This is a genomic window from Vibrio algivorus, assembly GCF_030161215.1.
Lineage (GTDB): Bacteria > Pseudomonadota > Gammaproteobacteria > Enterobacterales > Vibrionaceae > Vibrio > Vibrio algivorus.
In genome coordinates, this window is the sequence record NZ_BSPV01000002.1 from 57,672 (window position 1) to 110,262 (window position 52,591).

General features: G+C 42.0%; 52 protein-coding genes (1 of these 52 running past the window's edge). 31 read left to right on the top strand and 21 right to left on the bottom strand.

Annotation, left to right across the window (positions count from 1 at the left end):
• The 17 genes from yidC to glmU all read left to right on the top strand — a co-directional run.
• Positions 1 to 1,360, top strand: the 3' portion of a protein-coding gene (gene yidC / locus QQJ93_RS01405; RefSeq protein WP_089125102.1) for a membrane protein insertase YidC. It extends 287 nt beyond the left edge of the window; 1,360 of the gene's 1,647 nt are visible here — the last part of the coding sequence; the start codon falls outside the window, past its left edge; it ends in the stop codon at positions 1,358 to 1,360.
• Between the two features lie 285 nt (positions 1,361 to 1,645).
• Entirely contained in the window at positions 1,646 to 3,007 is a 1,362-nt protein-coding gene (gene mnmE / locus QQJ93_RS01410) for a tRNA uridine-5-carboxymethylaminomethyl(34) synthesis GTPase MnmE (protein WP_089125103.1), read from the top strand.
• Positions 3,008 to 3,020: 13 nt separating this feature from the next.
• Positions 3,021 to 3,461, top strand: a complete 441-nt coding sequence (gene mioC / locus QQJ93_RS01415) for an FMN-binding protein MioC (RefSeq protein WP_089125104.1) — start codon at positions 3,021 to 3,023, stop codon at positions 3,459 to 3,461.
• Between the two features lie 536 nt (positions 3,462 to 3,997).
• Positions 3,998 to 5,893: a tRNA uridine-5-carboxymethylaminomethyl(34) synthesis enzyme MnmG gene (gene mnmG, locus QQJ93_RS01420; RefSeq protein ID WP_089125105.1), complete on the top strand. Its 1,896-nt coding sequence runs from the start codon at positions 3,998 to 4,000 to the stop codon at positions 5,891 to 5,893.
• Complete coding sequence (gene rsmG / locus QQJ93_RS01425) at positions 5,890 to 6,540, top strand: 16S rRNA (guanine(527)-N(7))-methyltransferase RsmG (protein WP_089125106.1); 651 nt, start codon at positions 5,890 to 5,892, stop codon at positions 6,538 to 6,540. The genes mnmG and rsmG overlap by 4 nt, the downstream gene beginning before the upstream one ends.
• 10 nt (positions 6,541 to 6,550) lie before the next feature.
• The gene (locus QQJ93_RS01430) at positions 6,551 to 7,333 is read left to right on the top strand and encodes a ParA family protein (protein WP_027695067.1); all 783 of its coding nucleotides are present in this window, start codon (positions 6,551 to 6,553) and stop codon (positions 7,331 to 7,333) included.
• A 35-nt stretch (positions 7,334 to 7,368) separates the two neighbouring features.
• Positions 7,369 to 8,253 carry a ParB/RepB/Spo0J family partition protein gene (locus QQJ93_RS01435; protein ID WP_089125107.1) on the top strand — a complete coding sequence of 295 codons (885 nt, stop codon included), beginning with the start codon at positions 7,369 to 7,371 and terminating at the stop codon, positions 8,251 to 8,253.
• 150 nt (positions 8,254 to 8,403) lie between these two features.
• On the top strand, positions 8,404 to 8,751 hold the full coding sequence (locus tag QQJ93_RS01440) for an ATP synthase subunit I (protein ID WP_089125108.1): 348 nt from the start codon (positions 8,404 to 8,406) through the stop codon (positions 8,749 to 8,751).
• 12 nt (positions 8,752 to 8,763) lie between these two features.
• Positions 8,764 to 9,540 carry a F0F1 ATP synthase subunit A gene (gene atpB / locus QQJ93_RS01445; RefSeq protein WP_089125109.1) on the top strand — a complete coding sequence of 259 codons (777 nt, stop codon included), beginning with the start codon at positions 8,764 to 8,766 and terminating at the stop codon, positions 9,538 to 9,540.
• Positions 9,541 to 9,584: 44 nt separating this feature from the next.
• Positions 9,585 to 9,827 (top strand): F0F1 ATP synthase subunit C, encoded by a 243-nt coding sequence (gene atpE, locus QQJ93_RS01450; RefSeq protein WP_017024253.1) that lies wholly within the window; start codon positions 9,585 to 9,587, stop codon positions 9,825 to 9,827.
• Between the two features lie 50 nt (positions 9,828 to 9,877).
• Positions 9,878 to 10,348 carry a F0F1 ATP synthase subunit B gene (gene atpF, locus QQJ93_RS01455; protein WP_089125110.1) on the top strand — a complete coding sequence of 157 codons (471 nt, stop codon included), beginning with the start codon at positions 9,878 to 9,880 and terminating at the stop codon, positions 10,346 to 10,348.
• 15 nt (positions 10,349 to 10,363) lie between these two features.
• Complete coding sequence (atpH, locus tag QQJ93_RS01460; RefSeq protein WP_089125111.1) at positions 10,364 to 10,894, top strand: F0F1 ATP synthase subunit delta; 531 nt, start codon at positions 10,364 to 10,366, stop codon at positions 10,892 to 10,894.
• Between the two features lie 13 nt (positions 10,895 to 10,907).
• Positions 10,908 to 12,449 (top strand): F0F1 ATP synthase subunit alpha, encoded by a 1,542-nt coding sequence (gene atpA / locus QQJ93_RS01465; protein WP_089125112.1) that lies wholly within the window; start codon positions 10,908 to 10,910, stop codon positions 12,447 to 12,449.
• Between the two features lie 82 nt (positions 12,450 to 12,531).
• Positions 12,532 to 13,398: a F0F1 ATP synthase subunit gamma gene (gene atpG / locus QQJ93_RS01470; protein ID WP_089125113.1), complete on the top strand. Its 867-nt coding sequence runs from the start codon at positions 12,532 to 12,534 to the stop codon at positions 13,396 to 13,398.
• Between the two features lie 69 nt (positions 13,399 to 13,467).
• Positions 13,468 to 14,871, top strand: a complete 1,404-nt coding sequence (gene atpD, locus QQJ93_RS01475) for a F0F1 ATP synthase subunit beta (protein WP_089125114.1) — start codon at positions 13,468 to 13,470, stop codon at positions 14,869 to 14,871.
• 69 nt (positions 14,872 to 14,940) lie between these two features.
• Positions 14,941 to 15,363, top strand: coding sequence for a F0F1 ATP synthase subunit epsilon (locus QQJ93_RS01480; protein ID WP_089125115.1), 423 nt, complete (start codon positions 14,941 to 14,943; stop codon positions 15,361 to 15,363).
• A 143-nt stretch (positions 15,364 to 15,506) separates the two neighbouring features.
• Positions 15,507 to 16,868, top strand: a complete 1,362-nt coding sequence (gene glmU, locus QQJ93_RS01485) for a bifunctional UDP-N-acetylglucosamine diphosphorylase/glucosamine-1-phosphate N-acetyltransferase GlmU (RefSeq protein WP_089125116.1) — start codon at positions 15,507 to 15,509, stop codon at positions 16,866 to 16,868.
• Positions 16,869 to 16,970: 102 nt separating this feature from the next.
• Here glmU and punC read toward each other — a convergent pair whose 3' ends face one another.
• Complete coding sequence (gene punC, locus QQJ93_RS01490; RefSeq protein WP_089125117.1) at positions 16,971 to 18,158, bottom strand: purine nucleoside transporter PunC; 1,188 nt, start codon at positions 18,156 to 18,158, stop codon at positions 16,971 to 16,973.
• A 146-nt stretch (positions 18,159 to 18,304) separates the two neighbouring features.
• On the opposite strand from punC, the gene punR reads away from it, so the two are divergent.
• Positions 18,305 to 19,204: a DNA-binding transcriptional activator PunR gene (gene punR, locus QQJ93_RS01495; protein WP_089125118.1), complete on the top strand. Its 900-nt coding sequence runs from the start codon at positions 18,305 to 18,307 to the stop codon at positions 19,202 to 19,204.
• 103 nt (positions 19,205 to 19,307) lie between these two features.
• Here punR and murP read toward each other — a convergent pair whose 3' ends face one another.
• Positions 19,308 to 20,756 (bottom strand): PTS N-acetylmuramic acid transporter subunit IIBC, encoded by a 1,449-nt coding sequence (gene murP / locus QQJ93_RS01500; protein WP_089125119.1) that lies wholly within the window; start codon positions 20,754 to 20,756, stop codon positions 19,308 to 19,310.
• A 54-nt stretch (positions 20,757 to 20,810) separates the two neighbouring features.
• A complete protein-coding gene (gene murQ / locus QQJ93_RS01505) occupies positions 20,811 to 21,710 on the bottom strand; it encodes an N-acetylmuramic acid 6-phosphate etherase (RefSeq protein ID WP_089125120.1) in 900 nt (299 codons plus the stop codon).
• 238 nt (positions 21,711 to 21,948) lie between these two features.
• Here murQ and QQJ93_RS01510 point away from each other — a divergent pair, with 238 nt between their 5' ends.
• Positions 21,949 to 22,803: a MurR/RpiR family transcriptional regulator gene (locus QQJ93_RS01510; RefSeq protein WP_089125121.1), complete on the top strand. Its 855-nt coding sequence runs from the start codon at positions 21,949 to 21,951 to the stop codon at positions 22,801 to 22,803.
• A gap of 80 nt (positions 22,804 to 22,883) precedes the next feature.
• On the opposite strand, the gene ilvA is transcribed toward QQJ93_RS01510, so the two are convergent.
• The 5 genes from ilvA to ilvG all read right to left on the bottom strand — a co-directional run bounded on the left by ilvA (position 22,884) and on the right by ilvG (position 29,218).
• Entirely contained in the window at positions 22,884 to 24,431 is a 1,548-nt protein-coding gene (ilvA, locus tag QQJ93_RS01515) for a threonine ammonia-lyase, biosynthetic (protein WP_089125122.1), read from the bottom strand.
• 5 nt (positions 24,432 to 24,436) lie between these two features.
• Complete coding sequence (gene ilvD / locus QQJ93_RS01520; protein WP_089125123.1) at positions 24,437 to 26,278, bottom strand: dihydroxy-acid dehydratase; 1,842 nt, start codon at positions 26,276 to 26,278, stop codon at positions 24,437 to 24,439.
• Between the two features lie 69 nt (positions 26,279 to 26,347).
• Positions 26,348 to 27,286: a branched-chain-amino-acid transaminase gene (gene ilvE / locus QQJ93_RS01525; protein ID WP_089125124.1), complete on the bottom strand. Its 939-nt coding sequence runs from the start codon at positions 27,284 to 27,286 to the stop codon at positions 26,348 to 26,350.
• A 28-nt stretch (positions 27,287 to 27,314) separates the two neighbouring features.
• A complete protein-coding gene (gene ilvM / locus QQJ93_RS01530; RefSeq protein ID WP_089125125.1) occupies positions 27,315 to 27,572 on the bottom strand; it encodes an acetolactate synthase 2 small subunit in 258 nt (85 codons plus the stop codon).
• Positions 27,572 to 29,218: an acetolactate synthase 2 catalytic subunit gene (ilvG, locus tag QQJ93_RS01535; protein WP_089125126.1), complete on the bottom strand. Its 1,647-nt coding sequence runs from the start codon at positions 29,216 to 29,218 to the stop codon at positions 27,572 to 27,574. Before ilvG ends, ilvM begins: the two co-directional genes overlap by 1 nt.
• Before the next feature lie 439 nt (positions 29,219 to 29,657).
• Here ilvG and QQJ93_RS01540 point away from each other — a divergent pair, with 439 nt between their 5' ends.
• Entirely contained in the window at positions 29,658 to 31,181 is a 1,524-nt protein-coding gene (locus QQJ93_RS01540) for a YifB family Mg chelatase-like AAA ATPase (RefSeq protein WP_089125127.1), read from the top strand.
• A 43-nt stretch (positions 31,182 to 31,224) separates the two neighbouring features.
• Positions 31,225 to 32,142, top strand: a complete 918-nt coding sequence (yihG, locus tag QQJ93_RS01545; RefSeq protein ID WP_089125154.1) for a 1-acylglycerol-3-phosphate O-acyltransferase, YihG family — start codon at positions 31,225 to 31,227, stop codon at positions 32,140 to 32,142.
• A 92-nt stretch (positions 32,143 to 32,234) separates the two neighbouring features.
• On the opposite strand, the gene QQJ93_RS01550 is transcribed toward yihG, so the two are convergent.
• The 5 genes from QQJ93_RS01550 to QQJ93_RS01570 form a co-directional block, all read right to left on the bottom strand.
• On the bottom strand, positions 32,235 to 32,834 hold the full coding sequence (locus QQJ93_RS01550) for a thiol:disulfide interchange protein DsbA/DsbL (protein WP_089125128.1): 600 nt from the start codon (positions 32,832 to 32,834) through the stop codon (positions 32,235 to 32,237).
• A gap of 32 nt (positions 32,835 to 32,866) precedes the next feature.
• Positions 32,867 to 33,868 carry a serine/threonine protein kinase gene (locus QQJ93_RS01555; RefSeq protein ID WP_089125129.1) on the bottom strand — a complete coding sequence of 334 codons (1,002 nt, stop codon included), beginning with the start codon at positions 33,866 to 33,868 and terminating at the stop codon, positions 32,867 to 32,869.
• Between the two features lie 75 nt (positions 33,869 to 33,943).
• A complete protein-coding gene (gene ccoG / locus QQJ93_RS01560) occupies positions 33,944 to 35,326 on the bottom strand; it encodes a cytochrome c oxidase accessory protein CcoG (RefSeq protein WP_089125130.1) in 1,383 nt (460 codons plus the stop codon).
• A 182-nt stretch (positions 35,327 to 35,508) separates the two neighbouring features.
• Complete coding sequence (locus tag QQJ93_RS01565; protein ID WP_027695038.1) at positions 35,509 to 35,775, bottom strand: YihD family protein; 267 nt, start codon at positions 35,773 to 35,775, stop codon at positions 35,509 to 35,511.
• 148 nt (positions 35,776 to 35,923) lie between these two features.
• A complete protein-coding gene (locus tag QQJ93_RS01570) occupies positions 35,924 to 36,049 on the bottom strand; it encodes a hypothetical protein (protein WP_272159028.1) in 126 nt (41 codons plus the stop codon).
• Between the two features lie 207 nt (positions 36,050 to 36,256).
• On the opposite strand from QQJ93_RS01570, the gene QQJ93_RS01575 reads away from it, so the two are divergent.
• Positions 36,257 to 37,042, top strand: coding sequence for a sporulation protein (locus QQJ93_RS01575; RefSeq protein ID WP_089125131.1), 786 nt, complete (start codon positions 36,257 to 36,259; stop codon positions 37,040 to 37,042).
• Between the two features lie 87 nt (positions 37,043 to 37,129).
• Positions 37,130 to 37,780 carry a PAQR family membrane homeostasis protein TrhA gene (gene trhA / locus QQJ93_RS01580; RefSeq protein ID WP_089125132.1) on the top strand — a complete coding sequence of 217 codons (651 nt, stop codon included), beginning with the start codon at positions 37,130 to 37,132 and terminating at the stop codon, positions 37,778 to 37,780.
• A gap of 88 nt (positions 37,781 to 37,868) precedes the next feature.
• Here trhA and QQJ93_RS01585 read toward each other — a convergent pair whose 3' ends face one another.
• From QQJ93_RS01585 to def, 5 genes are all read right to left on the bottom strand, one after another.
• Positions 37,869 to 39,314, bottom strand: a complete 1,446-nt coding sequence (locus QQJ93_RS01585) for a TrkH family potassium uptake protein (RefSeq protein ID WP_089125133.1) — start codon at positions 39,312 to 39,314, stop codon at positions 37,869 to 37,871.
• Between the two features lie 15 nt (positions 39,315 to 39,329).
• Positions 39,330 to 40,706, bottom strand: coding sequence for a Trk system potassium transporter TrkA (gene trkA / locus QQJ93_RS01590; protein ID WP_089125134.1), 1,377 nt, complete (start codon positions 40,704 to 40,706; stop codon positions 39,330 to 39,332).
• Between the two features lie 61 nt (positions 40,707 to 40,767).
• Positions 40,768 to 42,048, bottom strand: coding sequence for a 16S rRNA (cytosine(967)-C(5))-methyltransferase RsmB (rsmB, locus tag QQJ93_RS01595; protein ID WP_089125135.1), 1,281 nt, complete (start codon positions 42,046 to 42,048; stop codon positions 40,768 to 40,770).
• A 118-nt stretch (positions 42,049 to 42,166) separates the two neighbouring features.
• The gene (gene fmt, locus QQJ93_RS01600; RefSeq protein WP_089125136.1) at positions 42,167 to 43,141 is read right to left on the bottom strand and encodes a methionyl-tRNA formyltransferase; all 975 of its coding nucleotides are present in this window, start codon (positions 43,139 to 43,141) and stop codon (positions 42,167 to 42,169) included.
• A gap of 29 nt (positions 43,142 to 43,170) precedes the next feature.
• The gene (gene def / locus QQJ93_RS01605; protein ID WP_089125137.1) at positions 43,171 to 43,683 is read right to left on the bottom strand and encodes a peptide deformylase; all 513 of its coding nucleotides are present in this window, start codon (positions 43,681 to 43,683) and stop codon (positions 43,171 to 43,173) included.
• 131 nt (positions 43,684 to 43,814) lie between these two features.
• Here def and QQJ93_RS01610 point away from each other — a divergent pair, with 131 nt between their 5' ends.
• From QQJ93_RS01610 to QQJ93_RS01625, 4 genes are read left to right on the top strand one after another with little or no spacing between them, the layout of a single operon-like run.
• On the top strand, positions 43,815 to 44,966 hold the full coding sequence (locus tag QQJ93_RS01610; protein ID WP_089125138.1) for a LysM peptidoglycan-binding domain-containing protein: 1,152 nt from the start codon (positions 43,815 to 43,817) through the stop codon (positions 44,964 to 44,966).
• 50 nt (positions 44,967 to 45,016) lie between these two features.
• Positions 45,017 to 46,168, top strand: coding sequence for a DNA-processing protein DprA (gene dprA, locus QQJ93_RS01615; RefSeq protein ID WP_089125139.1), 1,152 nt, complete (start codon positions 45,017 to 45,019; stop codon positions 46,166 to 46,168).
• Between the two features lie 24 nt (positions 46,169 to 46,192).
• Positions 46,193 to 46,663 (top strand): DUF494 family protein, encoded by a 471-nt coding sequence (locus QQJ93_RS01620; protein ID WP_089125140.1) that lies wholly within the window; start codon positions 46,193 to 46,195, stop codon positions 46,661 to 46,663.
• A gap of 14 nt (positions 46,664 to 46,677) precedes the next feature.
• Positions 46,678 to 47,268, top strand: a complete 591-nt coding sequence (locus QQJ93_RS01625) for a DNA topoisomerase family protein (protein ID WP_089125141.1) — start codon at positions 46,678 to 46,680, stop codon at positions 47,266 to 47,268.
• Between the two features lie 79 nt (positions 47,269 to 47,347).
• Here QQJ93_RS01625 and QQJ93_RS01630 read toward each other — a convergent pair whose 3' ends face one another.
• Both QQJ93_RS01630 and purE read right to left on the bottom strand, forming a co-directional pair.
• The gene (locus QQJ93_RS01630) at positions 47,348 to 48,484 is read right to left on the bottom strand and encodes a 5-(carboxyamino)imidazole ribonucleotide synthase (protein ID WP_089125142.1); all 1,137 of its coding nucleotides are present in this window, start codon (positions 48,482 to 48,484) and stop codon (positions 47,348 to 47,350) included.
• Between the two features lie 5 nt (positions 48,485 to 48,489).
• Positions 48,490 to 48,975 (bottom strand): 5-(carboxyamino)imidazole ribonucleotide mutase, encoded by a 486-nt coding sequence (purE, locus tag QQJ93_RS01635; protein WP_089125143.1) that lies wholly within the window; start codon positions 48,973 to 48,975, stop codon positions 48,490 to 48,492.
• Between the two features lie 202 nt (positions 48,976 to 49,177).
• Here purE and tsaC point away from each other — a divergent pair, with 202 nt between their 5' ends.
• From tsaC to QQJ93_RS01655, 4 genes are read left to right on the top strand one after another with little or no spacing between them, the layout of a single operon-like run.
• Positions 49,178 to 49,735, top strand: a complete 558-nt coding sequence (gene tsaC, locus QQJ93_RS01640) for an L-threonylcarbamoyladenylate synthase type 1 TsaC (RefSeq protein ID WP_089125144.1) — start codon at positions 49,178 to 49,180, stop codon at positions 49,733 to 49,735.
• Between the two features lie 23 nt (positions 49,736 to 49,758).
• Positions 49,759 to 50,673, top strand: a complete 915-nt coding sequence (gene hemF, locus QQJ93_RS01645; RefSeq protein WP_089125145.1) for an oxygen-dependent coproporphyrinogen oxidase — start codon at positions 49,759 to 49,761, stop codon at positions 50,671 to 50,673.
• Between the two features lie 39 nt (positions 50,674 to 50,712).
• Positions 50,713 to 51,540 carry a shikimate dehydrogenase gene (gene aroE, locus QQJ93_RS01650; protein WP_089125146.1) on the top strand — a complete coding sequence of 276 codons (828 nt, stop codon included), beginning with the start codon at positions 50,713 to 50,715 and terminating at the stop codon, positions 51,538 to 51,540.
• 3 nt (positions 51,541 to 51,543) lie between these two features.
• On the top strand, positions 51,544 to 51,804 hold the full coding sequence (locus tag QQJ93_RS01655) for a DUF1488 family protein (protein WP_089125147.1): 261 nt from the start codon (positions 51,544 to 51,546) through the stop codon (positions 51,802 to 51,804).
• Between the two features lie 11 nt (positions 51,805 to 51,815).
• Here the strand turns inward: QQJ93_RS01655 and QQJ93_RS01660 are convergent, their stop codons facing one another.
• Positions 51,816 to 52,355 carry a gamma carbonic anhydrase family protein gene (locus tag QQJ93_RS01660; RefSeq protein WP_089125148.1) on the bottom strand — a complete coding sequence of 180 codons (540 nt, stop codon included), beginning with the start codon at positions 52,353 to 52,355 and terminating at the stop codon, positions 51,816 to 51,818.
• Positions 52,356 to 52,591 lie beyond the last annotated feature (236 nt).

Here is a 52,591-nt window from a genome sequence, read left to right on the forward strand (position 1 = left end):
TAAATACAACGCAACGCTAGACTCTAAAGATTCTTTTGTTCTGCTAGAAAATACCAATGAGCATCAATATATCGCTCAAAGTGGTCTAGTCGGTCCTCAAGGGATTGATGTCAGCACAGCAAACCGTCCTCAATATCGCGCTAGTGCAAAATCTTATCAATTAGCCGACGGTCAGGATGAATTACGTATTCCTCTTACTTACAGCGCAAATGGTATTGATTACATCAAAACCTTTATCATCAAACGTGGTAGTTATGCGATTGATGTCGTTTATGACATCAATAACCACTCTGGCCAAGATGCTACATTAGGTATGTACGCTCACTTACGTCAAACTATGATTGAGGGTGGCGGCCATATTGGTATGCCTGTTTATACTGGTGGTGCTTTCTCAACTTCAGACACTCACTACAAAAAATATAAGTTTGATGAGATGAGAGATAAAAATCTTAACGTCAAACTAGAAGATGGGCAGGGTTGGGTAGCAATGCTACAGCACTACTTTACTTCTGCTTGGATCCCTCGCGACCAACCAGGTACAACCATCTACTCACGTGTCATAGGCAACACAGCGGATATTGGTGTTCGTACGCCAAATCTAGTTATTGCAAATGATTCTACCGGTCAAATAACATCAACCCTTTGGGCTGGGCCTAAACTTCAAGATGCAATGGAAGCAACAGCACCACATCTTGATTTAGTTGTTGATTATGGTTGGTTGTGGTTCATCGCTAAACCACTTCATTCGCTCCTATCATTCCTACAAGCTCACATCAGTAGTAACTGGGGTATTGCGATTATTTTACTGACTTTCATCGTTCGTGGTGCTATGTACCCACTAACCAAAGCTCAGTACACCTCAATGGCTAAAATGCGTATGCTGCAACCTAAGATTGCTGCAATGCGTGAGCGTCTAGGTGATGACCGTCAGCGTATTAGCCAAGAAATGATGGCGATGTACAAAGAAGAAAAAGTAAACCCACTTGGTGGTTGTTTCCCTATTCTTCTACAGATGCCAATTTTCATTGCACTTTATTGGGCATTGATGGAGTCTGTTGAATTACGTCATGCACCATTCTTTGGTTGGATCCACGATTTATCTGCGCAAGATCCTTACTACATCTTGCCAGTATTGATGGGTATCTCGATGTTAATCATCCAAAAAATGAGCCCAACAACGGTCACAGATCCAATGCAACAGAAAATGATGATGTTTATGCCAATCATCTTCATCTTCTTCTTCTTATGGTTCCCATCAGGTCTCGTTCTTTACTACCTAATGTCGAACATCGTAACCTTGGTACAGCAAACGGTAATCTACCGAGCGTTAGAGAAGAAAGGTCTGCACTCTAAGAAATAATCTTAGCCAGACGAAATATTAAATAAGGCGACCACATTGGTCGCCTTTTGCTTTTTTTGCTTTATAAATTCATAAGGCGAATTACAATTGAAAAAACTTCATACCAATTCCAATAAATAAGTGGTCTAAATTAGCGTAGAGAAAAAGCTTGATAACAAGACATAAAATTTCTGTTTGTAGTGGCTCTACATACAAATTTTATAACGCAGTTCGCAAGTTTTTTAACAAGCTAAGATGAGTAGTTATTTGTTTGACTTGGTATAACCTTTTGAAATGGTTGGAATTATGAATACAGAGACAATTGTCGCTCAAGCTACCGCACTCGGTCGTGGTGGTGTTGGTATTATCCGAGTCTCAGGCCCTAAAGCCACTCAAGTCGCTTTGGAAGTACTTGGTCGAGAGGTTAAACCTCGTTACGCCGAATATTTACCTTTTAAAGATGAAAGTGGGATTCAACTTGATCAGGGGATCGCCCTTTACTTCCCAAATCCTAACTCTTTTACTGGTGAAGATGTTTTAGAACTACAAGGTCATGGTGGTCCTGTAGTGATGGATATGTTAATCAAACGTATTCTTAAAATCGATGGGATTCGTGCCGCTCGCCCTGGTGAATTTTCTGAACGTGCTTTTTTAAATGACAAAATCGATCTGACTCAAGCCGAAGCGATAGCCGATTTAATTGATGCTAGCTCAGAAGAAGCAGCCAAATCGGCTCTTAATTCTCTACAAGGTGAATTCTCCCAACGCATCAATAATCTCGTCGAATCATTAATCCACCTACGTATCTATGTAGAAGCGGCCATTGATTTTCCCGAAGAAGAAATCGACTTTTTAGCTGATGGTAAAGTCAGTACCGACTTACAAAATATTATTGATAATTTGGCCTCGGTACGTAAAGAAGCCAACCAAGGCGCGCTGATTCGTGAAGGTATGAAGGTAGTGATCGCTGGACGCCCTAATGCGGGTAAATCTAGCCTACTCAACGCCTTATCAGGTAAAGACTCAGCAATTGTAACCGATATAGCAGGAACGACCCGAGACGTGCTACGTGAGCATATTCACATTGATGGAATGCCATTACATATTATTGATACCGCAGGCTTACGTGAAGCGTCTGATGAAGTAGAAAGAATCGGTATTGAACGTGCTTGGGAAGAAATAGAGCAAGCCGATCGTGTGTTATTTATGGTTGATGGCACCACGACTAACGCCACCGATCCTAAAGAGATTTGGCCTGATTTTGTTGAGCGTTTACCAGAAAATATTGGTATGACAGTGATTCGTAATAAAGCCGATCAAACCGGCGAAGCTCTCGGTATTTGTCATGTCAATAATCCAACCTTAATACGCCTGTCAGCTAAAACTGGCCAAGGAGTAGAATCTTTACGTGAACACTTAAAAGACTGTATGGGCTTTGCGGGCGGCAGTGAAGGTAGCTTTATGGCTCGACGTAGACACTTAGAAGCGCTTGATAAAGCATCTGAACACCTGTCTATCGGCCAGCAACAACTTGAAGGCTATATGGCCGGAGAAATCTTAGCAGAAGAGCTGCGCATCACACAGCAGCACCTCAACGAAATCACCGGAGAGTTTAGTTCGGATGATTTATTGGGTCGTATCTTCTCTTCATTCTGTATCGGTAAGTAATTAAAGGAATAATATGATCCACATTATTACGGGTAGCACCTTAGGCGGAGCTGAATATGTTGGTGATCACTTAAATGATCTACTGCAAGCTCAAGGACTAGAAACTCAGATCCACAATCAACCGGATCTTAATGAAATCGAAGCCAATGGTATTTGGTTGATCATCACCTCAACCCACGGTGCTGGCGATTATCCAGATAATATTCAACCTTTTATCGACGCAATTAAATCAACACCACCGCGCATGTCAGAGGTCAAGTTTGCAGTTATTGCCATTGGCGATTCAAGCTATGATACCTTTTGTGGCGCCGGTAAAGATGCTCGAGCGATGCTATTAGATATTGGGACTCAAGAGCTTTGCCCACATTTAGAAATAGATGTCATCGAAGCACCAGTACCAGAAGAACCAGCAGAAGCTTGGTTAATTGATAATATGGCAGCATTTACTAGTTAACCTTGATAAAAACAAATCCATTTAAAAGCAGATCTCGGTCTGCTTTTTTTCTCTCTATTCAATTTAAAGTCTTTTTTTAGGTGTAAAAAACATTAATTAAAGTCATAAATCGAGAATGAATAAAACTGTTTGCTGCTTTTATGAACAAATCGTCTGTGGATAAACTGCATTTTATCCTGTGATCCTGACATAGTTATTCATTGGATAACTATTCTTTAAATATTCACTGTGGATAACTAGCTATTTAGATCCCAGCTAATACAGCACTAGATCAACGTTAGATCACAAGAAAGGATCTACTTAAACACTATGATCTTTAAGATCATTTTTTGATTATCCACAAGATCGTGCTCCCCTAATAGTAGATCTAATAAAAGATCTATATAAAGATCTTATATATATTAAAGCTCTTTGATCATTTCTTAAAACCAACAAATTGATTCTCAGTGAAGATTAAAAAAGGTAGAATATCGCTCCTTTTATTTCCTAAGATCATTTTGTTGTGATCGTTTTATTTTAACTCTTGAGGTCTGATCATGTTTTATCACGAAAACTTTGACGTCATCGTCGTAGGTGGTGGCCATGCTGGAACGGAAGCTGCTCTTGCGTCTGCTCGTACAGGCCAAAAGACATTGCTGCTTACTCACAATATCGACACTTTAGGTCAAATGTCATGCAACCCAGCAATTGGTGGTATTGGCAAAGGACACTTGGTTAAAGAAGTCGATGCATTAGGTGGGTTAATGGCGAAAGCTATTGATAAAGCTGGCATTCAATTTAGAACATTAAACGCATCAAAAGGTCCTGCCGTTCGTGCTACTCGCGCTCAAGCGGATCGCGTTTTATATAAAAATGCAGTACGTAGTACTTTAGAAAACCAACCCAATTTAAGCCTTTTTCAACAAGCGGTTGATGATGTGATCGTCGAAAACGATCAAGTCACCGGTGTTGTTACTCAAATGGGATTAAAATTTAAAGCCAAAGCGGTGGTATTAACCGTTGGAACTTTCCTTGGTGGTAAAATTCATATCGGGATGGAAAATTTCTCTGGGGGCCGTGCAGGCGATCCACCTTCCATCGCATTAGCGGATCGTCTACGTGCTCTGCCATTTCGTGTTGATCGTTTAAAAACGGGTACTCCACCACGTATTGATGCTCGAACCGTTAACCTTGAGAGTTTAGAAAAACAACATGGTGATAATCCAACACCAGTATTTTCTTTTATGGGTCAGCAAAGTGATCATCCAGAGCAGATCCCATGTTTTATTACTCATACCAATGAGCAAACTCATGATGTGATCCGAGCTAATCTGGATCGTAGTCCGATGTATTCAGGAGTGATTGAAGGGATTGGTCCACGTTACTGTCCGTCTATCGAAGACAAAGTAATGCGCTTTGCCGATAAAAATAGTCACCAAATTTTTATTGAACCAGAAGGCCTAACCACAACAGAATTATACCCAAATGGTATTTCAACCAGTCTGCCATTTGATGTGCAAGTGAAGATCGTTCAATCGATGAAAGGGTTTGAAAATGCCCAGATCGTTCGTCCAGGTTATGCGATTGAATATGATTTCTTTGATCCTCGCGATTTAAAACAAAGTTATGAAACTAAGTTTATTTCTGGTTTATTCTTTGCTGGTCAAATAAACGGTACCACAGGTTATGAAGAAGCGGCTGCTCAAGGGTTAATGGCTGGTCTTAACGCTTCATTATTTACTCAAGGTAAAGAATCTTGGAGCCCACGTCGTGACGAGGCTTATATGGGAGTTCTTATTGATGATCTATCCACTATGGGCACCAAAGAACCGTACCGCATGTTTACTTCTCGTGCAGAATATCGCTTGTTGCTTCGTGAAGATAATGCGGATTTACGTCTAACCGAGAAAGGTCGTGAATTAGGTTTAGTGGATGATGCTCGTTGGGCTCGCTTCAATCAAAAAGTCGAAAACATGGAGTTAGAGCGTCAACGTCTAAAAGATATTTGGGTGAACCCTAAATCCACCAATATCGATGCTTTAAATCAATTACTTAAAACACCAATTGCGCGAGAAGCCAATGGTGAAGATCTACTTCGTCGCCCTGAAATGACTTATGAAAAATTAACGTCTTTAGAAGTATTCTCTTCGACGATGGAAGATCCTCAAGCAACCGAACAAGTTGAGATCCAAGTAAAATACGAAGGATACATTCAACGCCAAAAAGAAGAGATCGAAAAATCACTGCGCCATGAAAATACCAAATTACCGGCAGATTTAGATTATGCCCAGGTAAAAGGTTTGTCGAATGAAGTAGTAGCAAAATTAAATAATGCTAAACCTGAAACCATTGGTATTGCTTCACGTATTTCAGGGATTACTCCAGCAGCCATTTCTATTTTGTTGGTGCATTTGAAAAAACAAGGTCAATTAAAGAAAGGGGATGCTGCATGAATCCCAATTTGCTTAATCAAGCATTGATAGAGAAGCTGGATAGTTTATTATCTCAAACCGATCTTAAAGTTTCGGAATTACAACGTGATCAATTAATTGGTTATGTACAAATGCTTGATAAATGGAATAAAGCCTATAATTTAACGTCCGTACGTAATCCAATAGATATGCTAGTTAAGCACATTATGGATAGTATTGTGGTGAGTCCATATTTATCTGGAGAGCGCTTTATTGATGTAGGGACTGGCCCTGGTTTACCAGGAATTCCTTTGGCGATTATGAATCCTGATTATCAATTTACATTATTGGATAGCCTAGGTAAGCGAATTCGTTTTATTAAGCAGGTTTTACATGAGCTGTCGATTCATAATGTTGAACCGGTACAAAGCCGAGTAGAAGAGTTTCAACCTGAAGTAGGCTTTGATGGCGTAATTAGCCGTGCGTTTGCTTCTATGATGGATATGGTAGAGTGGTGTCATCACCTTCCGAAAGCCGACGGTGGTGTTTTTCTTGCACTTAAAGGTCAATTGCCTGAAGATGAGATTGCACAATTACCGGAATCATTAATGGTCTCTCAGGTGCATGTATTGCAAGTTCCAGAATTAGAAGGTGATCGTCACCTCATCATTTTGGAAAAAAAGGGATAACGGGGTACTCGTGGGTAAAATCATTTCCATTGCCAATCAAAAAGGTGGAGTAGGGAAAACGACAACGTGCGTTAACCTTGCTGCGTCTATGGCTGCAACCAAAAGAAACGTCTTAGTTATTGATTTAGATCCACAAGGTAATGCCACAATGGCTAGTGGTATTGATAAGTATGATGTTGATTTTACCGCTTATGATTTGTTGGTTGAGCAAACGCCTTTTGATGAAGTTGTGTGTCGCAATACGCCTGCTGGTTATGATCTAATTGCTGCCAATGGCGATGTGACAGCCGCTGAAATTAAATTAATGGAAGTGTTTGCTCGAGAACTTCGTCTTAAAAATACTCTTGCTGATGTGTGGCAACAATATGATTATATTTTTATTGATTGCCCACCTTCGTTAAACTTATTGACTGTCAATGCTATGGCTGCTTCACATTCAGTGTTAGTACCAATGCAATGTGAATATTTTGCTCTAGAAGGCTTAACTGCATTGATGGATACCATTAGCAAGTTGGCTGCCGTGGTCAATCATGATTTAAAAATTGAAGGGATCTTACGTACTATGTTTGATCCTAGAAACCGTTTGTCTAACGATGTTTCTGAACAGCTAAAAAAACACTTTGGCGATAAAATGTATCGCACCGTTATCCCACGTAATGTTCGTCTAGCTGAAGCGCCTAGCCATGGCAAACCTGCTATGTATTATGATAAATATTCCGCTGGTTCTAAAGCCTACTTGGCGTTAGCTGGTGAAATTTTGCGTCGTGAAGAAGCGCAAGCGATAATGGCTTAACCCTATTGAATTAAGAAATAAAGGAAAACCCTCAGATGTCTAAACGTGGTTTAGGTAAAGGTCTTGATGCCCTGCTTTCTACTAGCTCACAAGCTCGAGAAAAACAACAAAAAGTGGCATATAGCCAAGCACTATCTTCTGAAGGCCAATTGGCAGATATTTCTATTTCACAATTATCTCCAGGTAAATACCAACCAAGAAAAGATATCCAACCAGAAGCGCTGCAAGAATTATCCTCATCTATTCGTTCGCAAGGCATCATTCAGCCATTAGTCGTTCGTAAACTTAATGAATCACAGTATGAAATTATTGCTGGTGAGCGTCGTTGGCGTGCCGCTAAATTAGCCGGTCTAACGCAAGTGCCTTGTGTGGTTAAGAATGTTCAGGATCGTGCAGCCATCGCGATGGCGTTAATTGAAAACATTCAACGTGAAAATCTGAATGCCATCGAAGAAGCACAAGCGTTAGAACGACTGCAAAAAGAGTTTGAATTGACCCATCAACAAGTGGCTGATGCTATTGGAAAATCTCGTACTGCAGTAACCAATTTGCTGCGTCTCAATACGCTTGATGAGTCCGTAAAGCATTGCGTTATATCAAAGGAATTAGAGATGGGGCACGCTAGAGCCCTTTTATCTCTGGAATTATGTGATCAAAGTAATGTTGCAAAAATTGTAGTTGCCAAGAAATTAACCGTTAGACAAACTGAAGCTCTAGTCAAAAAACATTTAGAGCCAGTGGAAGATAAGCCTGCTGAGGAAGATATTCCAGCGCTAGGTCTGGCGGAAAAGCTTTCTGAGCAGTTTGGTACTAAGGTCGTTATTCGACGTAATGCTAAAGGCAAAGGTAAAGTAACGATTGATTTTGACGATATTGAGCAGCTTGAAATGCTCCTTAACACAAAGTTAGTTATAAATTAACCCTGTTACTATAATATCGCCAAACAATTAACAGAATGTAAAAATAATCATTTTACGCCTTGCTCTTTTCTGTATTAGAAACAAAGTAAGGTGTAGTATGTCCTGCGCATACAGCTGAACCAAAAATAAATGTAATTGGGTGTAAATAGAATGTTTTTTTTAGTTTTAACTCAGTTTATTGTAGTTGGTGCGTTTAGCTTGATCAGTTTGTATGTTCAGGGAGATATGGCGAGTCAATCTGCCATTTTTGGGGGGCTGGTGTACTGCATCCCGTATATCGTAACAAGTTTGTATTTAAATAAACCTGGTGCGGATACGGCAGCAAAAGTAATGGCGAAAGCCTATATTGGTTTAGCTTATAAGTTTGTAATCACCGTTGCTCTCTTTGTGTATTTTTTCAAGTACATGGAAGTGCATTTAATTACTTTCTTTTCAGGCTATATCTTAGCTTTTGTTGTGCAATGCATTATGTCATTTGGTTTTATCAAACGTAATTAGACAGGATATCTAATGGCTGGTTCAGGTGAATTAACTCCTCAGGAGTACATCTCACACCATCTTACGAACTTACAAGCTGGTAGCGGTTTCTGGACGTTTAATATTGATTCATTAATATTTTCGGTCCTTTTAGGCTCGTTAATGATGTGGATCTTTTACCGTGTTGGCAAAAAAGCCACTAGCGGTGTACCAGGAAAGCTTCAGTGCTTCGTTGAAATGGTCGTTGAGTTTGTTGATGCCTCAGTAAAAGATATTTTCCATGGAAAGAACGCATTAGTGGCTCCATTAGCGTTAACCGTCTTCGGATGGGTATTTCTAATGAACCTAATGGATCTTATTCCGGTCGACTTTATTCCACATACAGCGACGCTTTTGGGAATTCCTTATCTACGTGTTGTACCTACCACTGACGTTAACATTACTATGTCAATGTCACTTGGTGTATTTATCTTGATTCTTTACTACAGCATTAAGATAAAAGGTATCGGTGGATTTGCCAAAGAGCTTGGCTTACAACCTTTCAATCATTGGGCATTTATTCCAATTAACCTGATTTTGGAAGGCGTAACGTTATTGGCTAAACCAGTCTCTTTAGGCTTGCGTTTATTCGGTAATATGTATGCGGGTGAGTTGATTTTCATTTTGATCGCAGGGCTTCTGCCTTGGTGGTCACAATGGGTTCTATCCGTGCCTTGGGCGATTTTCCACATATTGATCATCACCCTACAGGCATTTATCTTTATGATTTTGACGATAGTTTATCTATCTCAAGCATCAGAAGAACACTAATAAAAAATTTTTACATAACATTCAGATAAAACTTGGAGTTATAAATGGAAAACTTAAACATGGATCTGCTGTACATCGCTGCGGCTATCATGATGGGTCTAGCGGCAATCGGTGCAGCTATTGGTATCGGTATGCTAGGTGGTAAATTCCTAGAAGGTGCAGCTCGTCAACCAGATCTAATCCCTCTACTACGTACTCAGTTCTTCATCGTAATGGGCCTTGTGGATGCGATTCCTATGATCGCTGTTGGTCTAGGTCTGTATGTGATGTTTGCGGTCGCCGGATAACTTTTCATCCCGGTATTTGTTTTTAAATTGCAAACAAAGGAGAGTGTGCGGTGAACATTAACGCAACTCTGTTAGGTCAAGCGATAGCATTCGTGCTGTTTGTGTGGTTCTGCATGAAATATGTATGGCCGCCACTAATGGCAGCAATCGAAAACCGTCAGAAAAATATTGCTGACGGTTTAGCAGCCGCTGACCGCGCAGCTAAAGACTTGAGCCTAGCGCAAGCTAATGCTTCGGACAAATTGAAAGAAGCAAAAAAAGCTGCTGCTGAGATCATCGATCAAGCGAATAAGCGTAAAAGTCAGATTTTAGAAGAAAGCCAACTTGAAGCTCAAGCTGAGCGTCAAAAGATCTTAGATCAAGGCCGTGCTGAAATTGAAACTGAACGCAATCGTGCTCGCGATGAACTTCGTAAGCAAGTAGCTGTATTAGCTATCGCCGGTGCTGAGAAAATTCTGGAGCGTTCTATTGATCAGAACGTAAACCAAGATATTCTCGACGATATTACTGCAAAATTGTAACTAGAGGGGCAGCATATGTCTGATTTGACTACAATCGCACGCCCCTATGCTAAAGCAGCTTTTGAATTTTCGGTTGAGAAAGATGCAGTAGACCAGTGGTCTGAAATGCTTTCTTTCGCTGCTGAAGTCGCAAGAAATAAAGATGTTATTAGTTTATTGAACAAAGCGCTTGCCGCGGATCAATTAGCTGAAGTCTTTGTTTCAATTTGCGCAGAGTTTGATGAAAACGGTAAAAACTTTTTAAAAGTTCTTGCTGAGAATGGTCGCTTAAAGGCCCTTCCTGAGATTTGTGAAGAGTTCTCAATTCTTAAAAAAGAATTAGATAATCAAGTAGATGTGAGTGTTGTTTCAGCAAGCACATTAACTGAGACTCAATTAGCAGACATCAGCAAAAAACTCGAGCAGCGTCTTGATCGTAAAGTAAAGCTGAATTGCAGTGTAGATGAGACTCTACTTAGTGGAGTTATTATTCGAGCCGGAGACTTAATAATCGACAACTCAACTCGCGGTCGTTTGAACCGTTTGAGTGACGCATTAATGTCTTAATGGGGATTGGAGCATGCAACTTAATTCCACAGAAATTAGCGAGCTGATTAAACAGCGTATCGAGAAATTCGATGTTGTGAGTGAAGCACGCAATGAAGGTACTATCGTCTCTGTGAGCGATGGTATTATCCGCATCCACGGTTTAGCCGATGTGATGCAGGGTGAAATGATTGAACTACCGGGCGGTCTTTACGCGCTTGCACTTAACCTTGAGCGTGACTCGGTTGGTGCGGTTGTAATGGGCCCGTATGCTAACCTTCAGGAAGGCATGAAAGTAACGGGTACTGGTCGTATCCTTGAAGTACCTGTAGGTCCTGAATTGCTTGGTCGTGTGGTAAACACACTAGGTCAACCAATTGATGGTAAAGGCCCTATCGATGCAAAACTCACTTCTCCAGTAGAAATGATTGCACCAGGTGTTATCGATCGTAAATCAGTAGACCAACCAGTACAAACTGGTTATAAGTCTGTTGACTCAATGATTCCAATCGGCCGTGGTCAGCGTGAGCTTATCATCGGTGACCGTCAGACTGGTAAAACAGCGATGGCGATTGATGCAATCATTAACCAGAAAGATTCTGGAATCTTCTCTATCTATGTTGCGATTGGCCAAAAAGCCTCTACTATCGCCAACGTAGTACGTAAACTTGAAGAGCACGGTGCACTAGCAAACACTATCGTGGTTGTAGCATCGGCTTCTGAGTCTGCGGCATTGCAATACCTGGCTCCATATTCAGGTTGTGCAATGGGTGAATACTTCCGTGATCGCGGTGAAGATGCACTGATTGTTTATGATGATTTATCTAAACAAGCGGTTGCTTACCGTCAGATTTCTCTACTTCTAAAACGTCCACCAGGTCGTGAAGCATTCCCAGGTGATGTTTTCTATCTTCACTCTCGTCTACTAGAGCGTGCTGCTCGTGTAAATGAAGAATACGTAGAAAGATTCACTAACGGTGAAGTGAAAGGTAAGACAGGTTCTTTAACGGCTCTACCTATCATTGAAACACAAGCTGGTGACGTATCTGCATTCGTACCGACTAACGTAATCTCGATTACCGATGGTCAGATCTTCCTACAAACTGAGCTATTTAATGCTGGTGTTCGCCCTGCGGTTGACCCAGGTATTTCGGTATCTCGTGTAGGTGGTTCTGCGCAAACTAAGATCATTAAGAAACTGTCTGGTGGTATTCGTACTGCATTGGCACAGTATCGTGAACTAGCCGCGTTTGCTCAGTTCTCATCTGATCTTGATGCTGCAACTAAGAAGCAGTTGGACCATGGTCAAAAAGTAACTGAGTTAATGAAGCAGAAACAATACGCTCCATTCTCAGTATTTGACCAAGCATTGGTTATCTTTGCTGCTGAGCGCGGTTATTTAGACACAATCGAGCTAAACAAATTAGCTGATTTTGAAGCCGCTCTTCTATCGTACGCTCACGGTCAATTTGCTGATTTCGTTGCTGAAATCAACAAGACGGGTGCTTATAACGATGAAATCGAAGCCACACTTAAGAAGTTGGTTGATGGTTTCGTAGCAACCCAGACCTGGTAATTCGTAGGTGATGTTTATGATTAATTTAAATTTTAGTTATCAACATCACCAGTTAGCGAATGTCCATTAAAGGAGAGTAACGATGGCCGGCGCAAAAGAGATTCGTACTAAAATTGGTAGTGTTAAGAGCACACAAAAAATTACGAAGGCAATGAAAATGGTTGCGGCTTCCAAGATGCGTCGTACACAAGACGCGATGGAATCGTCTCGACCATATGCAGAAACAATGCGTAAAGTGATCGGTCATGTAGCCAATGCAAACCTTGAGTATAAGCACCCTTATCTTGAGGAGCGTGAAGCTAAAAAAGTAGGCTACATTATCGTGTCAACCGACCGTGGTTTATGTGGTGGTTTAAACATTAACTTGTTTAAAGCCGCATTAAACGACATGAAGGCATGGTCTGATAAAGGTGCAAGTATTGAACTTGCTGTGATTGGTAGTAAAGCTACCGCCTTTTTCAGACATACTGGCGCTAAAGTATCTGCTCAAATTTCAGGTTTAGGTGATGAGCCTAGTCTTGAATCTTTGATTGGTTCTGTCGGTGTAATGCTGAAAAAATACGACGAAGGTGAACTTGATCGCCTATACGTAGTATTTAACCGGTTCGTTAACACTATGGTTCAAGAACCTAAGATCGATCAATTGCTACCTTTGCCTAAATCGGATAGCGATGACATGAAACGCACTCATTCTTGGGATTATATTTATGAGCCTGAGCCTAAGCCGTTATTAGATACTTTGCTTCGACGTTATGTTGAATCTCAAGTGTATCAAGGCGTGGTGGAAAATCTCGCATGTGAGATGGCAGCCCGAATGATTGCAATGCAAGCGGCAACAGATAATGCGAGTAATCTGATTGAAGATTTAGAACTTGTGTATAACAAAGCGCGTCAAGCGGCGATTACACAAGAACTATCAGAAATCGTATCTGGTGCAGCAGCAGTTTAATTTTATTGTTAAATCAGGTTTCGTTATTTGAATGAAGCTTAGGTAAATTAATAGTTTAGAGGATTAACGATGGCTACAGGTAAGATCGTACAGATCATCGGTGCAGTAGTCGACGTAGAGTTCCCACAGGACAGTGTACCTCGTGTATACGATGCCCTGAACGTTGTTGACGCAAAAGAACGTCTTGTTCTTGAAGTTCAACAGCAACTTGGCGGTGGCGTAATTCGCGCAATCGTAATGGGTAGCTCTGATGGTTTACGTCGTGGTTTGGAAGTGGTTAATACAGGCGCTCCAATCTCAGTACCAGTAGGAACAAAAACACTTGGTCGCATCATGAACGTATTAGGTGATGCTATCGATGAGTGTGGTGACATTGGCGCAGAAGAAAATTATGCGATTCACCGTGCTGCACCAAGCTACGAAGAGCAGTCGAACGTAACTGAACTTCTAGAGACCGGTGTTAAAGTAATCGACTTAATTTGTCCATTCGCTAAGGGTGGTAAAATCGGTCTATTCGGTGGTGCAGGTGTAGGTAAGACCGTTAACATGATGGAACTTATCAACAACATCGCACTACAACACTCAGGTCTATCAGTGTTTGCTGGTGTTGGTGAGCGTACTCGTGAAGGTAACGATTTCTACTTTGAAATGCAGGAAGCCGGTGTTGTAAACATCGAAGAGCCTGAAAAATCAAAAGTAGCAATGGTTTACGGTCAAATGAACGAGCCACCGGGTAACCGTCTGCGCGTAGCATTGACTGGTCTAACGATGGCGGAGAAATTCCGTGATGAAGGCCGTGATGTACTACTATTCATCGATAACATTTACCGTTATACCCTTGCAGGTACAGAGGTTTCGGCTCTACTAGGTCGTATGCCATCTGCGGTAGGTTATCAGCCAACACTAGCGGAAGAAATGGGTGTGCTTCAAGAGCGTATCACTTCTACTAAGAATGGTTCTATCACTTCTGTACAAGCGGTATACGTACCTGCGGATGACTTAACTGACCCATCTCCAGCGACGACGTTTGCTCACTTAGATGCAACGGTTGTACTTAACCGTAACATCGCAGCTATGGGTCTATACCCTGCGATTGACCCGCTAGATTCTTCATCTCGTATGTTGGATCCACTTGTGGTTGGTCAAGAGCACTACGATGTAGCGCAAGGTGTACAGACTACTCTACAACGTTATAAAGAGTTAAAAGACATCATCGCGATCTTAGGTATGGATGAGCTATCTGAAGAAGATAAGCAACTTGTATCTCGTGCTCGTAAGATTGAACGTTTCCTAACTCAGCCTTATCACGTAGCGGAAGTATTTACTGGTGACCCTGGTGTGTACGTTTCTCTAAAAGAAACACTACGCGGCTTTAAAGGTCTGATCGCTGGTGACTACGATGATATTCCTGAGCAAGCATTCATGTACTGTGGTTCGATTGACGACGCAGTAGAGAATGCTAAGAAGCTTTAAGTTTAAAAGACAAAGACGTTTAAATTTAAACACTGAGTTTATTAAGCTATAAGCTAATTAGGAGGCAACATGGCTATGACTTTTCACCTAGATATTGTAAGTGCTGAGAAAAAATTATTTTCAGGTACGGTCGAATCTTTCATGGTGACAGGTAGTGAAGGTGAACTAGGTATTTACCCAGGACACACTCCACTTCTGACTGCTATTAAGCCTGGTATGGTGCGTTTAATTAAGCAACACGGCCACGAAGAAATTATTTATGTTTCTGGTGGTATGGTTGAAGTTCAACCGGGTACTGCAACAGTACTGGCTGATACGGCAATCCGTGGTGAAGACTTAGATGCAGCTAAGGCTGAAGAAGCCAAACGCAAAGCTGAAGAGAACATTAAAAATCAGCATGGCGATATCGACTTCGTTAAAGCGACCACTGATCTGGCGAAAGCAATTGCTCAGTTACGAGTAATTGAATTAACGCGCAAATCACGTCGTTAAGTTTTAGCGGTAATAGAGTAAGAATAAAAGGCGGCCTAAGGTCGCCTTTTTTGTTGTTTTTTTGTCAGTGCGTCTCAAATTTTGGTCAAAGTAGCTACTTTTAGGGTAGAATCTTTGCAGATTAATCTTATAGGTAATGCTTTATGAATTTTAGCGCTGTCATTCTTGCTGCGGGTAAAGGCACTCGCATGTATTCTGAAAAACCTAAAGTCCTACACCGCTTGGCTGGTCGTCCTATGGCAAAACATGTCATTGATACGTGTGCAAAAGTTGGTGCTCAAAATATTCATTTGGTTTATGGCCATGGTGGCGATCAAATGAAGGAGGCTTTAGGATCTGAGCCAGTTAATTGGGTACTACAAGAAAAGCAACTTGGAACGGGCCATGCGGTTAATCAAGCTGCACCTGATTTTTCTGATGATGAAAAAGTTCTTATTTTGTATGGTGATGTACCATTAATTTCTAGTGAAACCATTGAAAACTTACTCGATGCTCAACCAAATGGTGGTATTGCATTATTAACGGTTATCTTGAAAAAACCAGAAGGTTACGGCCGTATTATTCGTCGAAATGGTCCTGTAGTCGCGATAGTTGAACAAAAAGATGCCACAGAAGAACAAAAACTAATCAAAGAAATCAACACTGGCGTGATGGTTGCTACTGGTGGTGATTTAAAGCGTTGGCTATCAGCGCTTAAAAATGAAAATGCGCAAGGTGAATATTATCTAACCGATATTATTGCCGCAGCACATAAAGAAGGTCGTGCGGTTGAAGCGGTTCACCCTGTCAGCCCTATAGAGGTTGAAGGCGTTAATGATAGAGCTCAGCTAGCAAGACTGGAAAGAGCTTATCAGTCAATGCAGGCACAAAGACTATTAGAACAAGGTGTAATGCTACGTGATCCGAGTCGCTTTGATTTACGTGGAGAAGTGCACTTTGGAATGGATATTGAGATTGATGTTAATGTTATCTTAAAAGGTAAAGTTACCATTGGAAATAATGTCCAAATCGGTGCTGGATGTATATTAAAAGATTGTGAGATCAAAGATAATGCAATTCTTTATCCTTATAGCATTATTGAAGATTCTGTTGTTGGAGAAGAGTGTACCGTAGGGCCTTATGCTCGTTTGCGCCCTGGCTCTGAGCTGAAAAAAGCTGCTCATGTAGGTAACTTTGTTGAAATCAAAAATGCTACTCTAGGACAAGATTCTAAAGCCGGTCACTTAACTTATTTAGGCGATGCACAAATAGGTGAGCGTGTGAATGTCGGAGCAGGTGTGATCACTTGCAATTACGATGGTGCTAACAAGTTTAAGACAGTCATAGGTGATGATGTGTTTGTGGGCTCTGATTCTCAGTTAATCGCGCCTGTCACTATTGCTGATGGTGCAACTATTGGTGCTGGTACCACATTAACGAAAGATGTCTCTGATAATGAATTAGTGATCACTCGAGCAAAAGAACGTGTGATTGCTGGTTGGAAACGTCCGACGAAAAAGAAATAGCTTACTTTCGTCATTCACAAAGCTTCATCGCTAGAATTATCAATGAGATCTAAAAAGCCCACTCTGTTTTGAGTGGGCTTTGTTATATCTAGTCTCGAGAAACTATACTTCTTCTGCTAACTCAGCAGTCACTTCTACTTTTGATACTGAGAATAAGTAACCCGCTAATAAACCAAGAGTACATAGTACGGCCACAAAGCCTGTTGTTGGCAGTGCTTGGCTGGCAAACGTCGCGACTAAAGCACTGGCTAAACCGCTAATACAAATTTGTAAGCTATTTTGTAGGCCTGCTGCAGTAGCTGGGCTGTTTTTACAGCTTGAAAGCGCACGATTTACTACGATTGGATATAAGGCTCCGTTAGCGACTGCAATAAAGCAGAACGGGATCAATACAGGCCAAATAGTATTAATATTCATTTGCGAGGCGATAAACATGACGATAGATGAAACCGTGAATAGTGCTAATAAGGCTTTTAAGACCTTGCTGTCACCGAGTTTAGTGACATAGCGTTTGCCAAAGTAGCCACCCGCCATAAAAGCAATAGTTTGAGGAACAAAGCTTAAACCAATATCTTTCGCATCATAGCCCATAGATGTCATGATTTCAGGCATACCGGTTAGGTAGGCAAAGAAACATGCTGAAGCCATCGCAAACATCAATACATTACCTAGGTAAACACGAGAGGCAAATAAAGCTTTAATGTCTTGTTTGATAGAGGTCTGTTTTGGTTCTGCCGCTTGATCTTTCGGTTGGGCTAGTGTCATCCAAGTTAGAGCAGCACCGACGACAGTTAAGAAAATAAAGATACTCGACCAACCAAAATGACTCATCAAGAAAACGCCAAGTTGTGGTGCGATCGCAGGAGACAAAGCCACTAACGGCATAATAGAAGCAAATACTTGTTGGCTAACTGAGCTTGAATAGCGCTTAATGACCATCGCTTGCCAGATCACCGCTGGCGCACACACACCAATCGCTTGGATAAAGCGTAAGGTCAATAACTGCCAAACTTCTTGGCTAAAACCTAACCCTAGTGATGCTAAAGAAAACAGCACTAAGCCAGTGGCTAATGTATTACGATGACCAAATTTATCAGAAGCTAGTCCCCATAACAGCTGGCCAGAAGCCATACCGGCTAAAAAGATCGATAAAGACAAAGCTATCGATTCTGGACCGGTAGCAAAATGCGCTTCTAAGGTTTTGAATGCGGGTAAGTACATGTCGGTGGCAACAAATCCCAGCATAGATAGTGCAGCAAGGTAAAATAATTGTGTTTTTGCGATATTCATAAAGCGACCATTCAGGATAGAAATTGACGTAATGCCAAAGATTAACCCTATTATAAATTTTTCTATCTGAGAAATTAAACGTTATAATTTTAACTTATCGTTCAATTTTTTTGATGGATTGATAAGTTGATTTATAAGGAGGGAGTATGTACTCAAAGCAGTCACTACAAATGCTTGATACCGTAGCTCGTATGGGAAGTTTTACTGCAGCGGCAGAGCAATTACACAAAGTCCCTTCAGCAATTAGTTATGCGGTTCGTCAGGTTGAAAAAGAACTTGGTGTGAAACTATTTCATCGGTTAACTCGCAAAGTCGAGTTAACCGAAGCTGGTGAACATTTTATTAAAGAAGCTCGCCAATTATTGCGCCAAATGGAAGAAGTAAAAGCACAAACTAAACGGGTCGAAAGTGGTTACCATAAAACCGTTAAGTTAACCCTAGATAACATCGTAAAGCTTGAGCAATTAAAACCTTTAATTGAGGATTTTTATAACACTTTTGATTATGCCGAATTGCAGATCAATATGGAGGTGTTTAATGGCTCATGGGAAGCGATTTCTGAGGGGAGAGCGGATGTCGTGATTGGTGCAACCTCGGCGATTCCTGTGAGTGGTGATTATGGTGTTAAACCTATGGGTAGCATTGATTGGGCGTATGTAATGGCAGCTGATCACCCATTGGCGAGCCAAAGTGAATTAACCGATGATGATTTAGGCGCGATCCCAGCCATTTGTTTAGATGATACCTCGACCATATTACCCAAGCGCCATACTTGGCACTCCGCTCAACAGCGTCGTTTATTATTGCCTAACTGGTTTAGTGCGATTGAGTGTTTAAAAAATAAAGTCGGAATGGGGTATATGCCGCGTCACATGGCGACGTTTTTTATCGAGCAAGGGGATTTAATTGAAGTGAATCTCACTGGTGATAAACCTTTAAGTGCTTGTTGTTTGGTATGGCGCAAGAACCAAGATAATAAGCTGGTGGAATGGCTAATTGATTACCTAGGTGACAGTGAAAAAATGTATCAAGACTGGCTCAAATGAGTTGTGATTTATCGGAATTACTATTAATCGAAAAATGAAAAAAACGCCTTTACCGTAAAATGACTTTACTGGCAAAGGCGCAAGCTAGGATCTAGGGGGGAATCTAGCTTAAATCTACATCCTTGGTGCCAAAGAAATAGGTTGCAAGGAAGCCTACAATGTAAGAAATCAATAAGCCAACCAAGAAAACTATCATTGCAGGAAAAATACCGCTATTTGATGTCATCAATGGTAGAGCAACAATGCCGGATGGTCCAAATACGGTATTTAAACCAACAGGCAGTCCTAGATAAGACACTAAACCAATAAAGAAGCCACCAGCTGCGCCACCTAAACAAGCGGTCACAAAAGGTTTCACACGAGGTAGGGTGACACCATAAATCAGCGGTTCACCAATGCCTAGTATTCCTGGAATAATTGCGCCTTTTACTTGAGTTCTTAGTAGAGCATCTTTATTCGCTTTAAAGTAAAGCGCCATGGATGCACCTACTTGACCGCCACCTGCCATTGCCAGAATAGGGAAAAGAGAGTTAAAACCTTGCGCTTCCATTAAAGCAAAGTAGACAGGAACAAAGCCTTGGTGAATACCAAACACCACCGAGATTAAGAATAATCCTGCGAGGATAGCGGCACCAATCGGATTGTCGTTGAGGTTTAAGAACAACCAAGACATACCTTTAAATAACTCGCCACCAATAGGCATAATTACCACAAAGGTTACTACGCCCATAATTAGTAATGTGACGACTGAGGTTAAGATCATATCGAGGTCATCGGGCATGTATTTGCGTACAAACTTCTCGACTTGAGCGCCAATGATAGCCGCCATCAATACACCGATAATATTACCGCGTGGATCGATAGTCATACCAAAAAACTCACTCATCCCAGAATAGATACCTGAAGTAGCATCAGGGTTATATCCTAGTACGAATAATGAGGCTAAGATGGCTCCATTAACCCCTGAGCCACCAAAGGCTTGTTGAGCGTTATAACCAATTAAAATACTTAAGAAAGCAAATAGACCTTTACCAAACACTTTCATATAAGCGATAAGATCGACCATGAAGGCACTTGGTGTTTGATCGAGAACATAAATTTGCTCAAGCAGTGTGGCAAAACCGAGTAGTAGGCCAGCAGCAATAAAGCCCGGGATTAGCGGAGTAAAGATAGTGGCAAATTTACTTAAAAAGCGTTGCACACCACTGGTTTGTTTACTTTTCATCTGCTTTTTTTGATCAGATGCAATGCTCGATAAATCTTGATTTTCTACTACTTGTGCGGTTTCTGAGCCTGAATTAGCGATTAAGTTATTCATCAAATCAGATGCAGTTTGCGCTTTTCCTGGACCTAAAATAATTTGCAGTTGCTCATCACTTTCAACGACCCCCATCACACCAGAAATCTTTTTTAACTCTGGTAATTGAACCAGTGAATTATTTTTTAATGATAAACGTAAGCGTGTCATGCAGTTGCCGCATTTATTGATGTTGGTACTTCCACCGACAGCCGCTAAGATGGTTTCCATCATCGCTGAGGTTATTTTCGCCATGATTTATTTCCTAATATTTATTATTTTTTGTTGTGCTTGATTCATTATGAAAAGTTAATTCTTTAGTGCTGCTCGAATAAAGCCGTTATGTTGTTCTAAGCGCTGTTTTGCTTGCTCTGCATTAATATCAGCAAGGATCATCAAAATGGCGGTTTTACAGTGACGGTCACAAGCATTGAGGGCTTGTTCTGCTTGTTCTGTTGTCGCTCCTGTTGCTTCAACGACAATATTGGTTTGACGCTGGATGAGCTTGGCATTGGTTGCTTCAACATCTACCATCAAATTACCAAAGACTTTACCGCTACGAATCATAGCGCCAGTGGTGAGCATATTGAGAATAAGCTTTTGAGCCGTCCCCGCTTTCATACGAGAAGAGCCAGTAACCACTTCAGCGCCAACAATTGGAGTAATGATGATTTTGGCTTCTGCTTCCATTGGACAACCCGGATTACAAGCAAGTGATACCGTTGTTGCTCCTACTGAATTAGCATATTTCAAACCGCCAATTACATAAGGAGTACGGCCACTGGCAGCGATTCCCACTACCACATCTTTATTCGTTAGATTTAGTGATTTAAGATCAGATTGACCGAGCTCTACATTGTCTTCGGCATTCTCGACCGCTTTTAAAATAGCTTGATGACCGCCAGCGATTAAACCAACGACTAGATCTGGGTTGCTTCCATAAGTTGGCGGGCACTCACTTGCATCGAGAATACCGAGTCGACCTGAAGTGCCTGCACCCATGTAAATCAATCGACCACCATTAGCAAACGCCTGCGTGATCACATCGACCGCTTGAGCAATTTTTGGCAGTTCAGCTTTAACCGCCAGAGGGACTTTTTGATCTTCTTGGTTAATGATAGTCAGCATTTCTTGTGTTGAGAGGGTATCAATCTCAGCACTGGCAGTATTTCGGCTTTCCGTCACTAAGCGGGTTAAATCAATTTTCATAATATGTCTCTCTGATGGAAGATAATTTGATGGCGATATTATGGAATAAATTATTCTTTATCGGTGATCGTGATCACAGCTGAAGTTATTCTTTTTGAGCTTTCTTATGGAATAATAGTGTAATATTTTCGTTTGATATAACTTCGATTCTTATTTGTGTTTAATTAAATTAATGAGTTAGATTAAATGATGGTTATTCCTATTTTTGGAATAATTTATTCTTTTTTTGGGGTGATTTATGTCGGTTTTTCATAAAATGATTAAGCAAAGGGATGGAGTTTCATCGAATGGACGAAAAATTATTGATTGGATAAATCAAAACCCAGAACAGGTTTGCCATTTAACCAGTCAAGAAATGGCTGATTTAATTCACGTCAGCCAATCAAGTATCGTCAAGCTCACGCAAAAGCTGGGCTATAAGGGTTATAGTCAGTTTAAACTAGCGATTAATGAAGATTTAATTCGTCGTCATTCCTCTCAAGTAACGCCTTTACATCATGATATTTTGGCCGATGATCCGGTCACTGTGATTGCTCAGAAGTTAGTACAAAGCAAGATTGATGCTATGGTCAATAGCACCAATGCGTTGTCAGTGGCTGTATGTGAGCAAGCGATTCGTTGGATTGATAATGCTGAACGAGTGCAGATTGTCGGTATTGGCGGTTCAGCACTAACCGCCAAAGACTTAAGTTATAAGTTACTTAAGTTAGGTGTTACAGCGTTAACTGAATCGGATAGTCATGTTCAAGTGGCAGTAGCACGCATCTTAACTCCGCAAGATGTGCAAATCGTGATTTCATTCTCAGGGGATAGAAGAGAAGTGCTATTAGCAGCAGAAACCGCTAAGCAGCAAGGCGCGAAAGTGATCGCGTTAACCTCACCAAAAAGCAGTAAGTTAAGAAAAATCGCGGATCTATGTTTTGATACTATTGCTGATGAAAGCCAAAACCGCAGTTCTTCTATTGCATCGCGTACAGCACAAAATGTAATTACTGATTTATTGTTTATTCAGCTTGTTCAATATAAAGAAGATACGGCTAGAGTGTTGATTGATGAAATTCGTTCAGATGTTGAACGGTTTTCTTCAAAATGATGACAAATAAAAAAGCACTTATCATCGCTCTGTGTGGGATGATAAGTGCCTTAGTTTCTTAGACTAGTTGAGCTTTGTCGTTAACTTAAAAAGAACTTATATGATGGGCTGTCATTTTCATCTTTATATTGATAACCCAGCTCTTTTAGATGAGCGGAAAAGCGTTCTAAATCGGAATCATCTAGTTCAAAACCACATAATACTCGACCATAATCTGCGCCATGATTACGGTAGTTGAATAAGCTGATATTCCAGTGGGTGCCAAGCGTACTAAGAAAATTCAGTAGTGCCCCCGGAGATTCAGGAAATTCAAAGCTGTATAAACGTTCTTTTAATGGTTTGAGTGGCTTTCCGCCCACCATGTATCGAATGTGTAGCTTCGCCATTTCGTCATCAGATAAATCGGCGACTGGATAGCCGCCTTGACGTAAATCTTCTACGATATGATCTAACTCTTGCTGGCCATTTTGTAGCCGGACCCCAACAAAAATATTAGCTTGAGTATCATCGTTATAACGATAGTTAAACTCTGTTACTGCACGGCCACCAATCAGATTACAAAACTCAAAGAATGCGCCTTTGCGTTCAGGAATAGTGACTGCTAACAAACCTTCACGTTTTTCACCGAGTTCGCAACGTTCTGAAACATAGCGTAGTCCATGGAAGTTAGTATTTGCACCAGAAAGCACAGTGCCGAGTTGTTTACCTTGCAGTTGATGTTGTTCAGCAAACTTCTTCAAACCGGCTAAAGCGAGAGCGCCTGAAGGTTCGGCAATCGCACGTGTATCTTCAAAAATATCTTTGACTGCTGCGCAGATTTCATCGCTAGAAACGGTAATGTGTCCATCAAGGTATTCCTGGCAAACGCGGAAGGTTTCATTGCCGATGATTTTCACTGCCACGCCGTCGGCGAACATACTGACCCGATCAAGTGGTACAGGCTTACCTGCATCGAGCGCGGCTTTCAAACAAGCTGAATCTTCCGGCTCAACTGCGATTACTTTGATTTCCGGCATCAGCTGTTTGATTAAAACCGCCACTCCGGCTGCGAGACCACCTCCACCAACTGGCACAAAGATATAATCTAAGTGGCCGTTTTGTTGCAGCATTTCCATACCAATAGTGCCTTGGCCTGCGATCACTAATGGATGATCAAAAGGCGGTACATAGGAGTAGCCATGTAACTCGGCTAAACGTTCTGCTTCGGCTTTGGCTTCATCAAAGTTGCTGCCGTGGAGTAATACTTCACCACCAAAGTTACGTACCGCAGTGACTTTAATATCTGGAGTCGTCGTCGGCATAACGATAATCGCTTTGATATTGAGTAGATTACCGGACAGTGCGATGCCTTGTGCATGATTACCAGCAGAGGCGGTGATCACTCCCGCCTGCTTTTGTACTTCAGTTAAACTGGCGACCATGTTGTAGGCGCCGCGTAGCTTGAATGAGTGTACTGGTTGGCGATCTTCGCGCTTTAACTGAACTTTATTGCCTAAGCGCTCTGATAAGCGTGTCATTTCTTGAAAAGGAGTGACGATTGCCGCTTCATAGACGGGTGCACGTAGAATATGGCGCAGGTATTCTGCGCCGGTATAAGGCAAATTTGGTGTTTGGGATTCATCTGGCATAAGGATTATTCCTCAAGCTTAGATTTATCACGTACCGCACCTTTATCAGCGCTGGTGGCTAGCATGGCATAAGCTTTTAGCGCATAAGAGACACTACGCTCACGAGCAGCTGGTTTCCAACCTAATTGATCTTGTTTCGCGCGGCGTTCTGCTAGCTCTTGCTCGCTAACTTCCAATTCAATAGTACGATTAGGAATATCAATCGTGATAATATCGCCTTGATTAACTAAACCGATAGTACCGCCATTAGCGGCTTCTGGAGAAGCATGGCCAATAGATAAACCTGAAGTGCCACCAGAGAAGCGTCCATCAGTTAATAGCGCGCATTCTTTGCCTAAGCCCATCGATTTTAGGTAAGTGGTTGGATAAAGCATTTCTTGCATGCCAGGACCACCTTTCGGGCCTTCATAGCGGATCACGACCACATCTCCAGCTTTAACTTTACCACCTAGAATGCCTTCAACTGCATCTTCTTGGCTTTCAAATACGACTGCTGGACCTTGGAATTTTAGAATGCTTTCATCAACTCCGGCTGTTTTTACGATACAACCATCGAGTGCGATATTACCGCTTAATACGGCAAGACCACCATCTTGGCTAAAGGCGTGTTCTTTAGTGCGAATACAGCCATTTTCACGATCATCATCTAACGTATCCCAACGACAATCTTGTGAGAAGGCTTTAGTGGTGCGGATACCTGCAGGACCTGCACGGAAGAATTTTTTCACTTCTTCAGATTCAGTTTGCATGATGTCGTATTGTGCTAATTGCTCGGACATGGTGAGGCCAAGTACGGTTTTGGTTTGATTGTTGATAAGACCTGCACGATCAAGTTCAGCTAAAATCGCCATAACACCACCAGCGCGGTGAACATCTTCCATGTGGTATTTTGGTGTTGATGGTGCCACTTTACAGATATTTGGAATTTGACGAGACATACGATCAATATCGTCCATTACAAAGTCAATTTCACCTTCTTGCGCGGCGGCCAATAAGTGAAGAACGGTATTGGTTGAGCCACCCATTGCAATATCGAGTGCCATGGCATTTTCAAAAGCATCTTTATTGGCAATATTGCGTGGCAGCGCTGAATCATCATCTTCTAGGTAGTAACGCTTAGTCAGATCAACAATACGTTGACCTGCGGTTAAGAAAAGTTGTTCACGGTCTGCGTGAGTAGCCAGCATTGAACCATTACCCGGTTGGCTTAAGCCTAGCGCTTCGGTTAAGCAGTTCATTGAGTTAGCGGTAAACATGCCTGAACAAGAACCACACGTTGGGCAAGCAGAGCGTTCAACTTGTTCACTTTGTTCATCAGAAACTTTTGGATCAGCCCCTTGGATCATGGCGTCAACTAAATCAAGTTTGATCAGTTGATCTGAAAGCTTCGTTTTACCCGCTTCCATTGGGCCACCAGAAACAAAGATCACTGGGATATTAAGGCGCAGTGATGCCATTAACATCCCTGGGGTGATTTTGTCACAGTTAGATATACAGACCATGGCATCAGCGCAGTGAGCGTTAACCATGTATTCCACTGAATCGGCAATCAATTCACGCGATGGTAGGGAATACAGCATGCCGCCGTGACCCATAGCGATACCATCATCAACCGCGATAGTGTTAAATTCTTTAGCGATACCGCCAGCTTTTTCAATTTCAGCAGCTACCAGTTGGCCCATGTCTTTTAGGTGCACGTGACCGGGAACAAACTGAGTAAATGAGTTAACCACTGCGATAATTGGTTTACCGAAGTCTTCTTCTTTGACACCAGTGGCACGCCATAATGCACGTGCACCAGCCATGTTACGGCCGTGAGTTGTGGTGGCGGAGCGGTAGATAGGCATAATGTTAAATCCTTTTAAATCTTAATAAATTGGTCAATCAATATTGGTAAACTACCCCGTTATTTAGGCTTATTTGCCTTGAGGGTATACTGGATCTAACCAGCCCCATTTGTCTTCGGTAGTACCGTCAAATAAGCCGAAGAAGCTTGATTGAATATGTTCGGTAATTGGACCGCGTTTGCCAGCACCAACCGTAATTTGGTCGACACTACGTACCGGTACAATTTCAGCCGCGGTGCCTGTCATAAAGATTTCATCGGCAAGGTAGAGTGCTTCTCGGGCAATATTAGCTTCTTCAATTTCATAACCAAGCTCTTTGGCTAGGATGACAATCGAATCACGAGTAATACCTGGCAAGATAGAACTGGTGGCGGGTGGCGTGATAATCTTGCCATTCTTCACGACAAAAATATTTTCACCAGCACCTTCAGAAATGTAGCCATTCACACTTAGGGCAATGCCTTCATCATAACCATGACGGCGAGCTTCTCCTCCTACTAATAAAGAAGAGAGGTAGTTACCACCTGCTTTCGCTGCAGTTGGAATGGTGTTTGGGGCGGCGCGATTCCAGCTTGAAATCATCGCATCGACGCCATTAGCAAGCGCTTCCTCTCCTAGGTAAGAACCCCAAGGGAAAGCCGCAATGATCACTTCCATTTCTGAATCTACCGGTGGGCAAACGCCTAGTCCGACATTACCAACAAAACCTAATGGACGAATGTAAGCAGAATCTAACTTGTTGACGCGTAGAGTTTCACGACAGGCTTCCATCATTTCTTCTACTGAATATGGAATTGGAAAGCGATAGATTTTTGCTGAATCTTTTAAGCGATCCATGTGTTCTTTATGACGGAATACAATAGGCCCATTTGGGGTGTTGTAGCAACGAATACCTTCAAATACCGAAGTACCATAGTGCATAGCATGCGTTAAGACGTGGACATTAGCCTCAGCCCAAGGCACCATTTTTCCATTAAACCAAATAAAATCTGCGGTATTTGTAGCCATCTTTGTCTTCCTTTTCAATGCGATGTTTTTATTCTTCTATTAAATGTGTTTGCAGCAGTTGAGTTTCGACGGTGCGAATATCCCATAACTTTTCAATTTGATTAATCAAAATAGTGATAGGTCGATTACTATCCACAATGATTTCTACTGTCGCAATATTACTTTCGTGGTTCACTGTGGCGATCACTTGTCGGATTATAAAACCACGATGTCGAATTACACGCAACACTCGCTCTAACAATACAGGTTTGTCATCTGCTTTTATGTTTAATTGATATCTGTCCATTAGGTGTTCTCCAACATATCTTGGTTTGCGGCGCCCGGTGGCACTAATGGCCAAACATTTTCTTCTTCTGAAATTAAAACGTGTAATAAGTAAGGCGTTTCACTGGCGAGCATTTCTTTTAATGCTGGCTCTACTTCTTCTTTGCGAGTAATGGTTTTTCCCGGAATATCGAATGCCTTGGCAAGCATGATGAAGTCTGGGTTGTCATCTAAAATAGTTTCACTATGACGACCATCAAAAAATAATGATTGCCACTGACGAACCATGCCTAAGCGTTGGTTGTTTAGCAGTACCATTTTTACTGGGATTTTGCGGCGCTTTAACGTGCCAAGCTCTTGAATATTCATCATGAAAGAGCCATCGCCAGTGATCAAAATAGACTCATCATTTGGACGAGCGACTTTAGCTCCCATTGCCGCCGGTAGGCCAAAGCCCATGGTGCCAAGGCCAGCTGAGGTGATATAGTTTTGTGGCGCACGAGGTTGAATATGCTGTGCAGCCCACATTTGGTGTTGGCCTACGTCTGTTGAAATCATTGAGCTATCAGGCATCATGTCAGAGAGTTGTTTCAACAATTTTGGCGCATAAATCAAATCACCCGGGTGATCGTAGCGCCATTTGAATTTCTTTCTTAAACGGTCGCAATGCTCGTTCCACTCAGTAACATCATTACTTACTTCTAGTTGCGGTAGCAGTAGGTTGAGATCGCCGCGTAATGGCGCGTGAGCATGACGTAGCTTATTAAACTCCGCTGCATCAATATCTAAATGAATCACTTTGGCGTGTGGAGCAAAGGTATCTAGCTTGCCAGTTACTCGGTCATCAAAACGCGCACCGACCACAATTAATAAATCACATTCTTGTACTACTAGGTTAGCGGCTTTGGTGCCGTGCATGCCAAGCATACCTAGGTAGTGTGGGTAATGACGCTCAATCGTGCCTAAGCCTTTTAGAGTGCTGACGGTTGGGATTGGATTTAGCTTTAAAAACTCACGTACTGTATCGGTTGCATGAGCGAGTTGGACACCACCACCGACATATAAAACCGGCTTATGACTATTGGCTAAAACTTGTTGAGCTTCATCGATGGCTTGCTGAGTTGCAACTGGAATAGCAGGGGGAGTAAATTCAGGCAGTATCTTGGTTGGCGCTTGAGCTAATTGAATATCTTTCGCGATATCGACTAATACTGGACCGGGGCGACCGGATTTGGCTAACTCAAAGGCTTCAGAAAGAGTAGGAGCCAGTTCGTTGATATCCGTCACTAAGTAACTGTGTTTACAACACGATAATGACATGCCTATCACATCCATTTCTTGGAAAGCATCAGTACCGATATGAGTACTGGCAACTTGTCCTGTGATGGCAACGATAGGGATTGAATCCATTAAGGCATCGGCAAGACCGGTTACAAGGTTAGTGGCACCTGGGCCGGAAGTGGCCATACAAACGGCAACGTCTTGTGTTGAACGTGCCATCCCAATAGCTGCCATGGCGGCACCTTGTTCGTGGCGGCATAAGATATGTTCGACATCACCATCATAAAGTGCATCATAAATAGGCATGATTGCACCACCAGGGTAACCAAAAACGGTTTTGATGCCTTCTTGCTGTAGTGCGCTGACTACTAACTCTGCTCCATTCATCGTTTAGTCTCCTGCGCATTTTGCGGTTTGTCTTCCATGTGTTGTGTCTGCATGAGGCGTATTCCTTGTCCTACTATATTGGCGTTATCTTATTATTGTTGTCATAACCAATTGTGAATTTTAACGTTTTAAAAAGAGATAAAAAAAGCCCCCGACTTAAAGTGCGGGGGCTTGATAGTGTTTGGTGTTACTTATCGCTCACTAATCCCCGCGCGGACCGAATAATGACCACGACTAGGAGAATAATCAGAGTGTTAATACGAGCGATAGAGTTCATTCCAATTCCATTTGAAAGCGTAACGTAATCAGTAGTGTTAGTGGTATCACAGAATTTGCTCATATTACAAGCAAAAACTCACACTTTTTTCACCATCCGGTTCATTTCAAAGCTTGTATATAGGTACTCAAACAAAAATTCTTTAAACAAATGGATGAATAAATGGAATTAGCAATCATACATAGCCGAGCCTGCGTGGGGGTTGAAGCACCAGAAGTGACGGTCGAAGTCCACATCAGTAACGGTATGCCTGGATTCTCATTAGTCGGTCTGCCTGAAACTACAGTGAAAGAAGCCAAAGATCGGGTGCGTAGTGCAATTTTAAATTCGAATTTTGAATTTCCAGCTAAAAGAATTACGGTCAATTTAGCGCCTGCCGATTTACCTAAAGAAGGTGGACGTTTTGATTTACCTATTGCACTAGGTATTCTGGCAGCCTCTCAACAAATCGCGATTAATAAACTTGATAGTCATGAGTTTGTCGGTGAATTGGCTTTGTCTGGCGAACTCAGAAGAGTCAAAGGTGTGTTGCCAGCGGCATTAGCTTGTATTAAACAAGATCGTATTTTAGTGGTGCCTAAAGATAATGGTGATCAAGCCGCATTAGTTGGTCAAGAAGTGCATAAATCCGCGACGACGTTATTGGAAGTATGTGCCGATCTCTGCGGTCAGCAAACCATGGGACTGTTTACCTCCGACCAAGCACAACCCAAGATAAATAACGATCGTGACTTACAAGATATTATTGGGCAACAACAAGGCAAACGAGCGCTTGAAATTGCCGCGGCAGGCTCGCATAACTTGCTCTTTTTAGGTCCGCCGGGAACCGGTAAAACGATGTTGGCTTCTCGGTTATGCGATTTGTTACCAGAAATGAATGATGATGAGGCATTAGAAAGTGCTTCGGTGGCGTCGTTAACCAATGTAGAAATTAACCATCACAATTGGAAAAATCGCCCCTTTAGATCCCCTCATCATTCCAGCTCAATGGCGGCACTCGTTGGCGGGGGTTCGATTCCAAGACCCGGAGAAATATCCTTAGCACATAATGGCTTGCTTTTTTTAGATGAAATGCCGGAATTCGACCGCAAAGTATTGGATTCTTTGCGTGAACCTTTAGAGTCGGGTGAGATTATTATTTCTCGCGCTGCTGGAAAAACTCGCTTCCCTGCTCGCTTTCAATTGGTTGGAGCGCTTAACCCGAGTCCAACGGGGTATTATGAAGGTTCACAGAGCCGTGCTAATCCCCAAACTATTCTACGTTATTTAAGTCGTTTATCAGGTCCATTGTTAGATCGCTTTGACATGTCGATTGAAATTCCAGCTCTGCCCAAAGGCACCTTATCGCAAGGTGGTGATCGTGGTGAATCAACTCAAGTGGTCAAACAGCGAGTATGGCAAGCTCGTCAATTGATGTTGGCGCGCAGTGGTAAGGTTAATGCGTTATTAAACAGTCGTGAAATTGAACAGGTATGTAAGCTTGCCAAAGCGGATGCGGAATTTTTAGAACAAGCACTACATCAATTGGGATTATCGGTGCGCGCTTATCATCGAATTTTAAAAGTCGCTCGGACTATTGCTGATTTATCACAGACTGAATGGATTGAAAAAAAACATTTAGCGGAAGCATTAGGTTATCGCAATATGGATCGTTTATTAAAGCAGTTAACGGCGCAAGCGGTATAGGGGTATAATACCGGGCTTTGATTTATAGGTGAGTGTTGAGGGTATCATGGCGGTTATTCGGTTTTTAATAAGCTGTTTGATAGTGATAATAAATACAGCATTGGCATCATTCGGGATTTTCTTAATGGCGGTGGTTAAATGGCTAGTACCCATTCCTATTGTACAGCACACCATGTCTTATACTGCCAATCGTGTAATGTGGTTATGGGCCAGTATCAACAATGCCACTCTTAATATTATTAACCCAGTTGAGTGGCAAATTGAAGGTGGTGAAGCATTAACTCAGCAAGGTTGGTACCTAGTGATTTGTAATCATCAAAGCTGGGCCGATATTGTGGTGTTATGCAGTGTGTTACGTAACCGCATTCCGATGCCGAAGTTTTTTCTTAAATACGAATTACTGTATGTACCGTTTGTTGGCCTAGCATGTTGGGCGCTCGATATGCCGTTTATGCGTCGCTATAGCAAAGAATATCTTGCTAAACATCCAGAGAAAAAAGGTCAAGATTTACAAACAACTCGTCATTCTTGCGGTAAATTTCAATATACCCCAACTACGGTAGTCAATTATGTGGAAGGCACTCGGCATAGTTACGATAAAGCGAAAAAACGTCGTTCTCCGTATCAACATCTTCTATCACCAAAATCGGGTGGTATTGCTTATACTTTAGCGGCAATGGGTGAGCAATTTGAGTATGTGGTCGATGTAACTCTTGCTTACCCTGATAATATCGATAAGCCGTTTCGCGATATGTTAATGGGTAGATTAACTAAGATTGTCGTCAAAATTGACATGATCCCAATCTCACAAGTGCCGCAAGGAGATTACTTTAACCAGCCAAACTTTAAACGTGAATTTCAAACTTGGTTGAGTAGTCGTTGGAAAGATAAGGATCAGTATTTAGATAATCTCTATCGTGATGGACAAGAGGTTCAGTCTATCTTTGATAAGGCGGCTTAAAAATAACGGAATATTTTCGTTGAGCATTATGATCACTTAAATAAAAACGGGAAGCCAGATAGGGCTTCCCGTTTTTTAGTCACAGTGAGTGATTATTTTTTCAATAAGAAATCAATTAAATCAAAGTATTCGTTAATATCTTTGATCTTGCTAGCATCAACAATGTACTTGTTGTTTACCACGACGGTTGGAACACCAGAAAGGCCGCTATCTTTAAAGGCTTTGTCAAAGCGACGAACCATAGAATCAACGGCAAAGCTGTTGTAAGTACCATCAAAATCAGCAGCCGATACACCGTTATCTAAAAAGATCTGACGTAGTTCTGCTTCATCTTTTGGTGCGTTACGTTGCACATGAATACGGTTAAACATAACAGGAACGAGTTTGTCTTCTACATCTAGAGAAACCATAGTCGCGTAAGCTTTACTCATTGGTTTACCCATATTGCCACCCATGAATGAAACGGGCACTTTTTCAAAGTCGGCATTACCATCAAGATGTTTTTTTAGTGCGCCAATCATAGGTTCAAATTCATGACAGTGTGGGCAATAGAATGAGAAGAACTCAGTGACTTTAGGTGAGCTAGCAGCTGGTAGATCAACCACTTTGTAGTAATCACCTTCAGGAAAGCGTTCTGCTTGAGCAGCAAAACTCAGCACTAGAGCGGCGAAAAGAGTAAAGATTTTTTTCATTGTAGAATTAACTCCATTTTATTTTAGGTGAGTTACCATTGAGGGGTTAACGATAACGTCGGTTCTTGCAAAGCTGAAATTTGTTCTTTAAACGCCAGCACTTGGTTTTCCCAGTATTTTGCATCGTTAAACCAAGGGAATGCAATCGGAAAAGCCGGATCATGCCAACGTTTTGCCAGCCAAGCCATGTAGTGGACCATTCTAAGACCACGTAATGGTTCAATCAGTTTCAATTGATTGGTATCAAAATGTGAAAACTCGCTATAAGCTTCAAGAATAATGTCGAGCTGCATTAATTTTTCTGCACGTTCACCACTTAATAACATCCATAAATCTTGTACCGCCGGACCATTACGCGCATCATCAAGGTCAACAAACATTGGGCCATCTCGCCATAAAATATTGCCGGGGTGACAATCGCCATGCAAACGGATGAGTTGCTTAGGTTCGAACCAATGTAGTTCTAATTGTTCGATTAGCATATCAAGATCGCTGAAAAAGCTTTTCTCTAAGTAGCTTGGAATAAAACTCGATTGTTGCAGTAATTGGCGCGGCTGATACAAGTATTCATCTAAGCTGATGGTAGGGCGATGTTGGAATGGTTTGGCTTGGCTGACTTGATGAATACGCCCCATAAAGCGGCCTACCCATTCCATTTGATCGAGGTTATCTACTTCAAACTGACGCCCTCCAACACTTTCAAACAAAGCAAAGTAGTAGCCTTGGTATTGGTGTAACGTCATACCATTAATCAGGCAAGGGGGAGCGACCGGAATATCTTGTTCCAGTAATTCTTGGGTGAATTGATGCTCTTCGAGGATTTGTGCTTGTGACCAACGCTGCGGGCGATAAAATTTCACCACATAACGTTTTTTATCTTCATCAATAAATTGATACACCCGGTTTTCGTAACTGTTGAGGGCCAGTAAACCCGACTCCGCTCGAACACCGATACTTTCTAGTGCGTACCACATGAAATCGGGAGTGAGTCCGTCGAAATTAAACGCTATCTGCGGTGAATCAGGATTATTCATATAATAAAAAAGGCCAATTACTTAGCCTTTCCTTATGTGATTGTTAACTTGAGTAATAGTTAACTTGCAGTATGCCTAGAGCTTCTTAATAAAGCGACTTTCTACATTCAAGTTAAACCCGTTATTGTCGGTGAGTATAAACTCAAACTTAATGATCGGCGAGGTTAACTCATCTGGATTTACCGACAGGGTGAGTGGCTTGCTGATCAACTGACCGGCAGGAACTTGAATGGTTTGGCTACCATACCATTTCACATCGGTTAATCCTTTTACGTCAATTTGATATTGCTGAGTTTTCTGGGTTTTATTCAAGATTTTTAATGTGTAGGTATTTTCTATCCAACCTTGGTTGTCGACTCGGAACATTTGGTTGCGATCACGCAATACACTCATATTAACCGGGTCGACCGTTGCCACTTGACTAATAAATAGTCCGATCATCAAAATTAGAGTAATACCGTAACCAATTAGCTTAGGACGCATGATTTTGGTTTTATTACCGGCCAATTTATGTTCGGTAGTGTAGTTGATTAATCCGCGAGGGTAGCCCATTCGATCCATGGTTTGGTCACACGCATCAATACAAGCGCCACAGTTGATGCATTCATATTGCAAGCCGTCACGTATATCGATTCCGGTTGGGCAGACTTGTACACATAAGTTGCAGTCGATGCAGTCACCAAGACCAGCTGGTTTGTCGGCTTTACGTGAACGTGGGCCTCTTTGTTCGCCACGCTTGGCATCGTAGCCGACGATGTAGGTGTCTTTATCAAACATCGCTGATTGAAAACGCGCATAAGGACACATGTGCAAACACATAATTGAGCGCATCCAACCGGCGTTACCATAAGTACAAGCCGCAAAGAACCATACCCAAAATGCAGGCCAAAAGCTTAATTCAAAGGTGGCAAATTCGCTAAATAGTTCACGGACGGGAATAAAATAACCGACAAACACTAAACCAGTAATAATAGAAATTACCCACCATGCTATGTGCTTTATGGTTTTGCGAACGATAAGGTTACCGGTGTATTTACTATTATCTTGCTTACGTCGCTTATTAGCTGGGCCTTCTAGCTTTTCTTCTAACCAAATGAAAATAAAGGTCCATACGGTTTGCGGGCATAGGTAACCACACCAGACTCGGCCTAAAAAGGTGGTGATAAAAAACAGGCCAAAGGCTGCAATAACAAAAATGATGGCCAATAAGGTCAAATCTTGTGGAAAGAAAGTGGCTCCAAAGAAAACAAATTGTTGTTTTGCTAGGTCAAATAAAATCGCTTGGCGATCTTGATAGGTAATCCAAGGCAGAATGGCAAACAGAACCATTAGAAACCAACCGCCATAACGACGCATTTTCTGGAACGTCCCTTGGCTTTTTCTTACGTATATTTTACCGTTGGCATCTCGGTTGGTTTTCGGGGTAATGACTTTGACATCGATTCGATCTTGACTCATTGCTGCTTCCTTGTCCGAAATAAAGATACATTGCCTTTATTTAGTTATGCGGAAATTATTGTGGCACATTATATCTGATTGAATGGTGGTGGGATGTAATGATGATCTAGCTTTGCGATTTTTGTCATTGAAAAGATCAGCCAAGACCAAAAGGGCTTAATTTCAGCTTGGCCTAGTTATTATTACTCAATAATGCCACGTGCACGTAACAGTGCGGTTTTAAAGTCATCTTCTTGATCTTTTGCCAGGCCCGGAATCATTTCTTCTTTACCACTATTACGCATTTTGAGATGGTAGATCAGAACATCATCGGTAAGGTCTTCTAATTTACCTTGATAGCCAGCTTCTTGGCTAAGCTTAACGATGAACTCTAGTAGGTTAAGATCAGGATCTTTTTGCCATTCAGGGTGGAGTAGTTCAATTAATTCATTAACGCGGTGGCATTTCATTTTCTTCACCATAGATAAAATAAGGGTTATTTCGGTACGGTAGCAAATTATATACCCAAGTAACTTCAAGGTGCGAGTTTCAGCAAGAATAAAAAAGCGCAGCACCTAAATGATGCTACGCTCTTGGGATATCAAGTTTTGAACCGCATTACTTTTGCTCTGGGGCTTCTGCTGGCGCTTTGGCTGATTTTGCTACAGGAACAGTAGCAAAACAGTGGCGGCGACGAGAAGCTGAACCGCGAGAAAATGAAGCTCGAACAGGAACAGGACGCATATAGTTATTGCCTATAAAAACGCACATCCATGGCTATTGTTACCTGATCCAACCATTATGTATTTTGATTGTTTGTCCTAAATATGACCAGTAATCGAACAATTTTTCGACTGTGTAATAGTATAGTCATAAAGAATTGCTAAAGCGATAACCTTTTTATCGCTAAGTGAATAAATTGACAGGAATTTAAAAAATCGAGGAGCGGATATGTCGTTTTTTAAGAAAACATTAGCGAGCTTAGGTATTGGTTCGGCGCGCGTCGATACTATCTTAAAGCAAGATGTCGTCTATCCGGGGCAAACCGTGTCGGTTGATGTACATGTTTATGGTGGAGCAACTGAACAGTCGATCGATAATATTTATCTAAAACTATGCTGTCGCTACCGTGCTGAGCGAATTAGCCCTGAAGGTCGCAAAGTGGAAGGCAGTAAAGTTGCCCAAACTTATGTATTGGATAAGTGGTCTTTGCCCGAAGCATTCAATATTAAGCCCCATCAAGATAAAGTGTTTTCGGTTGACTTACAGGTACCTTGGAATACCCCGATAACTTTAGGTGATTCGAAGGTGTGGCTAGATACCACGTTAGATATTGCTTTAGCATCTGATCCTAAAGATACCGATATTTTAACTGTGCGCCCAGATCCGCTTGATGATGGTATTTTTTCAGCTTTAGAAGAGGCTGGTTTGCGTATTCGTCAAGTAGAATGTGAAGCGGTAAAGGGGTTTGATTTGCCGTTTGTTCAAGAGTTTGAGTTTGTACCAGTACATGGTGAATTCCATGGTCGTTGGCGTGAATTAGAAATAGTCATTTATCGGACTGAACATGAGCTGAAGATTTGGTTTGAAGTGGATCGTCAAAAGAAAGGTATGGGGGGAATGTTATCAGGCTTAATTGGTAGTAATAAGCTTAAACGAGAGTTAGTACTGCAGCATGATGAATCACCGACGGAAGCGGGTAAGAAGGTGCTGGCGTTTTTAGATCAAAGCACTTAATAGAGATTACGATTCATTAGGCTTACACTTGTAAGCTCAATGTGTCAGAATAAGTTATTGGATTTTTGTGCTTTAGAGGGTCGACCGATGTCGTCTGTAGAATATACCGCTCGTGAAGAGCTAGCTAACAGTATTAGTCACGGTCTCGGTGTCATATTTGGTGTCGTTGCTTTAGTGGTGTTGTTAATGAAATCTTATGCCGCTCATGCTGACACCATGACTTATGTCAGTATGACTGTGTATGGCGTGAGTGTGATTATGTTATTTTTAGCTTCCACACTTTATCATTCGATTTCTTACCCTAAAGCGAAACGTTGGTTAAAAACCCTAGATCATAGTGCAATTTATTTACTAATAGCTGGCAGTTATACACCATTTTTATTGGTTGGTTTACGTACTGATTTAGCGATTGGATTGATGATCGTGATTTGGTCGATAGCCCTTTTAGGGGTGATCATGAAGGTATCATTTGTCTATCGCTTTAAGTCTTTTTCCCTGATTAGCTATTTGATTATGGGCTGGTTATCGCTGGTGGTGGTTTATCAATTGGCGACGCATTTAGATATTCGAGCAGTAGTCTGGCTGGTCGCTGGCGGAGTGATTTACTCACTAGGGGTAATTTTCTACACCAATAAACGAATTCCTTATAATCATGCGATTTGGCATTTGTTTGTGCTCGGTGGTTGTATTTGCCACTTTGTGAGTATTTATGGATACGTACATCCAGTAGCAAGATAATTCAGCCGATTTAAGCTGCATGGTAATAATAATGGCGAGCAGATTAGGCTCGCCATTTTTGTGTCTGAAGAGGTGAAAATTGATAAACTTATGTGCGCCAGAAAGCAGGGAAGAAAATCACTAAGATAGTCAGAATTTCCAAGCGTCCCATCAACATACCAAAACTGAGTAACCATTTAGCAGCATCGGGTAGTGGTGCGAAGTTCCCGGTTGGTCCAATCACACTTCCCATTCCTGGGCCGACATTTGCCACTGCGGTCATTGAAGCGCTGATACTGGTGATCGGGTCTAAGCCCATGGTACTTAATGCGCCTGCAATAAAAATTATCGTCAGAATAAAAGTTAATACAAAAGCGACCACTGAGCGCACGATGTCATCGTTAACTGGGCGTTGGTTGTAGCGCTGGACAAATACACCAGATGGATGAATTAAACGCATGATCTGTTTATTTAGTAGGGTGGCAGCAACTTGGAAGCGGAAAATTTTAATCCCACCAGCGGTTGAGCCAGAGCACGCACCGACCAACATTAAGAAAGCAAAGACAACGGATGGCAATCCACCCCAAGCGGTAAAGTCATCTAATCCAAAACCTGTGGTGGTTAATACTGAAATAATGTTGAAGGTTGAAATTCGAATAGCATCGAAAAACGTATAATGATCACGAAAAGTCATCCATAGTGCGACCAATAAACTTGTCGTGAGCACGAGATAGAAGAAGCCGCGTACTTGAGCATCAAGAAATAACGCTTTCGGGGTTCTTTTACGTAGAGCGGTGACAAATAGTAAAAAAGGCAACCCACCTAAAAACATAAAAAGAGAGCCTACCCAATGTGCGCCATTCGAAAAATGATTCATTGAACTATCACTGGTGGAGTAACCACCCGTTGAAAGGGTAGTAAAGGCATGGTTAATTGCATCAAACAATCCCATCCCTGTGTACAGATAACCAATAATACATAAAAGGGTTAAAGTGACGTAAACCACCACGATGTTCTTGGCGACACTTTTAGCTCTCGGGCTACTTTTATCTGACCAATCGGAAGATTCAGTTTGGAATAGTTTCATCCCCCCAACGTTTAGCATAGGAAGAATTGCAACGGCCATTACGATAAATCCTACCCCACCAATCCACTGTAGAGTAGAGCGCCACAGTAGAATGCTTGGTGACATAGTATCTAAACCACTTAATACCGTAGAGCCTGTAGTGGTAATGCCAGACATGGTTTCAAAGTAAGCGTCGGTAAAGCTGATATGGTTGATAAAGACAAATGGTAGAGCAGCGAAGCAGCTTGAGACGCTCCAAACCAAGGTGGTGATCAAGAACATATCACGCACTCCGAGACGGAAGTTTTTGGTGCGTCCAAGCGACAGAAAAACGAAAGCAGCAAAGTGAGTAATTAATAAAGATTGGCCGAATTCAATAAAACCGTCCGTACCGGTGAAGAATGCTAGTAAGGTTGGCACATACATAAATAGTGCGATTTTTGATAGCACTAAACCGAGTACAAACGATATGGGACGATAGTTAACCATGCGATTCCTAACTCTTTATAAGAAGAATGGGCTAGGTTGGAATAAACGTTCTACATCTGGCACATATTTTTTGTCTACTAGGAACATTACAACGTGATCGTCTTGTTCGATAACTGTTCTATCGTGAGCAATCAGTACCTCTTCACCACGCACGATCGCGCCAATGGTTGTACCTGGTGGGAGTTTGATGTCACCAATTGCTTTACCAACCACTTTTGAGGTGGTTTCATCACCGTGGGCGATCGCTTCAATCGCTTCTGCTGCACCACGGCGGAGTGAGGATACGTTAACAATATCGGCACGACGTACGTGAGTTAGTAGCGCAGAAATGGTCGCTTGTTGTGGAGAAATCGCCACATCAATCGCACCGCCTTGTACGAGATCGACATAAGCACTACGTTGGATTAATACCATCACTTTCTTCGCACCAAGACGCTTGGCTAACATCGCTGACATGATGTTGGTTTCATCTTCGTTAGTTAGCGCGATGAACACGTCAACTTGGTCGATGTTCTCTTCATTGAGTAATTCTTGGTCTGCAGCATCTCCACAAAATACAATGGTGTTTTCTAACTCTTCAGAGAGACGCTCAGCACGTTGATAACTACGTTCAATCAGCTTAACGCTATAGTCTTTCTCAAGGCATTTAGCGAGACTTGAGCCAATGTTACCCCCTCCCACAATCATGATGCGGCGGTAGGTTTTTTCAAGACGTTGTAATTCACTCATTACGGCGCGAATATGATTGCTGGCTGCCACGAAGAATACTTCATCATCGGCTTCAATAATGGTGGTACCTTGTGGGCGAATCGGTCGACCTTGGCGGAAAATCGCCGCAACACGAGTATCAATGTGTGGCATGTGTTCGCGTAACGTTGATAAAGCATTACCTACTAGAGGGCCGCCGTAATAAGCTTTTACCGCAACTAGGCTGACTTTTTTCTCAGCAAAGCTCACAACTTGTAGTGCACCAGGGTAGTGAATCAAGCGTTCAATATAGCTCGTCACCAATTCTTCTGGAGCAATTAGGTGATCGACAGGAATGGCTCCAGATTGAAACAGTGCATCTTTTTCGGCTAAATATTCAGGTGAACGAATGCGGGCAATTCTGCTTGGTGTGTTAAACAAGGTGAAGGCCACTTGGCAAGCGGCCATATTGGTTTCATCTGAGTTAGTCACTGCCACCAACATATCGGCATCTTGTGCGCCAGCTTCACGAAGCGTATCTGGGTGGCTGGCATAACCATTGACCACTCGTAAATCATACTTATCTTGTAGTTCTCTGAGTCGATCAGTGTTGTGGTCGATAACGGTGATATCGTTATTTTCACCCACTAGGTTTTCCGCTAGTGTACCGCCAACTTGTCCCGCACCAAGAATAATGATTTTCATAATATTTCGTGAACCTTGATTTAACTTTCATCAACGGTGATATGCAATTCACCAGTTAGCATTACGCCGTTTTTCGTAATACCGCGTAATAAAAACCATCCATGTTTTCTTCACCAGGAAGAATTTGTCGTCCAGGATTATCCGCTTGTGAGCCAATTAATTCCACATTCGTCGTGCGTTTTAAGAAGGCACGTACTTGATCGATGTTTTCTTGTGGTGTGATTGAGCATGTTGCATACACTAAAGTACCGTTTGGCTTAAGTTGACGCCACATGGCATCGAGAATTTCGCTTTGTAGTTCGGCTAATGCTTCAATATCACTGCCGCGACGCAACCATTTAATATCAGGGTGACGACGAATCACTCCGGTCGCCGAACATGGTGCATCCAACAAAATGCGATCAAACTTCTCACCGTTCCACCATTCTTCAGGATAACGGGCATCACCACAAATCACTTCCGCTTGAAGCTGTAAACGCTCTAGGTTTTCATGTACGCGTTTTAAGCGGTTGTCATCACAATCAATCGCAACGACTTCAGTGTTGTTAGTGTGTTCTAAAATATGAGCAGTTTTTCCACCCGGTGCGGCGCAACAATCTAAAATTAATTCACCATCTTGTGGTGTTAAGTAGTCAACCGATAATTGAGCGGCAGCATCTTGCACTGACACCCAACCTAGATCGAAACCTGGCAGTGTCATCACATCACAAGGTGAAAGCAAACGTAGTGCATCTTGTGCTTGTGGATGAATTTCCGCTTCAATGTCATTTTGTTTTAATAGTTCTAGATATTGATCTCGGGTGTGATGCTGGCGATTCACTCGTAACCACATTGGTGCTTTACTGTTATTGGCTTCAACAATTTTTTGCCATTGTTCAGGGTAGGCTTGTTGTAATAGTTTTAATAACCAGCTTGGGTGAGCATATTTACCGGCATTGTGGCTAATAGCATGAGCATCCAGTTGTTCTTGATTGCGTTGGTAGTTGCGTAACACGGCATTAATTAAGCCACGTAAACGAGGGCCTTTTAATGCTTGAGCGCCTTCTACTGTTTCGCCTACAGCTGCATGTGGTGGTATGCGCATAAAGCTTAACTGATAAATGCCAATCAGAATTAAATGGTGAAAAACGCGCTGTTTGCCTTTCAGCGGTTTATCCATGAGTTCGTTAACGATGGATTCTAAGCGTGGAAGATAACGCAATGCGCCATAGCACATCTCTTGTAATAGTGCGTGATCCCTTGGGCGAATACTTTGCTGTGCAGTAGGAAGCGCAGAAGAGAGCGAATAACCTTGGTCTACAACTTCAAATAATACTTTTGCAGCAGCGGCACGAACGTTCATGATGTTTTCTCTTGTCGGTAACTCGCAAATAGCAAGTTAGATAAATCAATTACATGGATAAAATAAACAAGGCACATTGCTGCGCCTTGCTTGGTTGGCTATCGTCGTTAGTGAGCGATTAACCTAAAATGTTGCCGACTTCAAACCACTGGCTGCGAGCATTTAAAGTGTCTTGTACTGACAATGCTTTTTTCCCTGGGATTTGTAGTTGTTCAAGAACTAATAGATTTTTACCGGTCGCCACATAGATGCCGGTTTTATCCGCGCGAATAATTTGACCTGCCGGATGGTCAGCTTGTTGTGGCTCGACTCGTGATTGCCATACTTTGATGTTATGTTGCTGGTCGTTATTATCAGTAATACTAAAGAAGCTCATTGGCCATGGATTAAACGCACGAACGCAACGTTCAATATGTTCTGCATCATTATTCCAATCGATTTTTGCTTCTTCTTTACTGAGCTTTTTCGCGTAGTTGGCGTAATCATCGTTCTGTTTCTGTGGAAAAATATTGCCTTGGCTAATGTCTTGTACACAGTCTAATAAGGCTTGTGGGCCTAGTTCAGCCAACTTTTCATACATCGAGGCGCTAGTGTCGGTACTGGCAATCGGTAAGGTGGAGATTTTCAGCATATCACCGGTATCTAAACCAATGTCCATTTGCATTATGGTTACGCCGGTTTCAGCATCGCCAGCCCAAATTGCACGTTGGATCGGCGCAGCGCCACGCCAGCGCGGTAAGATAGAGCCGTGAACGTTAATACAACCTAAACGAGGCATATCCAACACTGCTTGAGGTAATAACAAGCCGTAAGCCACTACGATCATCAAATCTGCATTCAATGCTTCTAACTGTTGTTTCGCTTGGTCGGATTTGAAATTCTCTGGCTGGAAAACCGGAATGTCGTGCTCAAGAGCGAGCTGTTTGACTGGGCTAGCCGTTAGCTTTTTACCACGACCTGCTGGACGATCAGGTTGAGTATAAGCGGCAATAATTTGATATTCAGAATCTTGTTGTGCAGAAAGTAACGCCGCCAAGTGACGGGCGGCGAAATCTGGCGTACCTGCAAAGACAATACGTAAAGACTGGCTCAAGGTAACCTCATTAATTGATGATTGCGTGATTATTGATTCTTTTCATTAAAGCGTTTTATTTTTTCAAGCTTGTCTTTAATACGCTTACGCTTTAATGGGGAAAGATAATCAACGAATAATTTACCAAGTAAGTGATCACATTCATGTTGAATACAGATGGCTAATAGCTCATCCGCTTCTAATGTGAATTCTTGGCCATTTTTGTCTAATGCTTTGACTTTGATTGAAGAAGCTCTAGGTACTAAAGCTCGCGCTCCAGGGACAGATAAGCAACCCTCTTCAATACCATCTTCACCTTGTTTTTCAATGATTTCCGGATTAATCAAAACAAGTTGTTCATCTCTGTTTTCAGAAACATCGATAACGATAATTTGTTTATGGATATCTACTTGAGTTGCAGCCAAGCCAATACCTTCCTCATCATACATGGTTTCAAACATGTCATCGATGAGAGTATGAAGCTCAGGGGTGAACTCAGTAACGGGTTTTGCGACCGTACGTAGACGATCATCTGGGAAAGTTAATACATTTAATACAGACATATACACTCTAAATATTGAACTGTGCCGAAAACAGCTTAAACCTAATTGCTCCAATTCTAGACATTTTACAAGGCAAATGACAGCATCCAATTACATTAAGCGACAAATATGTCGACCAAGGAATCCAGGTCATGCCTAAAGTTACACAATTTATAGTGAAGTTATTTATCTTTTTTGTGGTGAGTTTTTCAGTCGTTGCTGCCACTCAATCTACGCCACCGTTAGTTCTGAAAGAGGGCGCACCAAACACCTATGTGGTGAAAAAGGGCGATACACTGTGGGATATTTCAGCATTATTTCTCGATAGTCCGTGGTTATGGCCACGTTTATGGCAAGTTAACCCTGAGATTGACAACCCACATTTAATCTATCCCGGTGATAAGCTGACTTTGACTTGGCAAAATGGCCAACCTTTGTTGAGCTTAAAGCCAATGAAAAAGATCAGCCCACAGGTACGCAAAAGTAGTAAACAAGCTATTTCTACCTTATCAGATGGTTTAATCTCTCCATATCTAAAGTCGGATCAGTTATTGACTGACCAGCAATTAGAAGAGGCACTGAGAGTGCTAGGTACCAGTGAAGGGCGTAAGTTCTTAAGTCACAATGAGCGTATTTATATCGACGGTAAAGTGACTCACCCTGATTGGGCAGTTTATCGTTTAATTAAGCAATATCAGCGTAGTGGCGATGATGTGGACGCTACCGCTTATTCATTACGTTTAGTCGCCAAAGCACAATTAAAAGAGTCGAATGATAAAGCCAGTGCGTTGCAGGTAGTCAGTCAACAACAAGAGATTTTGCAAAATGATATTGTGTTGCCGGTGATTGGTGATGATTTAACTTTGTCTACGGTGTTTCAGCCTAGTCCTGCTCCAGTCGGTCTAGTGGCGAATATTAAAGGGTCAATGGAGGATCATTACTTTATGGCGGTTAATCAAGTCGTCGTGATAGACCGTGGTTCTGATGATGGTTTAACACAAGGCAGTAGCTTTAATTTGGCCAAACAAGGTGCGGTCGTTTATGGTCGTAAAGGTGATTACCGCTATGAAAAAGAAGTGGGTGTGAACGGCTTTAGCTCTGCAGATTTACCACCGGTTTCAATTGGTCAAATGGTAGTGATTCGTCCGTATGCTAAATTTAGCTTAGCTTTTATCACTCAGAGTTTAGAGCCCGTTGGTGTCAATTCTTTAGCGGTGTCCCCTCTAACCGATAGACCGATTGTTGAGGGTGTTGATGCACAAGCTAATCATGCATCAGTATTGCAGACTGATAACGCTTCTTAATGATGCTAGACCTTTATCATAGAGCGGTTTGATTATGGAATGGCTTGCGAATGAATGATACTCAATTGGCGGCTTGGTTAACTTTGAGTTTTACGCCAAAGCTTGGTGGAGTAGCGCTTGCTCGCTTGATGAGTGTCGACTCCCCACAAAATTTGGTTCACTACTCGACACAGCAGTGGCAAAAGTTAGGGTTGAAAGCTAACCAGATTGGCTATATTCAGCACCAAGCCGAGCCAGAGGTAGAGCGATGTTTACACTGGTTCGCACAATCTTCATATCATCACATTCTAACGCCATTAGATGAAAATTATCCCCAACTATTAAGCCAAATGTCCTCGCACCCTCCGGTATTGTTTATCAAAGGTGAGTTAGCTGCGGTTAATTCTGTGCAATTTGCTATGATTGGCAGCCGTCATGCTAGTTTAGATGGCTTGAAAGCATCTAAAGAGTTTGCTTATCAGTTAGCTCAAAATGGGCTCACTATTACTAGTGGTTTGGCATTAGGGGTAGATGGTCATGCTCATGATGGCGCTTTATTGGCACAAGGGACAACAGTTGCGGTGTTAGGTTCTGGTGTCGATCAGGTTTACCCTTCGCGACATAAAGGCTTAGCCGAACGAATTTTACAGCAAGGTGGTGCTTTGGTTTCGGAATTAAGGCCAAATGCTAAACCTCGTGCGGAAAATTTCCCTCGTCGAAATCGAATCATTAGTGGTTTATCGCAAGGCGTGTTGGTTGTAGAGGCGGCAGAGCGCAGTGGGTCTTTAATTACAGCACGTTATGCGCTAGAGCAAAATCGAGATGTATTTGCATTACCGGGGTCAATTTATCAGCCGGGGTTTGCCGGAACTAATCAGTTATTAAAGCAAGGGGCAATTTTAGCGTTGAGCCCACAAGATATTCTGGATGAATTAAATCCGGCGTTATCTCGGTCTTCTTATGTATATCAACCGGTACAAACTCAGCTAAACTTAACACAACAGGCGACGCCGGAAATAACAGTTAATCACTCTCAACCATTGCCATTTCCCCTACTGTTAGCTAACGTAGGAAATGATCCAACACCAGTTGATATTTTGTCTCAGCGTACCCATATCCCGGTACACGAAGTAATGATGCAAATATTAGAGCTTGAGTTAGCTGGACATGTTATTTCTGTTCCTGGAGGTTATATTCTTAATAGTGGGAATAAACCAAGATAAAGTGTTGCCGCGGAGGGTAAAGCTATGATGGACATTCTTATGTACCTGTTTGAAACCTATATTCATAGCGATGCAGACCTCATGATTGATCAAGACGAACTTGAAGATGAGTTACTGCGGGCAGGCTTTCACCAACAAGAAATTTATAAAGCATTAAATTGGCTCGAAGGGTTAGCAGCCTTGCAACAAGGCGAGCGCCTCGATATGGCAACCAGCTCAGCGAGTTCGACACGTATCTTTACCCAAGAAGAAATGCTGCGCTTAGATGTGTCCTGTCGTGGCTTTTTACTATTTCTTGAGCAAGTCCAAGTATTGACTACAGAAACACGCGAAATGGTGATTGACCGTGTGATGGGATTAGAAACCCAAGAGTTTAGCTTGGATGATCTTAAGTGGGTGATCTTGATGGTACTGTTTAATGTTCCAGGCAATGAAAATGCTTATACTCAAATGGAAGAGTTACTCTACTCGACTGAACAAGGTTTAGTGCATTAATTTGCGTGCTTCTAATGAATAACAAAATCGACCAACAATTATTTTCCGCCCATGGACATGCGTTAGAGCATGAGTCTTGCCCTAAGTGTGGTGAAGAATACCAAGGCGAATTGCAATTACGACATGGTAAGCGCGGGCCATTCTTGGGTTGTGTGCGTTATCCTGAGTGTGATTTTATTCGACCACTTCATCAAAACGATGGCCATATCATAAAAGAACTGGGTGTACCTTGTCCTGAGTGTGGTGGTAATGATCTACCAGGAGAGTTGGTGTTAAGGCAAGGGCGCTATGGCATGTTTATTGGTTGTAGTCGCTTTCCTGAGTGTCATCATATTGAATCTTCCGCTCCGCAACCTGAACAAGCGACAGAATTGAACTTAACTTGCCCTGAATGTAAAACGGGTAAATTAGTTGAACGTCAATCTCGCTTTGGGAAGAGCTTTTATGCTTGTGATGCTTATCCAAAGTGTAAATTCTCGATCAACTCACAACCGCTTGAAGGTGAGTGCCAACAATGTGGCTTTCCCTTGTTAATTGAAAAGCGTTTAGCCAGTGGCACTAAAATTCAGTGTGCCGATCGTAAGTGTCAACATACCCAAAGTTAGTTTGGCTTTTTATATGCTTTGATATAAAAGACTCGCAACAGTTAAGTGATCTGATGCGAGTCTTTTTTATTGTACTAATTTACAATTTAGATACTCGGTCTTTTAGTTCCGGAAACGCTGCTGGTTCTAATACTGAGGCCAATTGAGTTAGTATTTCTTTCATTTCTTGGTGGGAGTGGCCACAAACATTAATGTGTCCCATCTTACGGCCTGGACGTTGTTCTTTTCCATACCAATGAATATGACATTGCGGCATCGAAAGTACGGATTCAGGCACACGATTTTGGCCTAAAATATTGACCATTGCGGTATGACGAATCGCTTGAGTGCTACCTAATGGTAAATTGCACACTGCACGTAAATGGTTCTCAAATTGACAAACTTCAGCCCCTTGTTGAGTCCAGTGACCTGAGTTATGCACGCGTGGTGCGATTTCGTTGACTAGCAATTTGCCTTTGACATCGAAAAACTCAATCGCCAATACACCAACATAGTCGAGTTGCTCGGCAATAGCAGTAAACATGGTAGCGGCTTGAGATTGTAATTCTGGCTCATCAATGGCGACCGATAGACTCAATACACCATTAACGTGAACATTCTCCGCAAGAGGGTAGATCGCGACTTCACCGTTCACACGGCGAGCACCAACAAGTGAAACTTCTCTTTCAAAAGGTACAAACTCTTCAGCGACCACCGCTTGATGAGGAGTTGCTTCGATAGCAGCAGAGACTTTTTTCCAGATTTGATCGACTTGTTTTGCATCGGTTAAGCGCCATTGCCCCTTACCATCGTAACCACCTAATGCCGTTTTCAGCACCATAGGAATACCGACAAATTCAATGGCTGCATCAAGATCAGCGCGTTTCTCTATAATCGCATATTTAGCATTAGCTGCTTTGGAATCATTAAGTAATTGTTTTTCGATGCGGCGATCGCCACCAGCTTTAATAGCTTGAGTAGTTGGTAGAAACTTGCCACTTTTTTCACAAATATCGAGTACCGAATGTGGGATGTGTTCAAACTCAGCGGTAATAACATCAGCAGAAGCAATTGCATTATTTAAACCGTGGCCAATAACATTTTTTGTTAGTGGGTGAACAATTTGCTCACTGCCGACATCAAATGCTGAAATGTCGATGTTTAATGGTGCACCTGCTAAAGACATCATTCGTGCCAATTGGCCTGCACCTAGTACTAAAACTTGTTTGTTTGCCATTAGTATTAATCCTCGGCTGGATTAGGGTTTGCTAGTACAGTATCCGTTTGTTCTTTGCGGAATGCTTCAACTTGAGCCATCACATTTTCATCGTGAGTACCAATAATTTGTGCCGCTAGAATGCCTGCATTGGCGGCACCAGCTTCACCAATCGCTAGAGTACCAACTGCGATTCCTTTAGGCATTTGGACAATTGAATACAGAGAATCAACTCCAGATAGTGCACGAGATTGAACGGGTACCCCAAGCACAGGAAGGCTAGTGTAAGCGGCGGTCATTCCTGGAAGGTGAGCTGCTCCACCTGCGCCAGCAATAATCACTTTAATGCCGCGTTCTTTTGCACTTTCTGCATATTCAGCTAATAGGTGAGGAGTACGGTGAGCAGATACTACTTTGGTTTCGTACGGTACATTAAAACGGTCCAGCATTTCTGCGGCAAGTTTCATGGTTGGCCAATCAGATTTTGAACCCATAATGATTCCAACAGTCATCGAATACTCCTTAACGATTCAAACTATAAATACAATAATTGTCACTATTATACTGAGAATTGATGACAAGGAAAACGTTTGCGTCAGGTTGTTTTCATATTCTGATCTGAATAAATGACATTGAGATGAAAAAATTTTAGTCATCAGCAATAAGGTTTTATACACTGGCGCTATTACCGTTTGTACAGGGAAGAAAATCATAGTGAATAATTTTGAATCTGTTGTTGAGGCTTTGCAGCAAGGAGAAGTCATCGCTTATCCAACTGAAGGCGTGTTTGGGGTAGGGTGTGATCCTGATAATGTATCTGCAATTGATAAGTTGTTAGCGTTAAAGCAGCGCCCAATAGATAAAGGCTTGATTTTGATTGCGGCTAATTATCAGCAGTTATTACCTTACATTGATGACTCTCTATTAACTCATGAACAGTTGCAAGTGGTGCAGTCTACTTGGCCTGGCCCTGTGACTTGGGTGATGCCGGTTAAAAAGGGAGTTTCAACTCATCTTACCGGGCAGTTTAATTCAATTGCGGTTCGTGTGACTGACCACCCTTTAGTACAACAACTTTGTTTAGCGTTTGGTAAGCCAATTACGTCAACCAGTGCAAATTTAACAGGGTTAGAGCCTTGCCGTACAACGGAAGAGGTTGATCATCAACTCGGTGACAAGCTAGTAGCGATCCTACAAGGAAAAGTGGGTGGAAGAACTCAGCCAACAGAAATTCGTGATGCCAAAACATCAAACGTATTAAGACAAGGCTAGTATTAAACAAGGGAAATAACTTGATGACGAATAGAACTCAACAAGTCGATAAGCATGCTGTAAAAGCCTTTCTGATGAGCTTGCAAGACTCGATTTGCGCTCAATTGGAAGCGGTCGATGGCAACCAGTTTATTGAAGATGCTTGGCAAAGAGAGCAAGGCGGTGGCGGCCGCAGCCGAGTGATCCGAGATGGTAAGGTGTTTGAGCAAGGTGGTGTCAATTTTTCTCATGTATTTGGCGGTAAGATGCCTGCTTCGGCAACTGCCCATCGACCAGAGCTTGCTGGCCGTCAGTTTGAAGCGATGGGCGTGTCATTGGTTCTACACCCTAAAAATCCTTATATTCCGACATCTCATGCCAATGTGCGCTTTTTCATTGCCGAAAAAGAAGGCGAAGCACCTATTTGGTGGTTTGGTGGTGGGTTTGATTTAACGCCATTTTATCCTTTTGAGGAAGATTGCCAACATTGGCACGATACCGCCAAAGCTATCTGTGCGCCATTTGGCGATGACGTATATCGTGAGCATAAGGCTTGGTGTGATAAATACTTCTTTTTACCTCATCGTAATGAAACACGTGGTGTTGGCGGATTATTTTTTGATGATTTAAATCAATGGGATTTTTCAATTTGTTTTGACTACATGCAGTCCGTTGGGGAAGGGTTTACCCAAGCTTATTTACCTATTGTGAATAAAAGACAAAATCATCAATATGGTGAACGTGAACGTCAGTTCCAGTTATATCGTCGTGGTCGCTATGTTGAATTCAATTTAGTTTATGATCGAGGTACTTTATTTGGCTTGCAAAGTGGTGGGAGAACCGAATCTATTTTAATGTCTATGCCACCGTTGGCGCGTTGGGAATATGATTACACCCCGGAAAGTGATTCAGCAGAAGCCAATTTATATCAAAATTATTTACAGCCACGAGAGTGGTAGTAATTATTTACTCTTTAGGGGAAAAGAAAGGGACGATTCATGCAAACACTCGATCAATATGCAGTATTTGGTAATCCGATAAAACATAGTAAATCACCTTTTATTCATTCCCTGTTTGCTCGTCAAACCAATCAAACAATGGAATACGGCATCGTTGAAGCACCTATTGATAGTTTTGAGCAAGCAGCGCGAGGTTTTTTTGCCGCAGGAGGTAAAGGTTGTAATGTTACCGCACCGTTTAAGTTAGATGCTTATCAATTTGCTGATCGTTTAACTGAAAGGGCGAAATTAGCACAAGCGGTGAATACATTAAAGAAGCTTGATGACGGTTTGATTATTGGTGATAACACCGATGGTGACGGCTTAGTTCAGGATTTATTACAAAATAACGCTCAGCTAAAAGGAGCAAGAATATTGCTACTTGGTGCTGGTGGTGCAGCTCGCGGGGTATTAAAACCATTACTTGATCAGCGACCGCAACATGTAGTGATAACTAATCGCACTTTAAGTAAAGCTGAAGAGTTGGCGGAAACCTTCAAACCTTATGGTTTTATCTCGGCACAACCGATGCAAGATATTGATTCTGCCTTTGATATTATTATTAATTCTACTTCGGCAGGCCTTGCTGGTGGGTTACCTGATATCAGTACTGCGATCTTTACCCCACATAGCGTCAGTTATGATATGAGTTATGGGGCAGATAAAACACAGTTTACGGACTGGGCAAAGCAGAACGGCGTATCTCATGCCTATGATGGTTTGGGGATGTTAGTGGGGCAAGCGGCTGAAAGCTTTATGTTATGGCGTGGATTACGTCCGAGTGTACGCCAGGTACTGAGAGAATTACGTCGTAATTTAGAGAGTTAAATAATGAACCAAAATATTCTTTTTGTGGATCGCTATGAGTGGGACTGTGAGCGCCAAGCGGTTGTTTTCCAAGCTCAACAAGCTGGCCAGCTTATAGATTGCATTGTTTCTCTAGGATTATTATCTCAATTAGATAATGCAAATGTGAGTAAAGAAAATGCATTAGCGGTTTTTGAGCGTGTTCGTTTTGACTTAGAAGATATAGCGGAACAAGCAATAGAAAAAGAGGAATTTAGCCCAACGGGTGAAATCGTATTGGGCTAATGGCGTGGTGACTATTTTACTTCCGTAAGGTAGTCATTTTTATTAACCACATAATTATCAGCAGACTTAAGTAAAAATGCTTTTTCTTCATCTTTTAGTGGTCTAGCTTGTTTTACTGGGCTACCTACATATAAGTAACCACTTTCTAGGTGTTTACCTGGTGGAACTAAACTGCCCGCACCAATCATGACGTCGGAATCTATAATCGCACCATCTAGCACAATTGCTCCCATACCAATCAATATTCTGTCATGAATGGTACAGCCATGTAGCATGACCTTATGGCCAACTGTCACATCATTGCCAATAATAAGAGGAAAGCCATTAGGATTATCTGTGCTTTTATGGGTGACATGCAAAACCGAACCATCTTGAATATTAGTACGTTCTCCAATGCTAATATGATTAACATCGCCACGAGCCGCCACTAATGGCCAAATACTAGAATCATTACCAATTCTTATTTCTCCCACTAAAACTGATAACTCATCTATGTATACATTTTCCCCAATGAGAGGGGATATACCTTTATAACTACGGATATTGTTCATTTTTACTCCTTATTTTGTCTAATTATGGTGAAATCACACAAGCAAACTACATAAAATGACCCTTTTTGATTTAAAAGTAATCAAACGATCAAAAAAATCAAAAAAACACAAAAAAGCCCTTGCCAATGTGAACCAGGTCTCTATAATGCGCCCTCACTGACACGGAGCACACAGCCTAACGGCAGCAACGAGTTAGAGGTCAAAACCTTATCAAAAAGGTTTGCGAAAAAAGTTTT

Bases quoted from the DNA above. Each gene is read 5' to 3' on its own strand.
- mnmE (WP_089125103.1), top strand. From the start codon at position 1,646: ATGAATACAGAGACAATTGTCGCTCAAGCTACCGCACTCGGTCGTGGT.
- mioC (WP_089125104.1), top strand. From the start codon at position 3,021: ATGATCCACATTATTACGGGTAGCACCTTAGGCGGAGCTGAATATGTT.
- mnmG (WP_089125105.1), top strand. From the start codon at position 3,998: ATGTTTTATCACGAAAACTTTGACGTCATCGTCGTAGGTGGTGGCCAT.
- rsmG (WP_089125106.1), top strand. From the start codon at position 5,890: ATGAATCCCAATTTGCTTAATCAAGCATTGATAGAGAAGCTGGATAGT.
- QQJ93_RS01435 (WP_089125107.1), top strand. From the start codon at position 7,369: ATGTCTAAACGTGGTTTAGGTAAAGGTCTTGATGCCCTGCTTTCTACT.
- QQJ93_RS01440 (WP_089125108.1), top strand. From the start codon at position 8,404: ATGTTTTTTTTAGTTTTAACTCAGTTTATTGTAGTTGGTGCGTTTAGC.
- atpB (WP_089125109.1), top strand. From the start codon at position 8,764: ATGGCTGGTTCAGGTGAATTAACTCCTCAGGAGTACATCTCACACCAT.
- atpE (WP_017024253.1), top strand. From the start codon at position 9,585: ATGGAAAACTTAAACATGGATCTGCTGTACATCGCTGCGGCTATCATG.
- atpH (WP_089125111.1), top strand. From the start codon at position 10,364: ATGTCTGATTTGACTACAATCGCACGCCCCTATGCTAAAGCAGCTTTT.
- atpA (WP_089125112.1), top strand. From the start codon at position 10,908: ATGCAACTTAATTCCACAGAAATTAGCGAGCTGATTAAACAGCGTATC.
- atpG (WP_089125113.1), top strand. From the start codon at position 12,532: ATGGCCGGCGCAAAAGAGATTCGTACTAAAATTGGTAGTGTTAAGAGC.
- atpD (WP_089125114.1), top strand. From the start codon at position 13,468: ATGGCTACAGGTAAGATCGTACAGATCATCGGTGCAGTAGTCGACGTA.
- QQJ93_RS01480 (WP_089125115.1), top strand. From the start codon at position 14,941: ATGGCTATGACTTTTCACCTAGATATTGTAAGTGCTGAGAAAAAATTA.
- glmU (WP_089125116.1), top strand. From the start codon at position 15,507: ATGAATTTTAGCGCTGTCATTCTTGCTGCGGGTAAAGGCACTCGCATG.
- punC (WP_089125117.1), bottom strand. From the start codon at position 18,158: ATGAATATCGCAAAAACACAATTATTTTACCTTGCTGCACTATCTATG.
- punR (WP_089125118.1), top strand. From the start codon at position 18,305: ATGTACTCAAAGCAGTCACTACAAATGCTTGATACCGTAGCTCGTATG.
- murP (WP_089125119.1), bottom strand. From the start codon at position 20,756: ATGGCGAAAATAACCTCAGCGATGATGGAAACCATCTTAGCGGCTGTC.
- murQ (WP_089125120.1), bottom strand. From the start codon at position 21,710: ATGAAAATTGATTTAACCCGCTTAGTGACGGAAAGCCGAAATACTGCC.
- QQJ93_RS01510 (WP_089125121.1), top strand. From the start codon at position 21,949: ATGTCGGTTTTTCATAAAATGATTAAGCAAAGGGATGGAGTTTCATCG.
- ilvA (WP_089125122.1), bottom strand. From the start codon at position 24,431: ATGCCAGATGAATCCCAAACACCAAATTTGCCTTATACCGGCGCAGAA.
- ilvD (WP_089125123.1), bottom strand. From the start codon at position 26,278: ATGCCTATCTACCGCTCCGCCACCACAACTCACGGCCGTAACATGGCT.
- ilvE (WP_089125124.1), bottom strand. From the start codon at position 27,286: ATGGCTACAAATACCGCAGATTTTATTTGGTTTAATGGAAAAATGGTG.
- ilvM (WP_089125125.1), bottom strand. From the start codon at position 27,572: ATGGACAGATATCAATTAAACATAAAAGCAGATGACAAACCTGTATTG.
- ilvG (WP_089125126.1), bottom strand. From the start codon at position 29,218: ATGAATGGAGCAGAGTTAGTAGTCAGCGCACTACAGCAAGAAGGCATC.
- QQJ93_RS01540 (WP_089125127.1), top strand. From the start codon at position 29,658: ATGGAATTAGCAATCATACATAGCCGAGCCTGCGTGGGGGTTGAAGCA.
- QQJ93_RS01550 (WP_089125128.1), bottom strand. From the start codon at position 32,834: ATGAAAAAAATCTTTACTCTTTTCGCCGCTCTAGTGCTGAGTTTTGCT.
- QQJ93_RS01555 (WP_089125129.1), bottom strand. From the start codon at position 33,868: ATGAATAATCCTGATTCACCGCAGATAGCGTTTAATTTCGACGGACTC.
- ccoG (WP_089125130.1), bottom strand. From the start codon at position 35,326: ATGAGTCAAGATCGAATCGATGTCAAAGTCATTACCCCGAAAACCAAC.
- QQJ93_RS01565 (WP_027695038.1), bottom strand. From the start codon at position 35,775: ATGAAATGCCACCGCGTTAATGAATTAATTGAACTACTCCACCCTGAA.
- QQJ93_RS01570 (WP_272159028.1), bottom strand. From the start codon at position 36,049: ATGCGTCCTGTTCCTGTTCGAGCTTCATTTTCTCGCGGTTCAGCTTCT.
- QQJ93_RS01575 (WP_089125131.1), top strand. From the start codon at position 36,257: ATGTCGTTTTTTAAGAAAACATTAGCGAGCTTAGGTATTGGTTCGGCG.
- trhA (WP_089125132.1), top strand. From the start codon at position 37,130: ATGTCGTCTGTAGAATATACCGCTCGTGAAGAGCTAGCTAACAGTATT.
- QQJ93_RS01585 (WP_089125133.1), bottom strand. From the start codon at position 39,314: ATGGTTAACTATCGTCCCATATCGTTTGTACTCGGTTTAGTGCTATCA.
- trkA (WP_089125134.1), bottom strand. From the start codon at position 40,706: ATGAAAATCATTATTCTTGGTGCGGGACAAGTTGGCGGTACACTAGCG.
- rsmB (WP_089125135.1), bottom strand. From the start codon at position 42,048: ATGAACGTTCGTGCCGCTGCTGCAAAAGTATTATTTGAAGTTGTAGAC.
- def (WP_089125137.1), bottom strand. From the start codon at position 43,683: ATGTCTGTATTAAATGTATTAACTTTCCCAGATGATCGTCTACGTACG.
- QQJ93_RS01610 (WP_089125138.1), top strand. From the start codon at position 43,815: ATGCCTAAAGTTACACAATTTATAGTGAAGTTATTTATCTTTTTTGTG.
- dprA (WP_089125139.1), top strand. From the start codon at position 45,017: ATGAATGATACTCAATTGGCGGCTTGGTTAACTTTGAGTTTTACGCCA.
- QQJ93_RS01620 (WP_089125140.1), top strand. From the start codon at position 46,193: ATGATGGACATTCTTATGTACCTGTTTGAAACCTATATTCATAGCGAT.
- QQJ93_RS01625 (WP_089125141.1), top strand. From the start codon at position 46,678: ATGAATAACAAAATCGACCAACAATTATTTTCCGCCCATGGACATGCG.
- QQJ93_RS01630 (WP_089125142.1), bottom strand. From the start codon at position 48,484: ATGGCAAACAAACAAGTTTTAGTACTAGGTGCAGGCCAATTGGCACGA.
- purE (WP_089125143.1), bottom strand. From the start codon at position 48,975: ATGACTGTTGGAATCATTATGGGTTCAAAATCTGATTGGCCAACCATG.
- hemF (WP_089125145.1), top strand. From the start codon at position 49,759: ATGACGAATAGAACTCAACAAGTCGATAAGCATGCTGTAAAAGCCTTT.
- aroE (WP_089125146.1), top strand. From the start codon at position 50,713: ATGCAAACACTCGATCAATATGCAGTATTTGGTAATCCGATAAAACAT.
- QQJ93_RS01655 (WP_089125147.1), top strand. From the start codon at position 51,544: ATGAACCAAAATATTCTTTTTGTGGATCGCTATGAGTGGGACTGTGAG.
- QQJ93_RS01660 (WP_089125148.1), bottom strand. From the start codon at position 52,355: ATGAACAATATCCGTAGTTATAAAGGTATATCCCCTCTCATTGGGGAA.